General features: G+C 62.2%; 54 protein-coding genes (2 of these 54 only partly in view). 23 read left to right on the top strand and 31 right to left on the bottom strand.

What is annotated here, in order from left to right:
* Positions 1-386, top strand: partial view of an endonuclease/exonuclease/phosphatase family protein gene (locus C5F53_RS05595; protein WP_105260278.1) — the 3' portion only. The gene continues 727 nt to the left of window position 1, outside the view; the window shows 386 of its 1113 coding nt (coding positions 728-1113); its start codon lies off the left edge, out of view; the stop codon is at positions 384-386.
* A 235-nt stretch (positions 387-621) separates the two neighbouring features.
* On the opposite strand, the gene choX is transcribed toward C5F53_RS05595, so the two are convergent.
* Both choX and betC read right to left on the bottom strand, forming a co-directional pair.
* Positions 622-1572, bottom strand: a complete 951-nt coding sequence (gene choX, locus C5F53_RS05590; protein ID WP_105260437.1) for a choline ABC transporter substrate-binding protein — start codon at positions 1570-1572, stop codon at positions 622-624.
* Positions 1573-1606: 34 nt separating this feature from the next.
* On the bottom strand, positions 1607-3112 hold the full coding sequence (gene betC / locus C5F53_RS05585; protein ID WP_105260277.1) for a choline-sulfatase: 1506 nt from the start codon (positions 3110-3112) through the stop codon (positions 1607-1609).
* Positions 3113-3250: 138 nt separating this feature from the next.
* Between betC and C5F53_RS05580 the strand changes: the two genes are divergently transcribed.
* Positions 3251-4195 (top strand): LysR substrate-binding domain-containing protein, encoded by a 945-nt coding sequence (locus C5F53_RS05580; RefSeq protein ID WP_105260276.1) that lies wholly within the window; start codon positions 3251-3253, stop codon positions 4193-4195.
* Between the two features lie 40 nt (positions 4196-4235).
* On the opposite strand, the gene C5F53_RS05575 is transcribed toward C5F53_RS05580, so the two are convergent.
* The 5 genes from C5F53_RS05575 to C5F53_RS05555 are packed head-to-tail and all read right to left on the bottom strand — an operon-like array spanning position 4236 to position 8877.
* Positions 4236-6368, bottom strand: coding sequence for a bifunctional diguanylate cyclase/phosphodiesterase (locus tag C5F53_RS05575; protein ID WP_105260275.1), 2133 nt, complete (start codon positions 6366-6368; stop codon positions 4236-4238).
* A gap of 9 nt (positions 6369-6377) precedes the next feature.
* Positions 6378-6857 carry a DoxX family protein gene (locus C5F53_RS05570; RefSeq protein WP_105260436.1) on the bottom strand — a complete coding sequence of 160 codons (480 nt, stop codon included), beginning with the start codon at positions 6855-6857 and terminating at the stop codon, positions 6378-6380.
* 39 nt (positions 6858-6896) lie between these two features.
* Positions 6897-7667 (bottom strand): putative DNA-binding domain-containing protein, encoded by a 771-nt coding sequence (locus C5F53_RS05565; protein WP_105260274.1) that lies wholly within the window; start codon positions 7665-7667, stop codon positions 6897-6899.
* Positions 7664-8596 (bottom strand): DUF692 family multinuclear iron-containing protein, encoded by a 933-nt coding sequence (locus C5F53_RS05560; protein WP_236635220.1) that lies wholly within the window; start codon positions 8594-8596, stop codon positions 7664-7666. The genes C5F53_RS05565 and C5F53_RS05560 overlap by 4 nt, the downstream gene beginning before the upstream one ends.
* A gap of 11 nt (positions 8597-8607) precedes the next feature.
* On the bottom strand, positions 8608-8877 hold the full coding sequence (locus tag C5F53_RS05555; RefSeq protein ID WP_105260273.1) for a DUF2282 domain-containing protein: 270 nt from the start codon (positions 8875-8877) through the stop codon (positions 8608-8610).
* A gap of 207 nt (positions 8878-9084) precedes the next feature.
* Between C5F53_RS05555 and C5F53_RS05550 the strand changes: the two genes are divergently transcribed.
* The 3 genes from C5F53_RS05550 (at position 9085) to C5F53_RS05540 (ending at position 10491) form a co-directional block, all read left to right on the top strand.
* Complete coding sequence (locus C5F53_RS05550; RefSeq protein ID WP_105260272.1) at positions 9085-9654, top strand: sigma-70 family RNA polymerase sigma factor; 570 nt, start codon at positions 9085-9087, stop codon at positions 9652-9654.
* Entirely contained in the window at positions 9651-9884 is a 234-nt protein-coding gene (locus C5F53_RS05545) for a zf-HC2 domain-containing protein (RefSeq protein WP_315480166.1), read from the top strand. Before C5F53_RS05550 ends, C5F53_RS05545 begins: the two co-directional genes overlap by 4 nt.
* Positions 9885-10047: 163 nt before the next feature.
* Positions 10048-10491 carry an RNA-binding protein gene (locus C5F53_RS05540; protein ID WP_105260271.1) on the top strand — a complete coding sequence of 148 codons (444 nt, stop codon included), beginning with the start codon at positions 10048-10050 and terminating at the stop codon, positions 10489-10491.
* A gap of 73 nt (positions 10492-10564) precedes the next feature.
* On the opposite strand, the gene C5F53_RS05535 is transcribed toward C5F53_RS05540, so the two are convergent.
* The 4 genes from C5F53_RS05535 to C5F53_RS05520 are packed head-to-tail and all read right to left on the bottom strand — an operon-like array spanning position 10565 to position 13532.
* Complete coding sequence (locus C5F53_RS05535) at positions 10565-11341, bottom strand: SDR family oxidoreductase (RefSeq protein ID WP_105260270.1); 777 nt, start codon at positions 11339-11341, stop codon at positions 10565-10567.
* A 27-nt stretch (positions 11342-11368) separates the two neighbouring features.
* Positions 11369-11983, bottom strand: a complete 615-nt coding sequence (gene lptC / locus C5F53_RS05530) for an LPS export ABC transporter periplasmic protein LptC (RefSeq protein ID WP_105260269.1) — start codon at positions 11981-11983, stop codon at positions 11369-11371.
* Complete coding sequence (locus C5F53_RS05525) at positions 11980-12531, bottom strand: HAD family hydrolase (protein ID WP_105260268.1); 552 nt, start codon at positions 12529-12531, stop codon at positions 11980-11982. Before C5F53_RS05525 ends, lptC begins: the two co-directional genes overlap by 4 nt.
* Entirely contained in the window at positions 12531-13532 is a 1002-nt protein-coding gene (locus C5F53_RS05520; RefSeq protein ID WP_105260267.1) for an SIS domain-containing protein, read from the bottom strand. Before C5F53_RS05520 ends, C5F53_RS05525 begins: the two co-directional genes overlap by 1 nt.
* Before the next feature lie 44 nt (positions 13533-13576).
* On the opposite strand from C5F53_RS05520, the gene C5F53_RS05515 reads away from it, so the two are divergent.
* Positions 13577-15562 carry a monovalent cation:proton antiporter family protein gene (locus C5F53_RS05515; RefSeq protein ID WP_105260266.1) on the top strand — a complete coding sequence of 662 codons (1986 nt, stop codon included), beginning with the start codon at positions 13577-13579 and terminating at the stop codon, positions 15560-15562.
* A 65-nt stretch (positions 15563-15627) separates the two neighbouring features.
* Positions 15628-16182 carry an adenine phosphoribosyltransferase gene (locus C5F53_RS05510; RefSeq protein WP_094476681.1) on the top strand — a complete coding sequence of 185 codons (555 nt, stop codon included), beginning with the start codon at positions 15628-15630 and terminating at the stop codon, positions 16180-16182.
* 16 nt (positions 16183-16198) lie between these two features.
* On the opposite strand, the gene C5F53_RS05505 is transcribed toward C5F53_RS05510, so the two are convergent.
* From C5F53_RS05505 to rpmH, 6 genes are all read right to left on the bottom strand, one after another.
* On the bottom strand, positions 16199-16912 hold the full coding sequence (locus C5F53_RS05505; RefSeq protein WP_105260265.1) for a hypothetical protein: 714 nt from the start codon (positions 16910-16912) through the stop codon (positions 16199-16201).
* 44 nt (positions 16913-16956) lie between these two features.
* Positions 16957-18363 carry a tRNA uridine-5-carboxymethylaminomethyl(34) synthesis GTPase MnmE gene (mnmE, locus tag C5F53_RS05500; protein WP_105260264.1) on the bottom strand — a complete coding sequence of 469 codons (1407 nt, stop codon included), beginning with the start codon at positions 18361-18363 and terminating at the stop codon, positions 16957-16959.
* Positions 18364-18384: 21 nt separating this feature from the next.
* Positions 18385-20085: a membrane protein insertase YidC gene (yidC, locus tag C5F53_RS05495; RefSeq protein WP_105260263.1), complete on the bottom strand. Its 1701-nt coding sequence runs from the start codon at positions 20083-20085 to the stop codon at positions 18385-18387.
* Entirely contained in the window at positions 20082-20354 is a 273-nt protein-coding gene (gene yidD / locus C5F53_RS05490; protein WP_105260262.1) for a membrane protein insertion efficiency factor YidD, read from the bottom strand. Before yidD ends, yidC begins: the two co-directional genes overlap by 4 nt.
* Entirely contained in the window at positions 20351-20755 is a 405-nt protein-coding gene (locus tag C5F53_RS05485; protein ID WP_105260261.1) for a ribonuclease P protein component, read from the bottom strand. Before C5F53_RS05485 ends, yidD begins: the two co-directional genes overlap by 4 nt.
* 75 nt (positions 20756-20830) lie before the next feature.
* Positions 20831-20965, bottom strand: a complete 135-nt coding sequence (rpmH, locus tag C5F53_RS05480) for a 50S ribosomal protein L34 (RefSeq protein ID WP_006299042.1) — start codon at positions 20963-20965, stop codon at positions 20831-20833.
* Between the two features lie 273 nt (positions 20966-21238).
* Between rpmH and dnaA the strand changes: the two genes are divergently transcribed.
* The 6 genes from dnaA to C5F53_RS05450 all read left to right on the top strand — a co-directional run bounded on the left by dnaA (position 21239) and on the right by C5F53_RS05450 (position 29159).
* The gene (gene dnaA, locus C5F53_RS05475; RefSeq protein ID WP_105260260.1) at positions 21239-22651 is read left to right on the top strand and encodes a chromosomal replication initiator protein DnaA; all 1413 of its coding nucleotides are present in this window, start codon (positions 21239-21241) and stop codon (positions 22649-22651) included.
* A gap of 124 nt (positions 22652-22775) precedes the next feature.
* The gene (dnaN, locus tag C5F53_RS05470; protein WP_105260433.1) at positions 22776-23882 is read left to right on the top strand and encodes a DNA polymerase III subunit beta; all 1107 of its coding nucleotides are present in this window, start codon (positions 22776-22778) and stop codon (positions 23880-23882) included.
* An 84-nt stretch (positions 23883-23966) separates the two neighbouring features.
* Positions 23967-26570: a DNA topoisomerase (ATP-hydrolyzing) subunit B gene (gyrB, locus tag C5F53_RS05465; protein ID WP_105260259.1), complete on the top strand. Its 2604-nt coding sequence runs from the start codon at positions 23967-23969 to the stop codon at positions 26568-26570.
* Positions 26563-26913 (top strand): RidA family protein, encoded by a 351-nt coding sequence (locus C5F53_RS05460; protein WP_105260258.1) that lies wholly within the window; start codon positions 26563-26565, stop codon positions 26911-26913. The genes gyrB and C5F53_RS05460 overlap by 8 nt, the downstream gene beginning before the upstream one ends.
* A 41-nt stretch (positions 26914-26954) precedes the next feature.
* A complete protein-coding gene (locus tag C5F53_RS05455; protein ID WP_105260257.1) occupies positions 26955-28433 on the top strand; it encodes a pyridoxal-dependent decarboxylase in 1479 nt (492 codons plus the stop codon).
* 99 nt (positions 28434-28532) lie between these two features.
* The gene (locus tag C5F53_RS05450; RefSeq protein WP_105260256.1) at positions 28533-29159 is read left to right on the top strand and encodes a flavin reductase family protein; all 627 of its coding nucleotides are present in this window, start codon (positions 28533-28535) and stop codon (positions 29157-29159) included.
* A 20-nt stretch (positions 29160-29179) separates the two neighbouring features.
* Here C5F53_RS05450 and C5F53_RS05445 read toward each other — a convergent pair whose 3' ends face one another.
* Entirely contained in the window at positions 29180-30199 is a 1020-nt protein-coding gene (locus C5F53_RS05445; RefSeq protein WP_105260255.1) for a LacI family DNA-binding transcriptional regulator, read from the bottom strand.
* A gap of 363 nt (positions 30200-30562) precedes the next feature.
* On the opposite strand from C5F53_RS05445, the gene C5F53_RS05440 reads away from it, so the two are divergent.
* From C5F53_RS05440 to C5F53_RS05405, 8 genes are read left to right on the top strand one after another with little or no spacing between them, the layout of a single operon-like run.
* Positions 30563-31837, top strand: a complete 1275-nt coding sequence (locus C5F53_RS05440) for an ABC transporter substrate-binding protein (RefSeq protein WP_105260254.1) — start codon at positions 30563-30565, stop codon at positions 31835-31837.
* A gap of 31 nt (positions 31838-31868) precedes the next feature.
* On the top strand, positions 31869-32765 hold the full coding sequence (locus C5F53_RS05435) for a carbohydrate ABC transporter permease (RefSeq protein WP_105260253.1): 897 nt from the start codon (positions 31869-31871) through the stop codon (positions 32763-32765).
* Position 32766: 1 nt separating this feature from the next.
* Positions 32767-33585 (top strand): carbohydrate ABC transporter permease, encoded by an 819-nt coding sequence (locus C5F53_RS05430; RefSeq protein WP_105260252.1) that lies wholly within the window; start codon positions 32767-32769, stop codon positions 33583-33585.
* A 10-nt stretch (positions 33586-33595) separates the two neighbouring features.
* The gene (locus C5F53_RS05425; protein WP_105260251.1) at positions 33596-35833 is read left to right on the top strand and encodes a glycoside hydrolase family 2 protein; all 2238 of its coding nucleotides are present in this window, start codon (positions 33596-33598) and stop codon (positions 35831-35833) included.
* 15 nt (positions 35834-35848) lie between these two features.
* Entirely contained in the window at positions 35849-36949 is a 1101-nt protein-coding gene (locus tag C5F53_RS05420; RefSeq protein WP_105260250.1) for an ABC transporter ATP-binding protein, read from the top strand.
* Positions 36950-36973: 24 nt separating this feature from the next.
* A complete protein-coding gene (locus tag C5F53_RS05415) occupies positions 36974-39148 on the top strand; it encodes an alpha-galactosidase (RefSeq protein ID WP_105260249.1) in 2175 nt (724 codons plus the stop codon).
* A 60-nt stretch (positions 39149-39208) separates the two neighbouring features.
* Positions 39209-39523 (top strand): rhodanese-like domain-containing protein, encoded by a 315-nt coding sequence (locus C5F53_RS05410; protein WP_105260248.1) that lies wholly within the window; start codon positions 39209-39211, stop codon positions 39521-39523.
* A gap of 5 nt (positions 39524-39528) precedes the next feature.
* Positions 39529-40032 (top strand): DNA-deoxyinosine glycosylase, encoded by a 504-nt coding sequence (locus C5F53_RS05405; RefSeq protein WP_105260247.1) that lies wholly within the window; start codon positions 39529-39531, stop codon positions 40030-40032.
* Between the two features lie 118 nt (positions 40033-40150).
* On the opposite strand, the gene C5F53_RS05400 is transcribed toward C5F53_RS05405, so the two are convergent.
* Both C5F53_RS05400 and C5F53_RS05395 read right to left on the bottom strand, forming a co-directional pair.
* Complete coding sequence (locus C5F53_RS05400) at positions 40151-41674, bottom strand: ATP-binding protein (RefSeq protein ID WP_201740791.1); 1524 nt, start codon at positions 41672-41674, stop codon at positions 40151-40153.
* 112 nt (positions 41675-41786) lie between these two features.
* Positions 41787-42311: a TIGR02281 family clan AA aspartic protease gene (locus tag C5F53_RS05395; protein ID WP_161499888.1), complete on the bottom strand. Its 525-nt coding sequence runs from the start codon at positions 42309-42311 to the stop codon at positions 41787-41789.
* Positions 42312-42422: 111 nt separating this feature from the next.
* On the opposite strand from C5F53_RS05395, the gene C5F53_RS05390 reads away from it, so the two are divergent.
* Positions 42423-43517: a 3-deoxy-7-phosphoheptulonate synthase gene (locus C5F53_RS05390; RefSeq protein WP_105260245.1), complete on the top strand. Its 1095-nt coding sequence runs from the start codon at positions 42423-42425 to the stop codon at positions 43515-43517.
* Between the two features lie 2 nt (positions 43518-43519).
* Here C5F53_RS05390 and cynS read toward each other — a convergent pair whose 3' ends face one another.
* From cynS to C5F53_RS05345, 9 genes are all read right to left on the bottom strand, one after another.
* Positions 43520-43963 (bottom strand): cyanase, encoded by a 444-nt coding sequence (cynS, locus tag C5F53_RS05385; RefSeq protein ID WP_105260244.1) that lies wholly within the window; start codon positions 43961-43963, stop codon positions 43520-43522.
* A gap of 72 nt (positions 43964-44035) precedes the next feature.
* Positions 44036-45154 carry a M48 family metallopeptidase gene (locus tag C5F53_RS05380; protein ID WP_105260243.1) on the bottom strand — a complete coding sequence of 373 codons (1119 nt, stop codon included), beginning with the start codon at positions 45152-45154 and terminating at the stop codon, positions 44036-44038.
* An 11-nt stretch (positions 45155-45165) separates the two neighbouring features.
* Positions 45166-45969, bottom strand: a complete 804-nt coding sequence (locus C5F53_RS05375) for a TIGR00266 family protein (protein ID WP_105260242.1) — start codon at positions 45967-45969, stop codon at positions 45166-45168.
* Positions 45970-46110: 141 nt separating this feature from the next.
* Positions 46111-47589 carry an amino acid permease gene (locus C5F53_RS05370; RefSeq protein ID WP_236635219.1) on the bottom strand — a complete coding sequence of 493 codons (1479 nt, stop codon included), beginning with the start codon at positions 47587-47589 and terminating at the stop codon, positions 46111-46113.
* Positions 47590-47692: 103 nt separating this feature from the next.
* Positions 47693-49066: an aldehyde dehydrogenase family protein gene (locus C5F53_RS05365; protein WP_105260241.1), complete on the bottom strand. Its 1374-nt coding sequence runs from the start codon at positions 49064-49066 to the stop codon at positions 47693-47695.
* 14 nt (positions 49067-49080) lie between these two features.
* Positions 49081-49893 carry a gamma-glutamyl-gamma-aminobutyrate hydrolase family protein gene (locus tag C5F53_RS05360; RefSeq protein ID WP_105260240.1) on the bottom strand — a complete coding sequence of 271 codons (813 nt, stop codon included), beginning with the start codon at positions 49891-49893 and terminating at the stop codon, positions 49081-49083.
* Complete coding sequence (locus C5F53_RS05355) at positions 49893-51026, bottom strand: iron-containing alcohol dehydrogenase (RefSeq protein ID WP_105260239.1); 1134 nt, start codon at positions 51024-51026, stop codon at positions 49893-49895. The genes C5F53_RS05360 and C5F53_RS05355 overlap by 1 nt, the downstream gene beginning before the upstream one ends.
* Before the next feature lie 9 nt (positions 51027-51035).
* Positions 51036-52445: a glutamine synthetase family protein gene (locus C5F53_RS05350; RefSeq protein ID WP_105260238.1), complete on the bottom strand. Its 1410-nt coding sequence runs from the start codon at positions 52443-52445 to the stop codon at positions 51036-51038.
* 17 nt (positions 52446-52462) lie between these two features.
* On the bottom strand, positions 52463-53941 hold the full coding sequence (locus C5F53_RS05345) for an amino acid permease (protein WP_105260237.1): 1479 nt from the start codon (positions 53939-53941) through the stop codon (positions 52463-52465).
* A gap of 158 nt (positions 53942-54099) precedes the next feature.
* Here C5F53_RS05345 and C5F53_RS05340 point away from each other — a divergent pair, with 158 nt between their 5' ends.
* Positions 54100-55080 (top strand): helix-turn-helix domain-containing protein, encoded by a 981-nt coding sequence (locus C5F53_RS05340; RefSeq protein ID WP_105260236.1) that lies wholly within the window; start codon positions 54100-54102, stop codon positions 55078-55080.
* 10 nt (positions 55081-55090) lie between these two features.
* On the opposite strand, the gene chvE is transcribed toward C5F53_RS05340, so the two are convergent.
* Together chvE and C5F53_RS05330 are read right to left on the bottom strand one after the other, a co-directional pair.
* On the bottom strand, positions 55091-56158 hold the full coding sequence (chvE, locus tag C5F53_RS05335; protein ID WP_105260235.1) for a multiple monosaccharide ABC transporter substrate-binding protein: 1068 nt from the start codon (positions 56156-56158) through the stop codon (positions 55091-55093).
* A gap of 18 nt (positions 56159-56176) precedes the next feature.
* Positions 56177-56308: the 3' portion of an aldehyde dehydrogenase family protein gene (locus tag C5F53_RS05330; RefSeq protein ID WP_105260430.1), read on the bottom strand. It continues 1311 nt past the right edge of the window; only the last 132 of its 1443 coding nucleotides appear in the window; the start codon falls outside the window, past its right edge; it ends in the stop codon at positions 56177-56179.

The following is a 56308-nucleotide window of genomic DNA, read 5'->3' as shown; positions in this document are numbered from 1 at the left end:
CACAACGTGTGCGTGCGCTCTACGACGCCCATCTGGCAGCGGGTGACAATTTGGTGGCCGTGGTTGGGGATTTGAACGAAATCCCTGGCAATGGGCCTATGGATCCCTTGCTGCGGCAAGGGAGCACACTGGGAGATATCTCAAGCCACCCCAAGTTTGTCAGTGGAGGAAGGGCAGGTACCCATGGCAACTGCGGCCCCTCCGCCAAACTTGACTACATCCTGCTGTCACCCGCCCTTTATGCCAAGGTCACCGCAGCCGGAGTCGAGCGCAGAGGCATGTGGGGTGGTGTTCATGGAACGCTTTGGCCGCATTTTGAGGAAGTGAGCAATGCGGATGAAGCTGCATCAGACCATGCTGCACTTTGGGTTGATTTGGACATTTAGTCATGTATCGACAACAAAGTGTCACACGTCCAAACCACTGACGACCCGATTTGTAGATGTGACAAATCATGGCCCAGACTTTGGTTCGACTGACTCCATGACTCCTTCGCCAACATCTAGCACCAATTAAATCAATCACTGAGGTGAGAAGATTCCAACGAGCAGCTATGAAAATCATAGCTGCTCGCGCATACAGAACGGGCGCTATCGCCCATTTTTGCATTCAAACACCGCCTTAATTCAGTGCCAGCACTTTCTTCACCGCCACCAGCCCGTCTTCACCGCTGAAGGTTTTGACACCGGCCAACCAGGCATCCAGTACCTTGGGGTTGGCCTTGAGCTGTTTGGCAGCGGCCGCTTTGGCGTCCACCTTGGTATCCAGCACCTCGGAGATGGCTTTGTTCTCCAGGTCCACCGTGAATTCCATTTGCGCAAACAGGCGGCCCACGTTGGGGCACTGGGTGGCGTAGCCCTTGCGGGACACGGTGTTCACCGTGGCGCTGCCGTAGTTGGGGCCAAAGTAGTCCTTGTCGCCATCCAGGTAGCTGATGCGGAACTTGGTGTTCATCTGGTGCGGCTCCCAAGCCAGAAACACGATCCAGTCCTTGCCTTTCTCTTTGCGGGCCACCTGGCTCAGCATGCTTTGCTCGCTGGATTCCACCAGCGACCAGCCCTCCAGACCATAACTCTTGGCGTCGATCATCTTTTTGATGTTCTGGTTGGCGGGCGAGCCGGACTCGATGCCGTAAATCTTCTTGTCAAACTTGTCGGCAAACTTGGCCAGGTCGGCAAAGGTTTTCACCCCGGCGTCCGCCACATAACTGGGCACCGCCAGCGTGAACTTGGCGCCCGGCAGGTTAGCGCGCACCACTTCCAGTGCGCCTTCTTTCACCAGGGGCTCCACCAGCGCTTTTTGCGCGGGCATCCAGTTGCCCAAAAACACATCGACCTGCTCTTTTTTCACCCCCACATAGGTGATGGGCACGCTCAGCGAGGCCACTTTTTGTTCGTAGCCCAGGGCGCTGAGCACCACGCCGGCAAAGGCGTTGGTGGCGGTGATGTCGGTCCAGCCCGGATCGGCCATGCGGACCTGGCGGCAGGACTCGGGCTCGGCAGCCTGCGCCTGGCTGGCGAACAGGCCCAGTGCCGCAGCAAAGGACGCAATAACAAAACGATAACTTCCCATGGTGAACTCCTGAAAGGTGAGGTGAAACAGTGGCTTAAACAGTGGCTTGGGCAGAACGGACAATCGGAAAACGGGCACGCGCCTCCAGCGTGTCGAGGGCTATGTGGTTGCGCATATAGCGCTGGCTGGCGGGCTGAAAGGGCTGGTGGTCCCAGGGCTGGACGACGCCCTGGCTTTGGGCTGCGTAATGGAAGCGGCGGCGCTTTTGGCTGGCAATTACTTTGGCCGTCAACGCGGGCATGTCCCAGCGCTGGGCCACCTCGGCGCGCAAAGCCTGCACCGTGGCTGCGTGGGCCGGGTCAGTTGCCAGGTTGTGCAGCTCCCGCGGGTCGGCGGCCAGGTCATACAACTGGTCGGGGTCCACCGGGGTGTGTACGAACTTGAGGTGGCCGCGGCGCAGCATCACCAGCGGGGCAATCGCCCCTTCACCCAAAAACTCACCGATCACCTCGTCATGCCCACCGCTGCCGGTCAGGTGCGGCCACAGGCTGCGGCCATCCAGCGGCTCGGGCAAGGCGGGTGCGGCCCCGTCAAACGCCAGATCCACCAGCGTGGGCAAGATGTCTACCAGTGACACATTGGCGGCAACGCGCGCCGCCTTGAAACGCTGGGGCGCGTGCACGATCAGCGGGATGCGGCTGGCGTTCTCAAAGTAGTTCATCTTGTACCAAAGGCCGCGCTCGCCCAGCATGTCGCCATGGTCGGACAGCACCACGATGATGGTGTTGTCGGCCTGGCCGGTCTGCTCCAGTGTTTTGAGGATGCGGCCCATCTGGTCATCCACATAGGACACCGCGCCGTAGTAAGCGTGGCGGGCGTTACGCACTTGGTCGTCGCTCACCGGGGTGCGGTCCATGTCGCTCACATGGCGCAGGCGCTGGGTGTGGGGGTCGCGCGGCACCATGTCGTCGCGCACCTGGGGCATGTCGATGTCTTCATGGCGGTAGCGGTCCCAGTAGTCGCGGGGGATGGCATAGGGGTCGTGCGGGTGGGTCATGGAGACCACCATGCAGAAGGGACGCGTGTCCTCATCACGAGCCATATCAAACAGCTTTTGCTGCGCGAGGAATACCACCTCGTCGTCAAAGTCCAGCTGGTTGGTGCGCACGCACAGGCCGGCGTCCAGCACCGAACCCATGTTGTGGTACCAGCTGGGGCGCACCTCGGGCTGCTCCCAGTCCGGCGTCCAGCCGAAATCGGCGGGGTAGATGTCGGTGGTCAGCCGCTCCTCGAACCCGTGGGTCTGATCGGCACCGCAAAAATGCATCTTGCCGGACAGCACCGTGCGGTAACCCGCGTGGCGCAGGTGGTGGGCAAAGGTCAGCACCTCGGACGGCAACTCGGCCGCGTTGTCATAGGCGCCGATGCTGGATGGCAACTTGCCGGACAAGAACACATAGCGCGAGGGTGCGCACAAAGGGCTGTTGGTGTAAGCCGACTCAAACACCACGCCGGCCGCGGCCAGCGCGTCGATGGTGGGCGTCTTGCTCACGGTGTTGCCGTAGGTGGCCAGGGCTGACGCCGTCAGCTGGTCGGCCATGAGGAGGAGGATGTTGGGTGGGCGCACGTTCAAAGTACCGGTGTAAACATAAAGGCGGGTTATGCAATGGATTCAGTCTAGGCACGCAAAACCTGCGCGTGAAGACATCTATTACTTATGGCGGCATAAACTGTGCTTATGCAAGACATGCGCCGCCTCCCCCCTTTGCAAAGCCTGGTGTTTTTTGAAGCCGCGGTGCGCCACCTGAGCTTTACCGCTGCGGCCCAGGAGCTGGGCACCAGCCAACCGGCGGTGAGCCAGCGCATCGGCCTGCTGGAAGACGACCTGGGCGTGCCCCTGTTCAAGCGGGAGCACCGGGGCGTGTCGCTCACGCCCGAGGGCTTGCAGCTGGTGACCGCGGTGCGCGAGAGCCTGAGCAGCATTGGCGAGGTGGCCGCCAAAATCCGGGCGCGGCGCGAGCGCCAGGTGCTGACCGTGGCCACCGACTTCGGCTTTGCCACCTATTGGCTGATGCCGCGCCTGGCCGCACTGCGCGAGCTGGTGCCGGAGCTGGATGTGCGCATCGTCACCAGCCAGAACCAGTTCGACATCCGCGGTGAACCGGTGGACATGGCAGTGGCATTTGGCGACGGGCATTGGCCCGGCTGCAGCGCCACCCCCTTGCTCCCCGAAATCGTGGTGCCGGTGTGCAGCCCGACTTTTTATACCCGGCAGCGCCTGAGCGGCCAGGCAGCCGACCTGCGCACGCTGCCGCTGCTGCACCTGGAGAGTGCCGAACCCCAGCGCTGGCTGCTGTGGGAGGGCTGGTTTGCCGCCCATGGCCTGCGCAGTGCGGGCGCCGGGCACGACCTCACGCTCAACAACTACCCGCTGGTCATCCAGGCGGCCATGGCCGGGCAGGGCGTGGCGCTGGGCTGGGCCCCGCTGGTGGATGCGCTGGTGCGCAGCGGGCAACTGGTGGCCGCGGTGGCCGCACCGCAGCGCACGGCGCGCGGCTACTTTCTGGTGGAGCCCAACACCCGGCGCAACAGCGAAGCGCTGCACCGCTTTCGCCGCTGGATGGTGCAGGAATGCGCGCAGGCGCTGCAAGCCAGTCCGTTCAAGCCCCCGTCAGATTTATAGCCAAACAAGCACTTGGTGCTTATGGAATATGCGCGAGCAGCTATGTATTTGATAGCAACCAGGTTTCCATCACATCACCATGCAGGGGTTTGCTGCCCAGGTAGCCCTGCATGACATCACACCCCAGGCTGATGAGCATGTCGCGCTCGGCGGTGGTTTCCACACCTTCGGCGGTGACCACCAGATCCAGACCGTGGCCCATCTCAATCATGGCCTTGACCAACCGCTGGCTGGCGGGTGCCGCGTCAATGCCATCGACAAAACTGCGGTCGATTTTGAGCTCACTCACCGGCATCTTCTGCAGGTAGGCCAGCGAGGAGTAGCCGGTGCCAAAGTCATCAATGGACAGCGGCATGCCAACCGCGCGCAGGGCGTGCAGAAGGGCCAGGCTTTTCACGGCGTCTTGCATCACCCCGCTCTCGGTCACCTCCAGGCGCAGGCGTTGTGGATCGACTCCGCTGGCAGCCACCTTGGCGGCCACACGCAGCGCAAAACCCGGGTCTTGCAGGTCACGCGTGCTCAGGTTGACGGCGATGCTGAGCTGGGGGTAGGTGCTGGCCCAGCGCTGCAAGGTGTGCAGGGCCTGGTCCAGCATCCAGTCGGTCACCATGGTGATGTATCCGGTCTGCTCGGCAAACGGCACAAATTCAGCCGGCGACACAAAACCACGCTGCGGGTGCACCCAGCGCACCAAGGCCTCGGCCCCCACAGGCTGGCCGGTCTGCAACGACAGCTTGGGTTGCAGCCACATTTGCAGCTGGGACTGGGCCACCGCCGTGCGCAGGTCCGACACCAGGCTCAGGTGGTCCAGGCGCGCGGCCTCCTGGGCGGCGCTGTACCAGGTGTGGTCCAGCGCGGCGCGTTTGGCGCTGTGCAGCGCCACCTCGGCATTGCGCAGCAGGGCATTGGCGGCCACAGCATCCTGCGTTTCGGCACCGGCCAAGCCACACGCAATCGCCAGGTCCACGCTGTGACCGCTGCAGGCCACCGACTGCGCCATGGCCGCACTGAGTGCCAGGCGCAGTTGCTCCACTTCATGGCGGCTGGCCGCCCGAACGGCCATGGCAAAACTGCCGCCCGCCAGGCGTGCCACCACGCCACGCGGCCCCACCCAACCGCGGGCCATGGCGGTCTGCAACACGGCCTGGCTGCGCGTGGCCAGCTCTTTGATCAGGGTGTCGCCGGTGGCAAAACCCAAGGTTTCGTTGATGGCCTTGAGCCGGGCCAAATCGATCAGCAACAGCGCGTTGTAGCCTTCCGGCACGGGGTGTTGCGGGTAGAGCAGTGCGGTGCGGTTGGGCAGGCCGGTGAGGCTGTCCTGGTAGGCCAGCCGCACGATTTGCTGCTCGCGCTGCGCCACTGCATCGGCCATGGTGTTGAGCGCCTGGCCCACGCGGTCTACCTCCTGGGTACCCGTATCCGGCATGCGGTGGCGGTAGTCACCCTGGGCAATTTGCAAGGCCGCGGTCTCCAGCCGCGCCAAGGGCGCCACCACACTGCGGGTGGTGCGCCAGGCCACCACCGCAGCGAGCGCAACACCCAGCAACGATGCGGCGCCAACCCACAGGGCCACGCGCTCAAACAGCGATTGGGCCGCCGCCAGTTGCTCTTCGACCCGCTGGCGCTCACGCTGCAACAGGGCGCCCGATTCCCGCAACATCGCGTTCAGGGCCGGGTTCACCTGGTCGTTGAGGGCCCGCGCGGCGGCGGGCAGGTTGTCGGCTTCAATCTCGTCCACCGTGGCAATAAACGCCTCGGCATAGGTGGTGCGGGCCTCCACCAGGCGACGCAGGGTGGCTTCCTGTTCGACATCCTTCAGCCCTTCGGACAGCGATTCGATGATGCCGTCCAGCGTGCGGTTGCGCGCATCCACATCGGTGTACTCTTTGACACGGTCTTCGCGCGGGGCATGCACCAGGCGCACCAGGGCGCTACCCACACCTTCGGTTTGCAGCGTCAGGGCCTGCACCCGCAGCAGGCGCTGCATGTCACCCGTGGCAAAACGCTGGGTGAGGTCCGACATCAAGCGCAGCTGCCAACCCGACTGCAACAGCGCCAACAACACCAGCCCCACCAACACCCCCAGCCCCAGTGCCAGCCGCCAGGCAATGCGCGTGGGCCACAGCCCCCGGCGCGTGGCGGGTGTGGGCGGCGGAAAGGGAGCGGCGGGCATGGCGCGAGCTTACGCCCCGCGAAGCACCCAACGCCGCAACACCGGCCCCAGCGACCAGGGGCCGCAGCCATACAGCGCCAAGGCGGCCAACAACACGCCCCAGGTGATGTGCTGCTGCAGCGCCGCCGGGGCAATCTCGGCCAGCGCCAGCACCGCCACCCCATTCACCACGCTCAGGCCCAGCGCCGCAAAACGCCCAGCCAGGCCCAGCACCAGCAACACGGGCAAAACCAGCTCACCCGCTGTGCCGAGCGCAGCAGCCACCGCGGGCGAGAGCAGGGGCACGTGGTATTCATCGGCAAACAGGGCCAGGGTGATGTCCCAGTCGCGCAGCTTGGTCAGGCCCGAGAGGAAAAACACCTGCGCCACATACAGCCGCGCCAGCAGGGCGGCCAGGGGCTGCAGGGTGTTAAGGCTGCGCTCCAGACGGTCCCACAGCGCAACAGCGCGGGTGGTCCAGGAAGCACTGGGGGTTTGCAAAGAGGGCATGGCGGTAGGCGTCATCGCAGGGTGGCGGGGGTGGAAGAATCAGGGGGCGTGGACGGCCAACAGCAGTCCGCTTTGCACGGCGTCGGTGAGCCAGGCGTTGATGTCGAGTTGCGGGGCAACATCCAGAGCGGGCCCCAAGGCACGGCCCTGCAGCAGGGTGGATACGAACACCACCTCCCCGGGTACCGCCTGCCGCAGGCGCGGGCGGTAGCCCTGGCGCCAGACCACCACATCTTCGGCCTGACCTGCGCGCAAGCGGGTAGCGGCTTCGGCCAGCGTTAAGCCTTCCTGCAAATGCGCCCGCACCAGGCTGGCCGTGGGCCAGGGGCTGCACAACACAGCGGTGCCGGGGGCCAGTTGCAGCCGCAGGGTGTCCAGGTCGTGGCTGCCCAACAGGGCCAGGGTGGCGGGTTGGAGTTCGGCATCAGCCGCACTGGCACAGGTGTGCAGCGCCCACTCCACCCGTGCCACATCGGCCAGGTAGGGCTCGTCGGCCAGCTGCGGGCTGGTCGCCACAAAATCGGCCAGCGTGCCCCCCCACTGCGCCATATCACCACGCTGCGGGGGGCTTGCGTGCCACAGCGCACGCGCCAGGGCGGCAAAACTCTCACCGCCCAGCATCTGCGCCAGCACCGGGTAGGCCGCCAGCAGCGCGCGCTCGGCCAGGGCGTGGCCATTGGATTGGTAGGCTTTTAGGCCTCTAGCGCCCATGGAATCTGCGCAAATAGCTATGTTTTTTATAGCACCTTCAGTTTCGGGCACAAACAGGCTTTCCAGCAGCTGCTGTTGCTGCAGTGCCAGGGCGCTCATGCCAAGGCCTCCGCAGTGGCAGCGCCGCGCACGGCGTGGCCTGCATGGCGGGCGGTATCGGCCTCCTCCAGCAACACGTCCAGCGCAGGCACCTCGGTGTCCCACTCCACCAATGTGGCCACGGGGCCAAAACGTTGCAAGGCATGCCGGTGCAGCGCCCACACCGCGGGGCTGACCCGGCTGCCGTGGTCATCAATCACGATCTCGCCATGCGCATCGGCCACATGGCAGTGGCCCGCCACATGCAGCTCGCCTACGGCATCGGGCGGAATGGCGTCCAGCCAATCGCGGCTGGCTTGCAGCGGATCGGCAAGTTGGCCCGCCAGTTCGGCGTTGCGCGCATTCACATAAATGTTGTTCACATCCACCAGCAGCAGGCAGCCCGTGCGCCGGGCCAGAGTGGTCAAAAAATCAGTCTCCGACCAGTCGTGGGCGTCTGCGCTGTTCCAGCGCACATAGGCCGACAGGTTTTCCACCATGAAGCGGCGCTGCAACCGGTCTTGGACCTGCTGCACATGGCGGCACAACACGTCCAGCGCCTCGTCAGAAAACGGGATGGGCAACAGGTCTGCGCCGTGCACGGTCTGCGCCCCCAGGGTGCCACGCGCAAAACAGGCGTGGTCGCTCACCCGCACGGGGTCCACCCGCTGCACCAGGCGGGCCAGCTGGTCCAGGTGCCAGGGGTCCAGCCCCACCGCCGAGCCCAGCGACAGCCCCACGCCGTGCAGGCTGATGGGGTAGTGCGCCCTGGCCTGCATCAGCACGGCCAATGCAGCACCACCGCCGCCAAAAAAATTCTCGGAGTGGACTTCCAGAAAGTCCAGTGCGGGCTGCCGCTCCAGCAGCTCCGCGTAATGGGGGTGCCGCCACCCGATGCCGACCTGGCCGCGGGGCGCGGGCACAGGCATGTCGGGGTAGGTGGCGGTCATGGGCAAGGCAATCAGCTCTTCATCTTCTTGGCGTCTTCCATGGACAGGCCCTTCATGTCCTTGCAGGTGCCTTTGGCGACGTACTTCCATTCACCCTTGTCCATGTCCACCTTGGACTGGCCGGCGCAGGAGTGGCTGCCAGAGAGGTTGGCACAGTCATTTTGTCCGGCCTTGGCAATACCAAAGCATTTTTCTTTCTCTTGGGCGGCCACGGGGGCAGAGGCCAAGGCCAAGGTCATCAGGCTGGCGGCGGTGGCGGCGATCAGGGCACGTTGGTTCATGAGAAAACTCCTAGGTTGGAAAGAGAAACAACCAGATAGGCTTGGCACGGAATTGCGCCAGAACGCTGGTTGAAGGTTAGTCCGGCAGGGTTGGCATTTCTTACAGTACCCCCGCTTGATAACACGCGCACACGGGTTTTCCCTTGGCTGCAAACGTGGTGCCACCGCGCAACCGTACACTGCAACCACACCAACCCGCAAACCCCCATGCCCAGTTTTGAACAGCAGGTCGCCGACCTCCGTGATTACCTCCTCAAGTTTGCACGCCTGCAATTGCGCAACGAGGCCTGGGCCGAAGACGCCGTGTCCGAGACCGTGTTGGCCGCGATCGCCAAGCCCCAGGCGTTTGACAGCCGCTCCCAACTCAAAACCTGGCTGGTGGGCATCCTCAAACACAAGATCATTGACGCCCTGCGCCACCACAGCCGGGAAGCCACCACGCTGGATACCGATCCCGACCACCAAACAGATCCGCTGGACCTGATCGCGTTCCAAGCCGACGGCCACTTTAGCCAAATGCCCTCCGAGTGGGGCAACCCGGAGCAGGACGCAAGCCGCCGCCAATTTTTCGAAATCCTGGAGGCTTGCACCAACAAGTTACCGGCAGTCCAGGGGCGGCTGTTCCTGATGCGCGAGTGGCTGGAACTGTCCAGCGAGGAAATTTGTAAGGAGCTGCAGCTCACGCCGACTAACCTTTACGTACAGCTGCACCGCGCTCGCCTGCGTTTGCGCGAGTGTCTGGAGATGCACTGGTTTGCAAAGGCCGTTCAACCATGATGCCATTCCGAAGGACCTGCCGAGAAGCGGCCGCCCTGCTCGTCGCCCGGGAAGACCGCCCGCTGGGCACAGGCGACCGCATTGCGCTGCGCTTGCACCTGCTCGCCTGCGCAGCCTGCCCCCGGTTCGAGCGCCAAATGCTCACCATGCGCAACAGCATGCAACAGTGGCGCCACTACGCAGAGGAAGAACCGGATTCCGCCACAAACCCTATAAAAAATAAAAATTAGGTGGCTTTTAAAAACTAGCGCATAATGGTCTTGCATTGCCCAGAGTACGGGTGTGCAAGTTTGCGGTGTTTAGTCAGTTTCGCGTCTGCTTTAAGTCTTCACTGGTTTGTTGATTGCGGTTAAGGACTCCATCGCGTTTTGAGTTATTTTGAGGAGTCCCTCCATGGGCAACAAACTTTACGTAGGCAACCTGCCTTATTCTTTCCGTGACGAAGACCTGCAACAAGCGTTTGCGGCACACGGTTCCGTTTCCAGCGCCAAAGTCATGATGGAACGCGACACCGGTCGCTCCAAAGGCTTCGGTTTTGTGGAAATGGGCAGCGATGCTGAAGCACAAACCGCGATCAACGCCATGAACGGTCAACAGTTCGGTGGCCGCGGTCTGGTGGTGAACGAAGCCCGTCCCATGGAACCACGTCCTCCCCGTTCCGGCGGCTTCGGCGGCGGTGCTGGCGGTGGCGGCGGCTTCGGTGGCGGCGGCCGTTCCGGTGGTGGCGGCTACGGCGGCGGCGGTGACCGCTCCGGTGGCGGCGGCTACGGTGGTGGCGGTGGCCGCTCCGGTGGCGGCGGCGGTGGTGGTTACGGCGGTGGTCGTAGCAGCTACTAAGCAGCACACAGCAAGTACTTGTACTTCGCAAAAAAGGGACCTTCGGGTCCCTTTTGCATTGGAGAAGCTGCGTTTAAGCCTCGTCTTGCCGGCGTTTGCGCGGACGTCCTGCCAACACTTTGTCAAACAAAGCATTCGGCAACATACGCAAAGCCTTGGCCACCAACCCCATCTGCCACGGAATGACGCGGTAAGTGGCACCCTGCGCAACCGCGTCAAACGCGCGATCGGCAAACGCTTCAGGCTGCATCAGGAACGGCATGCCATAGCGGTTCTGGCGCGTGAGTGGCGTGTCAATGTAGCCGGGGCACAGCGTGACAACCTTGACACCACTGCTGCGCAACTCACCACGCAAAGATTCGCAGTAGTTGATCACGGCAGCCTTGCTCGCACAGTAAGCGCCATGGCCTGGCAGCCCGCGGATGCCGGCGACACTGCCAATGCCCACCAAAGCCCCGCTGCCCCGCTGCTCCATGGCACGCACAAAGGGGTGGAAGGTGGCCGCCAGCCCCACGTTGTTGGTGCTGAAGGTGCGCACCATCACGTCCAGATCACCGCGCACCCCGGTATCCATACCCACGCTGATGCCCGCATTGGCAATCACCACATCGGGCACCCCCAGCTCCGCCAAGCAGGCTTGACCGGCGCCCACAATGCTGTCGATGTCCGACACGTCGGCGCGGTACACACGGTAGCGGGCCGCATCCAACGCCTGGCTCTGGGCCCAGGCCTGGATCTCTTCGGTACGGCGGGCCACCAAGGCCAGCGTGTAGCCGGCTTGGTAGTAACGCCAGGCCAGGGCTTGGCCAATGCCGCTGGAGGCACCCGTAATAAAAATCAAAGCGGCCATCGGTTGCTCCAAAGCATAGATACGGGTTTAGCGGGACTCTGGTACCAAGGTGCCTCGCACACGTCCGCGCAGCTGCATCACTTGGTCCACATTGTCAAATTCCATGGCATCGGCCGTGAACCGGTCTTTGCCGCGGGTGAGTTCCACGGGCTGGTGGGACTTGACCATTTCGGTGTCCATAAACGCGTGCAAAAACTCACCACGGTATTCCATGCGCGGCGTTGCCTTGCCAGCCGCAGTGTTGTCCGCTTCGCGCACCACAACGGCCTTGCCCATGAGTTGGACTTCCGAACCACTGTCATTGGTCAACCCGCGCAGTGCACTGGCCGTGGTGAGGCGGCCCTGGGCATCAAAGGAGCGGATGCGGATGCTGTCGATTTCGATCCATTTCGTGTCGGGGTAGTGGCGCGCCACATCCCCTTGCACCTCGGACCGCATACGCCCCGTCGCATCGTAGGTCTTGATGGAAAAGCCATGCATGAAGTAGTCGGGCTCGTGCCCACGCACACGTTCCGCCTGGGCGACCTCAGGCACGGGGGTGCTTCGCACCAGCCAGTAGGTCCCCAGCGCCAGCGTCCCCATCACCATCAGGGGCAGGTAGAGCAGAAAACGCTCCCAAGCTTCGTACAGAAAGTTTTTCACTGGGTGTAGGTTCCGAGCAGGTCAGCATACCGCCCGCTGGCCACCAGCAACAAGTCACACAACTCACGCACCGCACCGTGACCACCGGGTACACGGGTCACGTGCTGAGCGGCACCCAGCACCTCAACATGGGCGTTGGCCGGGGCACAGGCCAGTGCGGCGCGCCGCATCACGGGCAGGTCGGGCCAGTCATCCCCCATGGCGGCCGCTTGGGACCAATCCAGGCCCAGTGCCTTCAGGGTCTGCTCAGCGGCTGGTCGTTTGTCTTCGGTGCCAAAGTGGGCGTGCACCACACCCAGCGCCTGCAACCGGACCCGCAGGGCTTGCGAATCACGCCCGGTGATGATGACCGGGGTGATACCCGCTTTTTGCAACAGCTTCAGGCCATGCCCATCCAGGGTGTTGAAACGCTTGAGGGTTTCGCCGGATTCGGAGAACAGCAGGCCACCATCGGTCAAGACGCCATCCACATCGAAAAACACCACCTGGATGCCCTGGGCGCGGAGCAAGAGATCGGGCGCAAACTGAATATGAGGAAGGGCCGCCATCAGATGACTTTCGCGCGCATGAGGTCGTTGCTGTTCAGTGCGCCGCACAGGGCACCCTGGGCATCCACGACCAACACGCTGGTGATGCGTTTGGCCTCCATCAGATCGGCCGCGTCCACCGCCAGTGCATCCATGTTGATCATGTAGGGGTGCGGGTGCATCAGGTCGCGGGCGGTCTTCGCGCGCAAATCCACGCCTTGCTCCAACATGCGGCGCAAATCACCATCCGTAAAGATGCCCAGCACCGATCCATCGACCTCAACCACGGCCGTAGCGCCCAGACCTTTGGCGCTCATTTCCCGCATCAGCTCGCTAAATGTGGCCGTGGGCAGCACTTTGGGGACAGCGTCCCCGGAGCGCATCACGTCGCTCACATGCGTCAACAACTTGCGCCCCAGCGCCCCCCCAGGGTGGGAGCGTGCAAAGTCTTCTGCGCGAAATCCCCGCGCGTCCAACAAGGCAACCGCCAGCGCATCACCCATCGCCAACTGGGCCGTGGTACTAGCGGTCGGCGCCAGGTTGAGCGGGCAGGCTTCTTTGGACACACCGGTATCAATCCACAGGTCTGCGTAACGCGCCATCATGGACTCGGACTTGCTGGTCATCGCCACCAAGGGCGCGCCGAGTCGCTTGAGAACCGGCAGGATGGCCGCCATTTCCTGGGACTCGCCACTGTTGGAAATCATCAGCACGAGATCGGTCGCGGTGACCATGCCCAGATCACCGTGGCTGGCTTCGGCAGGGTGCACAAACAGCGCAGGCGTACCGGTGGAGGCCAGTGTGGCCGCAATCTTGCGACCCACATGGCCACTCTTGCCCATGCCCATCACCACCACACGACCCTGGATGGCAAGAATGCGCTCCACGGTCTGGGCAAAACTTTCCCCCACACGGTCCTTGAGGCCCAAAACGGCCGCGGCCTCGATGTCAAACGTTTCTTTGGCCAGAGCCAAAGCCCGGTCGGCGCGCGAAGACCCGCCGCTTGCTGCATATGCTGTCATGCGCGCATTTTATAGACGCGCATGTCTCTTGCTAGTATGGCGCCATGACTGGACTGGAAATCACACTGCTTTACCTGCTGGCTGCCGTGCTGGGGGTGGTGGTGTGCCGCTCGCTCAAGTTGCCCCCCATGTTGGGATACCTGGCGGTAGGCGTGGTGATTGGGCCCAATGCATTGGCGCTCTCGCAAAACTCCGACGGTGTGCGCCACCTGGGCGAGTTTGGCGTGGTGTTCCTGATGTTTGTGATTGGCCTGGAGTTCAACCTGCCGCGGTTGCGTGCCATGCGCAAACACGTGTTCGGGCTGGGGCTGTTGCAGGTAGCGGTCACCATTTGCCTAGCCACCGCAGCCACCTTGGGCATGGCGGCCTTGTTCCCCCGTATCTGGAACATGGAGTGGCAGGCCGCGCTAGCGCTGTCCTGCGCCCTGGCCATGAGCAGCACCGCCATCGTGGTCAAACTAATGGTGGAGCGGCTGGAGATGGACTCCGAACACGGCAAACGCGTCATGGGGGTGTTGCTGTTCCAGGATTTGGCGGTGGTGCCTTTGCTGGTGCTGATTCCCGCCTTGGGCGCCTCTGGCGAACAACTGTTTGAGGCACTCGCACTGGCCGCACTAAAGGCGGTGGTGCTGGTTACGGTGCTGCTGGTGGGGGGACAACACCTGATGCGGCGTTGGCTGACCCTGGTGGCGCGCCGCAAAAGTGACGAGCTGTTTGTACTGAACCTGTTGTTCATCACCCTGGGCCTGGCCTGGTTGACCGAACTGGCGGGGCTGAGCTTGGCACTGGGCGCCTTCATTGCCGGCATGCTGATTTCGGAAACCGAATACAAACACCAGGTGGAAACCGACATTCGTCCCTTCCACGATGTGCTGTTGGGGCTGTTTTTCATCTCCATCGGCATGCTGCTGGACTGGCGTCTGGTGTTGGAGCGCTGGCCCTTGGTCTTGCTGCTGGTGGTTCTGCCCATCGTGTTCAAAGCCGCGCTGGTCACCGGCCTGGCCAAGGTGTTAGGGGCCTCATCGGGCGTGGGCCTGCGCACCGGCCTGTACCTGGCCCAGGCGGGTGAGTTCGGCTTTGTGCTGCTGACCCTGGCGCAAAAAAACTCCCTGGTGCCACCTGCTTTGCTGAACCCGATTTTGGCCAGCATGGTGCTGTCGATGCTGGCCACGCCCTTTATCGTGATGTACAGCAACCGCATCGTGATGAAACTGGTGAGCAGCGAGTGGCTGTTGCAGTCACTGCAGATGACCACCATCGCGCGCAAGTCCATCAGCGCCAACCAGCACGTCATCATTTGCGGGTTTGGCCGCTGCGGACAAAACCTGGCGCGCATGCTGGAGAACGAAGGTATTCCCTACATGGCACTGGACCTGGACCCGGACCGGGTGCGCCAGGCCGCCGCGGCCGGGCACTCGGTGGTGTTTGGTGATGCCGCCCGCCTGCAGGCCCTGATGGCGGCCGGACTGGCCCGCGCCAGTGCCGTAGTGATTACGTATCTGGGCGAAGGCGCTGCCCTGAAGGTACTGAGCAACACCCATGCCCATGCGCCCCAGGTGCCGGTCATTGTGCGCACCCAGGACGACCATGCCTTGGACAAGCTACGCGCCGCCGGTGCCACGGAGGTGGTACCAGAAGCGATTGAGGGCTCGCTGATGCTGGCCAGCCACGCACTGGCCCTGGTGGGTGTGCCCATGCGACGTGTGATCCGTATCGTGCAAGACCAGCGGGATGCCCGCTACAACCTCTTGCGCGGTTTCTTCCATGGTGCCGACGACGACTCTGTGGACGAGTTGCAACAAGAACGCCTGGTCACCGTGAACCTGCCACTGGGTGCCAAGGCCTCGGGCAAACCCTTATCCCACTTTGATCTGGAAGCGCTGGACATCCGGGTGCTGAGCCTGCGCCGCAGCAATGGCGCCAGCTCCCGCGCCGAAGCCCGCACCACGCTGGAGGGCGGCGATACGCTGGTGCTGTCCGGCAAGGCCGAGGCACTGGCCATGGCCGAGCAGAAGCTGCTCAAAGGTTAGCCCCTGCGCTGCACCGTTGGGGGCACAATAGCGCCTGCCTTCATTTCTGCACCTGCCCCGTTTCTATGCAACACCTCAGCGTCAACCAATACCTTCGGGACAATATTCGCACCGTGCCCGACTGGCCTGCGCCAGGGGTGCAGTTCCGTGACATCACCCCGCTGTTGCAAGACGCCAAGGTCTTCCGGGTGTTGATCGATGCCTTTGTACACCGCTACATGGACCCCAGCATGCGGCCCGATGTGGTGGCCGGGCTCGATGCCCGTGGCTTCATCCTGGGCGCCGTGGTGGCCTACGAATTGAACATTGGCTTTGTCCCAATCCGCAAGAAAGGCAAGCTGCCATTCACCACCGTGGAAGAGACCTATGAGCTGGAGTACGGCAGCGCCACCGTAGAGCTACACACCGATGCCGTGAAGGCGGGTGACCGTGTCCTACTGATTGATGACCTGATCGCTACCGGCGGCACCATGATGGCGGGCAAAAAGCTTCTGGAGCGCCTGGGCGCCCATGTCATGGAAGGTGCCGCCATTGTTGACCTGCCCGAGTTGGGCGGTTCCGACCGGTTGCGTGAATCCGGTCTGCCCTTGTTCACCCTGGTCGATTTTGCGGGCCACTAAGGCCCGCTGAGGCCGCTCAGTTCAGGTCGCCGTACTGGGTACCACTCAGCGGCGAATTGCGGTCATCCAATTCCGTGTCCTGAAAACTGGGGGGTGCCGGATTGCGGCGTCCAGAACGCACAATTTCTCCGGGTGCCGACAAGGCGGTGGGCGAAGGGATGGCCGCCAGGGCCTGCTTGAACGCCGCCACTTCGTCCGCCTGCAAAGGCTCATACCGCGGGGCTACAGGTGCCACCGCCACGGCAGCCACAGGTACGGCCACTACCGGCGCTGCGCTGGCACTGCGTGCCAGACCCGCCGTCACGTGTTCGTTAACACGCCAGTACACCGCTGTAACCAGAATGTCGTGCCGGGACTTGGCCACCTTGGCGATGTGACTCTCCATGTCTGCCAAGCGCTGGGGGTCTCCCACGTTCTGGCGCGCCATGTCCATCATGATCAGGTACTGCCGGCCCCGGGAATCGAGGGATAACACCTTGAATTTGTAGCTGGTAGACAGCAGGCCAGCGCGGGTCATGGACTCGCGCACCACCGCATACAACAGCTCGCGGCGCTCCAAGCGTTCATTTTTGCGGTTGGCAGCACTGCCCGGCACAGAATTCGGCCCCTTGGAACGTGACTTGCCACTGTGGTTAAAGGGCAAGGTGGCATCGATATGGCCCAGGCCAGAGCTTTCTGCGGCAGGCGGCGGGACCTGCGTTTTTTTGGAGAACCAACGGAACAGGGACATTGTTATTGCTTTCGGGGGCTGGGAGCGATGGAGTGTAGTGCAGGCTATTTGCCAATGCAAAACTTCGAGAAGATCACACCTAACAGGTCATCCGAGCTGAACGCACCGGTAATTTCGCTCAGTGCGTTCTGGCCCAGACGCAACTCTTCAGCCAACAGGTCCAGGGCATTGGCACCCATGCCCAAGTGGGCATGGGCTTCCATCAAATGGGCATCCACCTGGCGCAATGCCTGCAAGTGGCGTTGGCGTGCCATGAAGCTGCCACCCGCCGAAGGCTGCCAGCCAGCGGACACCAACAAGCGCTCCCGCAGGGCATCCAGGCCCATACCGGTTTTGGCCGACAAGACAATGCCCGTATCAGGCGCCACCTCAGGCACCGCATCGGCCTTGTTCCAGACATGGATCACCGGTGTGTTTTTAGCAAGCTTTTGGGCTAAAGCACCCGTAATATCTGCGTCAGCAGCTATGTATTCCATAGCACCCTGGCGTGTCAGGTCATGCAGAAACAACACCGCATCGGCCTCCTCAATGGCTTGCCAGGCACGTGCAATGCCGATCTGCTCCACGGCATCGTCACTGCTGCGCAGGCCAGCCGTGTCCACCACGTGGATGGGAATGCCCTTGATCTGGATGGTCTGTTGCACCTTGTCCCGCGTGGTGCCCGCAACGGGTGTGACGATGGCCAGCTCGGCGCCCGCCAATGCATTGAGCAAGGAGGACTTGCCGGCATTCGGCTGGCCAGCGATGACCACGGTAATGCCCTCGCGCAGCAAGGCTCCCTGGGTGGCCTGCTGCAGCACCTGCTGCACGGTGCCCTGCAGTGTTTGCAGTTGCCCCAACGCATCCGCTTTCTGCAGAAAGTCGATTTCTTCTTCCGGAAAATCCAGCGTCGCCTCGACCAGCATGCGCAGATGGGTCAGCGCTTCGAGCAGCGTATGCACCTGCCGGGAGAATGCCCCCGCCAACGACTGCGTGGCACTGCGCGCCGCCGCTTCGGTGCTGGCATCAATCAAATCGGCAATGGCCTCCGCCTGGGTCAGGTCGATCTTGCCGTTCAGAAAAGCCCGCTGGGAAAACTCACCGGGTTCGGCAATGCGCAGCCCCGGCAAGGTCGCGCCACCCGACCCACTGGGGACAGTAGCCGCCAGCTCCAGGCAGCGCGCCACCAGCAATTGCAAGACGACGGCACCACCATGGGCCTGCAGCTCCAGCACATCTTCACCGGTGAAGGAATGGGGTGCCGGAAAGTACAAGGCCAGCCCCTGGTCCAGCGGCTGGCCTTGTGCATCGGCAAAGGGCAGATAGGTGGCTTCGCGTGGCCGCAAGGTGCGGCCCAAGAGGGCCTGGACAAACCCGGAAAGGTCTTTACCGCTGATGCGGACAATACCCACGGCCCCCCGTCCAGGGGCCGTGGCCACAGCCACGATGGGGTCGCTTTGGCGTGTCAGCACAGCTGCATGACCCCCGCCTGCTTACTTGAACTTGGGCAGGTTGAACTGGGGCGGTACACCCATGCGGGTGTTGATGATCCACTGCTGTGCGATGGACAAAATGTTGTTGGTGATCCAGTACAACACCAGGCCCGAGGGGAAGAAGAAGAACATCACGCTGAACGCCAGCGGCATGAACCACATCATCTTGGCTTGCAGAGGATCTGGTGGCGCGGGGTTCAGGGCCGTCTGCAGCAGCGTGGTCAACGTCATGATCAGGGGCAGGATGAAATAAGGGTCTGGCGAGGACAAGTCCTGAATCCAACCCAACCAGGGCGCATTGCGCATTTCCACGCTGGACAGGAGCACCCAGTACAGCGCAATAAACACCGGGATCTGAACCATGATGGGGAAACAACCACCCATGGGGTTGACCTTTTCTTCACGGTAGATGCGCATCATCTCCTGTTGCATTTGCTGCGGGTTGTCTTTGAGGCGCTCACGCATCTCCATGATCTTGGGGTTGACCGCCTTCATCTTGGCCATGCTCGCGTAGGCCTTGGCATTGAGCCAGTAGAAAGCGATTTTCAGCAAGAGCACCAGCGCCACGATGGACCAGCCCCAGTTCTGGATAAAACCGTGCAGCTTGTCGAGCAACCAATACAGGGGCTTGGCCAGAATGGTCAACCAACCGTAGTCCTTCACCAGTTCGAGGCCGGGAGCCAGGGCTTCCAGCGCTTTTTCTTCCTGGGGGCCCACAAACAGGGTGGCCGCAATGGTTTGGGTCTTGCCAGGCTCAATGGCCGGCACCGGCGAAATCATGGTGGCACGGTAGCAGCAATCTGCCATGCCCGAGCCGATGTCCACGCCATCCAGAGAGTAGGAGCGCGCAGTGCCTGCAGGCAATATCCAGGCGCTGGCAAAGTAGTGCTGCACCATCGCGATGTAGCCGTTGTCGGCTTCCTTCTCGAAAGTCGCGCTCTTTTTCTTGATCTCGCTGAACTCTACCTTTTGGTACTTCTTGGCCTCGGTGTACACCGCAGGGCCCGTGAAGGTGGAGTAGAACGAGGACTCACCGGCCGGTTTGTTGCCGTCACGAACCAACTGCAGGTACAGCTGGGGCGACAGAGGGGCACTGGAAGCATTGGTCAGCTCATGCTTGACGGCAATGTCATAGGCACCACGACGCAGGGTGTAGGTCTTCACCAATTTCAAGCCGCCCACTTCGGGCGAGGTGAAGGTGATCACCAATTCGTCTTGGCCCTCTTTCAGGGCACGGTCACCACTGACGGTCATGACCGATTTGTGGGTGGGCGATACGCCGCCAGCAGCACCCGGAATGACACCGGTTTGCGCCAGGTACACACGGTCCTTGGAATCGTCCAGCAACACGAAGTTGCGGATCTTGTCGGCCATGTCCGAGTACTTGAGGAACTCGGAGCGCACCAGGGAGCCACCTTCGGTGTCGAATGTCAGCTTTAAGACATCGGTGTTCACCTCAAACCGTTCGCCGGCCACGGCAGGCGCAGCGGGCACCGCAGGAGCGGCACCAGCCGGCGCAGTCGCGGCAGGCACCAAGGCATCCGTTTTACCCGCTGGCGCTCCAGCCGCAGGCGCGGTGGTCTTGGCCGGGCTTGGAAAGAAAGTGGCTTTATTGCCATTGTGGATCTGCCATTGGTCCCAAAGCAACACCATGGAGAAGCCAAAGATCACCCACAAGATGGTGCGGCGAATATCGTTCATGAAGTTTTCTTTTCAGAAGGAGAGGAAATCAGACGGCCGAAGAGCCGGGGACGTTCGGCAGGAACCGGATCATGCCCACCCGCACACCAAGGGTGGCAGCGGGCCAGACGGGCCAACGTGAGATAAGAGCCCGCTGCAGCGCCATGCGTTTGCAGCGCTTGCAAAGAATAGGCGGAACAGGTTGGCTCAAAACGGCAGGCAGACCCCAGCCAAGGGCTCAGGAACAAACGGTAGGCCTTGACCAGCCCCATCAGTGCGGCCTGCATCATGGCTTGGCTACAACGGGCGAGGTTCGGGCACGGGCAAACAGCTGCTGCAACTCGCTGCGCACCGCGGCCTTGAGGGCATCCGAAGTGGCACTGGGGAATTGGGCGCGGTCAAACCCAGAGCGCAAACGCACCAAATGCGCACGCGGCTCCAAGCCCGTGGAGAATTCAATTCCCACGTTGTAGATCTGGCGCTTAATGGTGTTGCGCGTGACCGCGCGTTTGGCCCACCGCTTGGGCACCATGGCACCCAGCCACACCGCAGGTTCCGGAAACAACAAAGCCTCCGACACGTCGGAGGCTACTGTCAAAGCACGGGCGTGCAAGGCGAAGTGGGCTGTTTTGGACACAGTTATCCCGCCAAGCACCGCTTGAAACTGGGCACGGGTTTTGAGGCGCCGCACCGGGGCGTTGCCGGCATGTGGCGAATCCGCAAGGACCAAAAGCCAGTCAGCCTTGGTTTGCCAGATCCGCGCGAATTAGACAGCCAGGCGCTTGCGGCCCTTGGCGCGGCGTGCGTTGATCACGGCGCGGCCACCACGGGTTTTCATGCGGACCAGAAAACCATGGGTGCGTGCACGGCGGATTTTGGAGGGTTGGTAAGTGCGTTTCATGTGAATTTCCTAACAGGCTCTGTGGGTATCCGCACCGCCTCCCCGAGGGAAACCAAGGGGAAATGAGGCACGAATGTCGGTCTATCGCCCCGAACACAATCAGGGGAACCCGGCATTATCGCAAATTTTCTGAATCACAGCAACACCTTAGCGTCTACATGGTGTGCAGCACTGTAAGATTTGGTTTTGCCAGCCAGAATGTGGATAAAGTCTTGATAAATTACAATCCAGCGCGCAGCAATCCATAACTATCCACAGAAGCTGACCCCCACAATGACCCAGGGACTCCCCCCACATACACCAGATACCCACAGCCAGGAGCTCGGTCAAAGCCTGTGGCAAAGCTGCGTGGACCAGTTGGCCCAAGAGCTGCCAGAGCAGCAGTTCAACACCTGGATCAAGCCCCTGGCCGCTCAGGTACATGACGACATGTCCAAGGCCACCATTTTTGTGGCCAACCGCTTCAAACTGGACTGGGTACGGGCCCAATACAGCCAGCGCATCGCAGCCTTGCTGGAGAAGTTGTACGGTCAACCCGTCATAGTTGAGTTAGCGATCACTCCGCGTGAAGCACCTGTCAGGCAAGCCAGCATGCCCCGAGTTGCTGAAGTACCTACAGCCGTTGATGAAGTTGAGGTGGGCGAAGACCGCGTCAGTGGTGGCCCCAAGAACCGGCTCAACAGCCTGCTGACTTTTGAGAGCCTGGTTGAGGGCACGGCCAACCGCATGGCCCGTGCCGCCGCCATGCACGTGGCCACCATGCCAGGCCATCTGTACAACCCACTGTTCATCTACGGCGGCGTGGGTCTGGGCAAGACCCACTTGATGCACGCGGTGGGCAACCGCCTGCTGGCAGACAAGCCGGGTTCCAAAGTTCTCTACATCCACGCGGAACAATTTGTATCGGATGTGGTTAAGGCCTACCAGCGCAAGACTTTTGATGAATTCAAAGAGCGTTACCACTCGCTGGATTTGTTGCTGATTGACGATGTGCAGTTCTTTGCCAACAAGGACCGCACCCAGGAAGAGTTCTTCAACGCCTTTGAAGCCCTGCTGGCCAAAAAGTCACACATCGTGATGACCAGTGACACCTACCCCAAGGGATTGGCAGACATCCACGAGCGGCTAGTTTCGCGTTTTGACTCCGGTTTGACGGTGGCGATTGAGCCGCCCGAGCTGGAAATGCGGGTGGCAATTCTGATCAACAAGGCACGCGCCGAGGGTTCGGAGATGCCCGAAGAGGTCGCCTTCTTTGTGGCCAAAAACGTGCGCTCCAACGTACGCGAGCTCGAAGGCGCGCTGCGCAAAATCCTGGCCTATTCACGCTTCAACCAGAAGGAAATCTCCATCCAGCTGGCCCGGGAAGCGCTACGCGATTTGCTGTCGATCCAGAACCGCCAGATTTCTGTGGAAAACATCCAAAAGACCGTGGCGGACTATTACAAGATCAAGGTCGCCGACATGTACAGCAAGAAGCGCCCGGCTAGCATTGCCCGGCCACGCCAGATTGCCATGTACCTGGCCAAGGAACTGACCCAAAAAAGCCTGCCCGAGATCGGCGAGCTGTTTGGCGGGCGCGACCACACCACGGTGCTGCATGCGGTGCGAAAAATCGGGGGGGAACGCCAGCAGCTGACCGAGCTGAACCAGCAGCTCCACGTCCTGGAGCAAACCCTGAAGGGTTGAATGTAAAAACAAGTGCCAGACCCCTCAAGTCGCTATCAAAAAAGGGGAAAATGGTGAGATTGTTTGTAAATGCAGGGCTTTTCTGGGCCTTGCATCCATGGTTGAGTTTCAAAAAGAGGTTGACATGATCGTATTGAAGGCAACGCAAGACAAGGTTCTATCGGTTCTGCAGTCCGTGGCCGGTATTGTCGAGCGCCGCCATACGCTGCCTATCCTGGCCAACGTGCTGTTGCGCAAAACAGGGACATCGATTCAGCTGACCACCAGCGACCTGGAAATCCAGATCCGCACCACGGCCGAGCTGGGTGGTGACACCGGCAACTTCACCACCACCATTGGCGCACGCAAGCTCATTGACATCCTGCGCACCATGCCCGGTGACCAGACCGTGTCACTGGAGTCCAGCCAAAGCAAGATCATCCTTAAGGGCGGTAAGAGCAAGTTCACCCTGCAGACCATGCAGGCCGAAGACTTTCCGCTGGTGCAAGAAAGCGCCAGTTTTGGCCCCGTCTTCAGCGTGCCACAAAAAACCCTGAAGGACCTGCTGAGCCAGGTGTCCTTTGCCATGGCGGTGCACGACATCCGCTACTACCTGAACGGAATTTTGTTTGTCGCCGAAGGCAAGCAGTTGAGCCTGGTTGCTACCGACGGCCACCGCCTGGCTTTTGCGTCCGCCACACTGGACGTGGAAGTGCCCAAGCAGGAAGTGATATTGCCGCGCAAGACGGTGATTGAGCTACAGCGCCTGCTGAGCGATGCCGAAGGCGCGATTGAAATGCAGTTCGCCAACAACCAGGCCAAGTTCACCTTTGACGGCATGGAGTTCGTGACCAAGCTGGTCGAGGGCAAGTTCCCCGACTACAACCGCGTCATCCCCAAGAACCACAAAAACAGCATCACCCTGGGCCGTGAAGCGCTGCTCAAGACGCTGCAACGCACCGCCATTTTGACCAGCGACAAGTTCAAGGGCGTGCGCCTGAACATCGACCCCGGCAGCCTGCGTGTGGCGTCCAACAACGCTGAGCAGGAAGAGGCGGTGGACGAACTGGACATCGACTACGGCGGTGACAGCATCGAGATTGGCTTCAACGTCACCTACCTGATCGATGCCCTGAGCAATATGGGCCAGGAAATGGTGAAAGTGGAGCTGTCGGACGGCAACAGTTCGGCCCTGATCACCATTCCGGACAACGCGACCTTCAAATACGTCGTGATGCCCATGAGAATCTGACGCTATAAAAATAATAGCTACCTGCGCAATCAAACCCCCGGCCTTCGGGGGTTTGGTCATTAAAGAATCGAGAGAAAGTTAGCCATGACCGAAGAAAACAAGTCTGTTCCAGCCCCCGAAAACAACGATGGCCTCGTCCACACGGGCGATGCGGGCACAGACAGTTCCAACTTCCAGCCCACCATCGACACCAACCAGGCCGGTGCGACCGAGGCCTATGGCGAAGGCTCGATCCAGATTTTGGAAGGCCTGGAGGCCGTGCGCAAGCGCCCCGGCATGTACATCGGCGACACGTCCGACGGCACCGGTCTGCACCACCTGGTGTTTGAAGTGGTGGACAACTCCATCGACGAATCGCTGGCCGGCCATTGCGATGACATCTTGGTCACCATCCACTCCGACAACTCCATCAGCGTGGTGGACAACGGCCGCGGCATTCCCACCGGCATCAAGCTCGACGACAAACACGAGCCCAAACGCTCGGCCGCCGAAATCGCACTGACCGAGCTGCACGCTGGCGGCAAGTTCAACCAGAACAGCTACAAAGTGTCTGGTGGTCTGCACGGCGTGGGCGTGTCCTGCGTGAACGCATTGTCCAAAATGCTGCGCCTGACGATCCGCCGTGACGGCAAAGTGCACGTAATGGAGTTCAGCAAAGGTTTTGTGCAGAACCGCATCGTCGAGACGCAAAACGGCATTGAAGTCTCGCCCATGAAGGTCATTGGTGACACCGAAAAACGTGGCACCGAGGTGCACTTTTTGCCCGACACCGACATCTTCAAAGAAAACAACGACTTCCACTATGAGATCTTGAGCAAGCGCTTGCGCGAACTCTCGTTCCTGAACAACGGTGTGAAAATCCGCCTGAAGGACGAACGCAGCGGCAAGGAAGACGACTTCTCCGGTGCGGGTGGTGTGCAAGGCTTTGTGAACTTCATCAACAAAGGCAAGACGGTGTTGAACCCCAACATCTTCCACGCCATGGGCGACCGCCAGAGCGACCAGGGCACCAACATTGGTGTGGAAGTGGCCATGCAGTGGAACAGCGGTTTCAACGAGCAAGTGCTGTGCTTCACCAACAACATCCCCCAGCGCGACGGCGGCACCCACCTGACCGGCCTACGCGCAGCCATGACCCGCGTGATCAACAAGTACATCGACGACACCGAACTGGCCAAAAAGGCCAAGGTCGAAGTGACGGGCGACGACATGCGCGAAGGCCTGTGCTGCGTGCTGTCGGTCAAGGTACCCGAGCCCAAGTTCTCCAGCCAGACCAAGGACAAACTCGTATCGAGCGAAGTGCGCGGCCCGGTGGAAGACATCGTCAGCAAACTGCTGGCCGACTACCTGCAGGAACGCCCCAACGACGCCAAGATCATCGTTGGCAAAATTATCGAAGCCGCGCGCGCCCGTGAAGCCGCGCGCAAGGCCCGTGACATGACACGCCGCAAGGGTGTGCTGGACGGCATGGGTCTGCCCGGCAAGCTGGCCGACTGCCAGGAAAAAGACCCAGCGATGTGCGAGATCTACATCGTCGAGGGTGACTCCGCTGGTGGCTCTGCCAAGCAGGGCCGCGACCGCAAGTTCCAGGCGATCCTGCCCTTGCGCGGCAAGATTTTGAACGTGGAAAAAGCGCGCTACGAAAAGCTGCTGACCAGCAATGAAATCTTGACGCTGATCACCGCGCTGGGCACCGGCATCGGCAAGGCCGGTGGCTCTACCGGCAACGACGACTTCAACGTCGCCAAGCTGCGTTACCACCGCATCATCATCATGACCGATGCCGACGTGGACGGTGCCCACATCCGCACGCTGCTGCTGACCTTCTTCTACCGCCAAATGCCCGAGCTGGTCGAGCGCGGCCACATCTACATTGCACAGCCCCCGCTGTACAAGGTGAAGGCCGGCAAGGAAGAGCTGTACCTGCAAGGCCCGACGGACTTGGATGGCTTCCTGCTGCGCATTGCGCTGCTCAACGCCTCGGTGTTCACCGGCGGGCCCAACGGCACCACCATCAACGGCGACACCTTGGCGGAACTGGCACGCAAGCACCAGGTGGCCCAGGCCGTCATCGCGCGCCTGAAGAACTTCATGGATGCCGAAGCCCTGCGCAGCGTGGCCGACGGCGTGGCGCTGAACCTGGACACCGTGGCCGACGCTGAAGCCTCTGCCGCCGCGCTGCAGGCCAAGCTGCCCGATGCCGAAGTGGCCGGCGAGTTTGACGCCCGCACCGACAAGCCCATTCTGCGCATCAGCCGCCGCCACCACGGCAACGTGAAGAGCAGCGTGCTCACGCAAGACTTTGTGCATGGCGCCGACTACGCCGCGCTGGCCGAAGCCGCCAACACCTTCAAGGGCCTGCTCTCCGAGGGCGCCCGCGTCATGCGCGGCGAAGGCGAACGCCAGAAGGAAGAGAAGGTTTCCGACTTCCGCGAAGCCATGGCCTGGCTCATCACCCAAGCCGAGAACGGCACCAGCCGCCAGCGCTACAAAGGCTTGGGCGAGATGAACCCCGCCCAGCTGTGGGAAACCACCATGGACCCCACCGTGCGCCGCCTGCTCAAGGTGCAGATCGACGATGCCATCGAAGCCGACCGCGTGTTCACCATGTTGATGGGTGACGAAGTGGAGCCGCGCCGCGAATTCATTGAAACCAACGCGCTGCGGGCTGGCAACATCGATGTCTGACGCCATCACCCGCATCAACGCGCAGGCCCAGTGGTCTGACGCGGTGGTGCACCAAGGCACGGCCTATTTTGTAGAAGTACCCGAGAGCGGCACGGACATCACCAGCCAGTCGCAGGCCGTGTTCGCGCAAGCCGAGCGCACGCTGGCGCTGGCTGGTAGCGACAAAGGTCGCCTGCTTCTGACCACCATCTACCTCAAGCACATGGCAGACCGCGCCGCTTTCAACGCGCTGTGGCAGGCGTGGCTGCCAGAAGGCTGCGCCCCGGCACGGGTGTGCGTCAGTGCCGAGATGGCCAATCCCGACTACCTGCTGGAAATCGCGTTTACCGCTGCCGTGGCCTGAGGGCCACGCGCCCCACGGTGTTGACGACATAAGCCATCCGCATGTCCGTAGACATTCCTTTCCAAGCCTCCCCCGACAGCCTGGACCCCACCGATTGGAACGCGGTGCGCCAGATGGGCCACCGCATGCTCGACGACATGGTGGACATGCTGGCCGGGCTGCGCGAAGCGCCCGTGTGGCAGCCCATGCCAAACGATGCCCGCCAGGCCTTGCGCACGGGGGCGCTGCCCACCGAGCCCGGCGATCTGGAGACCGTGTACCAGGACTTCCAGACCCTGGTGCAACCCTATGGCAGTGGCAACAGCCACCCCCGTTTCATGGGCTGGGTGCAGGGTGGAGGCAACCCCGTGGGCATGCTGGCCGAACTGCTAACCGCCGCCACCAACCCCAACCTGGGCGGGCGCGACCATGCACCGATCGAGGTGGAGCGCCAAGTGATCCGCTGGGCGGCCGAGATGCTGGGTTTTCCGCAAGACGCCAGTGGCGTGCTGGTCACCGGCACCTCCATGGCCAACCTGATTGCCGTGCTGGTGGCACGCACGCGGGCGCTGGGCACGGACGTGCGGCACAGCGGACTGCAGGGCCGGCCGCTGGTGGCCTACACCTCGGTAGAGGCGCACAACTGCGTGGCCCGCGCCATGGACATGGCCGGCCTGGGCAGCGATGCGCTGCGCCTGATTGGTCTAGACGAACAACACCGCATGGACATGGACGCGCTGCAAGCCGCCATGGCGCAAGACCGTGCGGCCGGCCTGCAGCCCTTTATGGTGGTGGGCAGCGCGGGCACCGTGGATACCGGTGCGGTGGACGACCTTGCCGCGTTGGCCGCGCTGGCACGCGCGCAGGGCCTGTGGTTCCATGTGGACGCGGCCTATGGCGCGCTGGCCATGCTCTCGCCCGCGCAGCGCCCGCTGGTGCAAGGGCTGAGCCAGGCCGACTCGGTGGCCTTTGATTTTCACAAATGGGCGCAGGTGCCTTACGACGCGGGTTGCATTGTGGTGCGCGACGCCACGCTGCACGCGGCCACCTTTGCCAGCCAGCCGGCCTACCTGCAACGTAGCGTGCGTGGGCTGGCGGGCAACCAGCCCTGGCCCACCGACTTTGGGCCCGACCTGTCGCGCGGTTTCCGTGCGCTCAAGGTGTGGATGACACTCAAGACCTATGGCGCAGCCAAGCTGGGCCAGGTGGTCGCACAGAACTGCAGCCTGGCGCAGCAGCTGGCCCATCTGGTGGACGCCCAGCCACAGCTGGAGCGGCTGGCGCCGGTCACGCTTAATGTGGTGTGCTTTCGCGTGCTGGCGGCAGGTGTGGACCTGGACGCGCTGAACGCCGACATCGTGGCCGATGTGCAGGAGTCTGGCGTGGCGGTGCCGTCCACCACGCGCATTGGCGGTGTGCTGGCGATCCGCGTGGCACTGGTGAACCACCGCACCCGGTTGGACGATGTGCAGATGCTGCTAGGCGCCGTGCTGATGGCGGCGCAGGAACGGCTGGCGTTGGGCGATTTTCAAGCCAAATAAGGCCCTAGCCCTTGTAGATACTGCGCAAATAGCTCCTAAATTGATAGCAATTTGAGATGCCAACAACGATCGGCATGCCCCTTGCGTGCAATCGCGCGCATGACCGAAGTCGACTTTTCCCAGATCAGCGCCTACCAGCGCTACAAGCTCATGGCCAGCCTGATCGTGCCGCGCCCCATCGCGCTGGTCACCACGCTCAGCTCGCAAGGTGTGGTGAACGCCGCACCGTTTTCGATGTTCAACATGCTGGGCGAAGACCCGCCGGTGGTGATGCTCAGCATCAACCGCCTGCAAGACGGGCGGCTCAAGGACACGGCGGCCAACATCCTGTCGCAGCGTGAGTTTGTGGTGCACATGAGTGACGAGGCGCTGGCCGCCCAGATGCATGCCTGCGGCGAGAGTTTTCCGGCCTCCGTCAGCGAGCTGGACGCCGTGGGCCTGCACGCCACGCCCTCGCACAGCGTGCGCCCGCCGCGCATTACTGAGGCGCCCGTCGCCTTTGAATGCGTGCTGCACGAGACCCTGGAGACCGCCAGCCGTTATGTCTTCATTGGGCGGGTGCTGTGGCTCAGCGCGCGCGATGGCCTGATTGACACCGAGGCCTGGCGCGTGCGCCTGCAGGAATACCACCCGGTGGGGCGCTTTGGTGCCAGCTTTTACACGCGCTGCCGCGACCGATTCGCGATTGGTGACACCACCACCAGCAACCCTATCGACACGCTCTAGAGCGCGCCTTCGGCCCCCGTTCAGGCGCCGCTGCGCACCGGACCGGTGGAGGCCCGCACCACCAGCACCGGGTCGGGCACATGCACGATGGTGGGTTGGTGCGCGGGGTTTTCGATCAGGTCTAGCAGCAGGTTGATGGACATGGTGGCCACCTGCTCAATGCCCAGGGCCACGGTCGTGAGGGCCGGGCGCATGTCGCGCGCCAGCTGGATATCGGTCACGCCGATAAGTGAAATATCTTGCGGGATACGGATACCCCGGTCCGCCAGGGCTTGGCTGGCACCGTAAGCCATCAGGTCATTGGTGCAAAAAATGGCGGTCAAGTCCGAGTGCTGTGCCAGCAACGAGTCGGTGGCTTCGTGGCCACCGGCCACGGTGTCGCTCACATTGCGGACCATGGCGTCAATCAAGGTGCTGCCGCTGGCGGCGAGTGCGCTTTTGAAGCCGTTGAGGCGTCCGAGCTGCATACCTTCCAGGCCACACCCGACGATGGCACCGATGCGGCGGTGCCCCAGTTCCAGCAAATGCTGACCCGCAATCTCGCCAGCGCGATGGAAGTTCACCACCACGTGGGGAATCTGGTTGGCCAGGTCGACCTGTTCTTCGGACGCCAACACGATGGGCGAGCGGCGCGTCTTCAACTCGTTGATGTCGTCCGCACTGATACCGGTGTGCAGCACCAGCACGCCGTCAGCCAGGGTGCCGGCAATCTGGTGCAGGTAGGCACGGCCTATGTCGGGGCGCTCATCGGTGTTGCACACCATCAGAAAGTAGTTGCGGTGGCGCGCCACCCGCTCTGCTACCCGCACGAACTCGGGGTAGAAGGGGTTGTTGATGTCGGGTAGCACCAGCGCCACCATGGACGACTTGCCCTCGGCCAACGCACGCGCCATGAGGTTGGGCCGGTAGCCGGTGGCGGCGATGGCCTCTTGCACCTTTTGCACGGTGGCAGGCTTCACCTTCTGCGTGTTGCGCAGCACGTTGGAGACAGTGGCGGTGGTAACCCCGGCCAGGCGGGCGACTTCACTCAGAGTGGCCATGTGCGCTGCAACTTCGTGTGAATTGGCATCAATTGATACGTTTTTTGAAGCCTAGGATTTACCCTAGGACCCGGTTTATTTGCCGATACCCGTAGGTATACTCCAAAAATTGCTGAATTTAACCGCTTAAATTTTAATTTTCGGGGTGTTTCAGGGGAGCTTCCGGGATGTCGCTCCTCTGGGGAATCAGTGAACGTAGGCCTCAGGCCGGGCCAAAAATTTAACCGCTTAAATTTTGGAAAGGATGCCAGTCGCACCACCGTCATCACACGCTAACCGGAGACAACAAGCCCAGCGCACCAGTGTTCTACTGCGCGCCACTTGCCCACAACATTCATTGACACAGAGACAGGAAAACACACCATGAATTTCGCCAAACGCAGCACCCTCAGCACCATGATCGGCTTGGTCCTGAGCACCTCCGGCCTGATGGCCAGCCACGCCGCCCACGCGGGTGAAGTCACCATCTGGGCCTGGGACCCGAACTTCAACATCGCCATCATGCAAGAGGCGGCCAAGCGCTACACCGCCAAGCACCCCGGCGTGACCTTCAAGATCATCGACATGGCCAAGGCCGATGTGGAGCAAAAGCTGCAGACCACCCTGGCCTCCGGCGTGACCAAGACGCTGCCGGACATCGTGCTGGTGGAGGACTACAACGCCCCCAAGTACCTGCGCTCTTTCCCCGGCGCGTTTGAGCCCCTGTCTGGCAAGGTGGACCACAAGGCCTTTGCCAGCTACAAGGTCAACCTCATGAGCATGGGTGGCAAGGTCTACGGCCTGCCCTTTGACACCGGCACCACCGGCATGTACTACCGCAGCGACCTGATCAAGCAGGCCGGCTTCACCGACAAGGACATGCAAAACATCACTTGGGACCGCTACCTGGAGATCGGCAAACAAGTCGAAACCAAAACCGGCAAGAAGATGTTTGCCATGGACCCGCAAGACATTGCCAGCATCCGCATCATGATGCAGTCCGCCGGCCGCTGGTACTTTGACAAGGACGGCAAGCTCGATATCAAGAGCAACCCCGCCCTCAAGGCCGCCCTGGAAACCCAGGTCAAGTTCATGAAGACCGGCATCTACAAGCCCACCTCAGGCTGGGGCGAGTGGGTCGGTGCCTTGAACAAGGGTGACGTGGCGTCTGTGATTACCGGCGTGTGGATCACCGGCTCGGTCAAGGCCGAAGCCAGCCAGTCCGGAAAATGGGCTGTGGCCGCCACCCCCCGCCTGAGCGTGCCAGGCGCCACCAACGCCTCCAACCTGGGCGGCTCCAGCTGGTATGTGCTGGCCGCTGGCAAAGAGAAGGCTGCCGCAGCAGACTTCCTGAACGAGGTGTACGCCAAGGATGTGGACTTCTACCAGACCATTCTGCAATCGCGCGGCGCTGTGGGCTCCCTGCTGGCCTCGCGCAATGGCAAGGCTTACTCTGAAGCCGACCCCTTCTTCGGTGGCGCCAAGGTGTGGCAGCAATACAGCGACTGGATGGGCAAGGTGCCTAGCGTGAACTACGGCATTTACACCGCCGAAGGTGACGCTGCGGTAGCCGCCCAACTGCCAGCTTTGGCACAAGGCCTGCCGGTCGAGAAGGCGCTGGAAAACATCCACAACCAACTCGCCTCGCAAATCAAGTAAGCACACGGCAACACTGGACCAAAGGAGCACCATGGCGCCCAAGCCTACGACCAGCTACCGGCGTTTTTACGACGTCAACGGTTGGCTATTTGTTTCCATCGCGCTCGGGCTGATCGGGGTCTTCATGGCCTACCCGATCGTCCGCTCGCTGTGGATGTCCCTGCATGCCGGGCAGGGAACGGTGGTGGAGTTCGTAGGCGTGGGCAACGTGGTGCGTCTGGCCAGTGATCCGGTCTTTCTGAAGGCCCTGCAGAACACCTGCATCTTTCTGGTGATCCAGGTGCCCATCATGCTGTTGCTGGCCCTGGTCATGGCCAGCTGCCTGAACATGCCGAACCTGCGCTTTCGCGGGCTGTTGCGCACGGCGGTTTTTCTGCCCTGCGTGACCTCCCTGGTGGCGTACTCGGTGGTGTTCAAAAGCATGTTTTCGTACGACGGCTTGGTCAACCATGGCCTGGCCTGGCTGGGCCTCATCAGTGAACCCATTCCCTGGCTCAACGACCCGTTCTGGTCCAAGGTGGTCATCATCATCGCCATTACCTGGCGCTGGACTGGCTACAACATGATCTTTTATCTGGCGGCCATGCAGAACATCGACAAGTCGATCTATGAGGCCGCGCGTATTGATGGCATCTCGGCATATCGCCGGTTTGTCTCCATCACCATTCCCAATCTCAAGCCGGTGATCCTGTTCACCACGGTGACCTCCACCATCGGCACGCTGCAGTTGTTTGACGAACCCATGAACATCACCACCGTGGGCACCGTGTTCTCTGACAACACGCTCACGCTGTCCATGTACATCTACAACCTGTCGTTCAAATTCGTGCCCAACTTCGGTTATGCCGCTACGGTGTCTTACGTCATCGTGATGCTGGTCGCCGCGCTGGCCGCCATCCAGTTTTATGCCGCCCGGGAGCGCAACTGACATGAGCAACTGGGCTGAAAAATTCCGCATGGGCGGCGTCTACCTGTTCTTGGGACTGATGGCCGCGGTGTCGCTGTTCCCGTTTGCCTGGATGGTGATCAGCGCCACCAACGCATCCGTGGACGTGACCAAGGGCAAGTTCACCTTCGGCAGCGCGCTGCTGGAGAACTTCGAGAAACTCAACAAGAGTTTTGACGTGGCCCAGGTCTTCTGGAACTCCGGGAAGATTGCCATCGTAGGTGGCTTCTTCACCCTGCTCATCTCGTCTTTGGCGGGTTATGGCTTTGAAGTGTTCAGCTCCAAGGCTCGCGAACGCGTCTACAACGGCCTGCTGCTCACGCTGATGGTGCCCTTTGCCGCGCTGATGATTCCGCTGTTCATCCTGATGGCGCAATTCGATTTGCTGGACACGCACCTGGGCGTCATCCTGCCCGCGCTGGCGTCGGCCTACATCGTGTTTTACTTCCGCCAGAGCACCAAGGCCTTCCCCCCCGAACTGCGCGAAGCAGCGCGCCTGGACGGCCTGAAGGAATGGCAGATTTTCTTGTTTGTTTATGTGCCGGTGATGCGCTCCACCTATGCAGCCGCCTTCATCATCGTGTTCATGGCGGCCTGGAACAACTTCCTCTGGCCCCTCATCGTGCTGCAGTCGCCCGAGCTCAAAACCATCACCCTGGTTCTGTCCTCGCTGGGCTCGGCCTACTTCCCCGACTTCGGCGTGATCATGCTGGCGGCCATGCTAGCCACCTTGCCCACCCTGGTCGTCTTCTCCGCAATGCAACGGCAGTTCGTACAGGGCATGCTGGGCTCCGTCAAATAAGGTTTTTCACATGCGTACCGTCACCAAGCTCGTCTCGGGCTGGACCTTCCACACCTCTTTTTCGTCTGACCTGATCACCAAGGCCCAGCCCGGCACCGCCGTGCGCCTGCCGCACAACGCGGTGGATTTGGAAATGACCTACCTGGACGAACGCAGTTACCAGAAAGAATTTGGCTACCAAACCACCCTGGCCTGGCAGCCCGCATGGGCCGGCCGCGAAGTGAGCCTGCGTTTTGATGGCGCCATGGCGGATAGTGTGGTCTGGGTCAACGGCACCCAGGTAGTCGCGCACAAAGACGGCTACACCCCGTTCAGCGCACGCCTGACCGGTCTGCTGAAAGAAGGCGACAACCTCATCACCGTCAAGATCGACGGCAGCGAAAACCCCGAGATCCCGCCCTTTGGCGGCCAGATTGACTACCTGACCTACGCCGGCATTTACCGTGATGTGTGGCTGCAAGTCACCGACGCGGTGTCCGTTGCCAACCTGAAGGTGGAGACATCGAACGAGCTGACCGACGCCAAGGGTGTGGTGGTCAAGGGCTTTGTGGCCAATCCCACCAACGCCCCCATCAGCGGTAAAGTTTTGGTGGAGCTCTGCCAGGTGGACGGCACCGTGCTGCAGCAGCAGACCGTGGGCATCAGCGCCACGGGTTTTGAAGCCACGTTTGAATCTCTGGCGGGCCTGAAACTCTGGGAGCTCGACGCCCCCCAGCTCTACCTGGTGCGCGCCACGCTGGACAACCGCGACCAGCTCAGCACACGTTTCGGCTTCCGCACAGCGTGTTTCACCACCGAGGGTTTTTTCCTCAACGGCAAACACCTCAAAATTCGCGGCCTGAACCGCCACCAGAGCTACCCCTATGTGGGCTACGCCATGGGCCAGCGCGCGCAGGAAAAAGACGCCGACGTGATGAAGGACGTGCTCAAGTGCAACCTGGTGCGCACCTCGCACTACCCACAGTCCACCTACTTTCTGGACCGCTGTGACGAGATTGGCCTCCTGGTGTTTGAAGAGATTCCGGGCTGGCAGCACATTGGTGGCCAGGCCTGGCAAGACGAGTCGGTGGAAAACGTGCGCCGCATGGTAGAGCGCGACTGGAACCACCCCTCCATCGTCATCTGGGGCGTGCGTATCAACGAGTCGCAGGACAACCACGCCTTCTACACCCGCACCAACGCGATGGCCCGCAGCCTGGACAGCACACGCCAGACCGGCGGCGTGCGCTACATCGAAAACAGCGAGCTGCTGGAAGACGTGTACACCGTCAACGACTTCTGCCACGTGGCCGCGCCCGAGTGGATGAAAGGCATCGCCCCCACGCCGCTGCGCCAACCGCGCCAGGTGACCGGCCTGGACCACGAGGTACCATATCTTGTGACCGAATTCAACGGCCACATGTACCCCACCAAACGCATCGACCCCGAAGACCGCCAGGCCGAACACGTGAGCCGGCATCTGGATGTGCTGAACAAGGCGTATGAGAACCCCGTCATCAGCGGCGCCATCGGCTGGTGCATGTACGACTACAACACGCACAAAGACTTTGGTGCGGGTGACCGCATCTGCCACCACGGCGTGATGGACATCTTCCGCGAACCCAAGTTCGCCGCCTGGGGCTACACCAGCCAATGCAGCCCGGCCGAACAGGTGGTGCTGGAGCCCGTGACCTACTGGGCACGTGGCGAAAAAGACCGCTGCGAGGTGCTGCCGCTGATCGTGCTGACCAACTGCGACTATGTGGAACTGAAGGTGGGCGACTTTGCTGCCAAGCGCGCCGAGCCCGACCGCGAACGTTACCCCCACCTGCCACACGCACCCGTCATCTTTGACAGCCGCCACGTCAACATGAATGACCTAGGCGCCTGGGGCATGTTGTGGCGCGACGCCACCGTCACCGGCTACCTCGATGGCAAAGCGGTGGCCACCGTCCAGCTTTCGGGCAACCCCCTGCCCACCACGCTGCAGGTGCAAGTGGACGACACGGTGCTGCACGCCCACGAGAAAGACGCCACCCGCGTGATCGTGCGTGCGCTGGACCAGGCCGGGCGTCTGCTGCCCTTCCTGGACGATGTAGTGCAAGTGCAAGTGAGCGGTGCCGCCAAGCTGCTCGGCCCCGATACGCTCACGCTCAAAGGCGGAGTGACCGGCTTCTGGGTCGAGACGACTGGCGCCGTGGGCGACATCACCGTGCGCGTATCCACCCGCCGCATGGGCGAACAGCTGTTGGCGCTGCGCGCAGAATAAAACGAGGAGAAGAACATGGCAGACGTCAAACTCACCCAGGTCCGCAAATCCTTCGGCAACATCGAAATCATCCGCGGCGTGGACCTCGACATCAAACACGGCGAGTTCGTGGTGTTCGTGGGCCCGTCGGGCTGCGGCAAGTCCACCCTCCTACGCGCCATCTCGGGCCTGGAAGACATCAGCAGCGGCGAGCTGCGCATTGGCGACCAGGTGATGAACCATGTGGACCCGTCCAAGCGCGGCATTGCCATGGTGTTCCAGAGCTACGCGCTCTACCCCCACATGACGGTGCGCGAGAACATGGGCTTCGCCCTCAAGCACGCCGGTGTGGCCAAGGCCGAGGTCGTCACCAAGGTGGACGCGGCCGCCAACATCCTGGGCCTGGGCCCGCTGATGGACCGCAAGCCCAAGGCCCTGTCGGGCGGGCAGCGCCAGCGCGTGGCGATTGGCCGCGCCATCGTGCGTGACCCGCAGGTGTTTTTGTTTGACGAGCCGCTCTCCAACCTGGACGCCGAGCTGCGCGTGCACATGCGCATCGAGATTGCGCGCCTGCACCGCGAGCTCGGCAGCACCATCATCTACGTGACGCACGACCAAGTGGAGGCCATGACCCTGGCCGACAAGATCGTGGTGCTGCGCGCCGGTGTGGTGGAGCAGGTGGGTGCGCCGCTGGAGCTGTACGACAACCCGGCCAACACCTTTGTGGCGGGCTTCATCGGCTCGCCGCGCATGAACTTCTTTGACGGCACCATCACGGGCCACACACGCAGCAACGGCACCAACGCCTGCCAGGTCGCCTTGGCCGGGTTTGGTAACGCGGTGGTGAGCTTGCCGCTGGACGGCAACCTGCCCGCCGTAGGCACCGAGGTGTCGGTGGGCGTGCGGCCCGAGCATTTCGTGGAAGACGGCAGCGCCACGCTGCCCGTCACCATCGACATGCTGGAGCACCTGGGCGGCGAGACCTTCGTCTACGCGCGCTCGGCCAGCGGCGTGATGGTGGTGATAGAAAGCAAACACGGCCGCAGCCTGCGCTCGGGCCAGCCGCTGGAGGCGCGCTTTGACGCGGCCAAGGCCCTGCTGTTCGACAAGAGCGGCCAGCGCATTTACTGCAACTAAACTGCCCCGCCCTCTGCTCTGCCCATGCCCACCCACGCGCCCGAGGCCTCTGCCGCATTCACCGTTCTGCACGGCACCCACAGCACCGTGGTGCTGGAGGTGCGCCCGCATGAAGCACCGCTGTGGCGCTACTGGGGCCCGCGCCTGCCAGATAACTGCGTCCCCTTGGCGCCCCTACGTGACGGCCGCGCCATCCCGCCAAGCAGCATGGAGTTCGACCAGCCGCTGAGCGTGGCCCCCACCTTTGGCGTGGGCTGGTACATGCAGAGTGCGCTGCTGGCGCACCGCAGCGGCCAGCAGTTTGCACAGCAGTTCACCGCCTGCCGCATCGAGACCCTGGTGGACGGCCAGAGCATCGCCATCCACTTGATTGATAACGTGGCCCAGCTGCGCCTGGTGATGCATGTGGCGCTGGATGCCCATGATGTGTTGCAGCTGCGCAGCGAGTTGTTCAACGACGGCAGTGATGTGCTGGACGTGCAATGGCTGGCTGCCGGCACCGTGCCGCTGCCCGGTGATGCGCAGGCCGTGCGTTCCTACACGGGCCAATGGGCCAACGAATTCCAGTTGCAGGTGGACGCCCTTTCGCGCAGCCTGTGGCAGCGCGAGAACCGGCGCGGCCGCACCTCGCACGACAGCTTTCCGGGCGCCGTGGTCACCACACCGGGTGCCACGCAGCACACGGGCACCGTGTATGGCGCGCACCTGGCTTGGTCCGGCAACCACAAACAGGCCATTGAGTGGCTGCACGACGGGCAATACCAATGGCAGATGGGCGAATGGCTGGCACCGGGCGAAGTGCGCCTGGCAGCTGGCGAATCGCTGCAAACACCCACGCTGTTCGCCAGCTGCGCCACCACGGGCCTGAATGGCCTGGCCGCCAACTTCCACGCCACGGTGCGCAGCCGCCTGCCCTGGCCCGGTGGTCGCATGCGTCCGCGCCCTGTGCACCTGAACACCTGGGAAGCGGTCTACTTTGACCACCGTACCGACGACATCCGCGCGCTGGCCGCCGCCGCCGCCAGCGTGGGAGTGGAGCGTTTTGTGCTGGACGACGGCTGGTTCCAGGGCCGCCACAGCGACCAGGCCGCCCTGGGTGACTGGTGGCCCGATGCTGGCAAGTACCCCCACGGCCTGCAGCCGCTAGCACAGTATGTGAACGAGCTGGGCATGGAGTTTGGCCTGTGGGTGGAGCCCGAAATGGTCAACCCCGACAGCCAGCTCTTCCGCGCCCACCCCGACTGGGCGCTGCAGCTCGAAGGCCGCCCCCTGCTGACCATGCGCAACCAGCTGGTGCTGGACGTGGCCCGCCCCGAGGTGTCCGACTACCTGTTCGCCAAGCTGGACACCCTGTTACAGAACGTGCCCATTGCCTACCTGAAGTGGGACATGAACCGCGACCTGAGCACGGCCGGCAACGCACTGGGCCGCCCCGCGTACCGCAGCTTTGTGCATGCGCTGTATGCGCTGCTGGACCGCGTGCGCGCCGCCCACCCGCAACTGGAGATTGAAAGCTGCGCCTCTGGCGGCGCTCGGCTCGACATGGGCGTGTTGGCCCATACCCACCGCGTGTGGACCAGCGATTGCAACGATGCGCTGTCGCGCGTGGCCATCCAGCGCGGTGCGCTGCAGTTTTTGCCGCCCGAGATTCTGGGTGCCCACATTGGCCCCGCGCCCGCGCACACCACGGGCCGCAGCCAGAGCCTGAACTTCCGCGCCGGCGTGGCACTCAGCGGCCACCTGGGCATTGAGGCCGATGTGCGCCATATGGGCGATGACGAGCGCATGGCGCTGGGCCGCTGGGTAGGCCTGTACAAGCAGCTGCGCAACCGCCTGCACACCGGCCAGGTGTGGCTGGGCGAAGCCGGCGACGGCGTGTTGTGGCAAGCCCATGGCGACGCCAATGCCAGCGAGGTGCTGCTGCTGGTCTACCGCACCACGCCCACCAGCCACCGCAACACGCCGCCGCTGCGCCTGCCCATGCTGCGCCCGGCCGCCCACTACACCATCGAACGGCTGGACCCCACCCCGCCCGACTGGACCAGCAGCCCGCTGAACGACGCAGCCCTGGCCGCCGGTGCCCAGCAGGCCCTGCCACCCACCGCGCACGGCGCCTGGCTGGCCGCAGTGGGCCTGCCGCTGCCGCGCATGAATGCGGAGAGTGCGTTGATCTACCGGCTGCGGTTTATCCCTCAGTAAAGCTTCTCGCGGCGAAGCGGGCGACAATTGGCGGACACAGACTCCTACCGAAAAGCGCCCATGAAAACCCTCTTCACAAGCATCGTCCTTGGACTGCTCAGCCTCACCGCCCAAGCCAAAGACGTCATCATTGACGTGCGCACCCCGCAGGAATTTGCGGCCGGCCATGTGGAAGGCGCCATCAACATCGAACACGGCAACATCGCCCAGCAGATTGCCAAGGCCGGTGTCACCAAAGACGACAAGGTGATGCTGTACTGCCAGTCCGGCCGGCGCAGCGGCATTGCGCTGGACACGCTCAAGGGTCTGGGCTTTAGCAAGGCCGAAAACGTAGGCGGCATCGAGCAGGCCCGCAAGACCCTGGCCAAGAAATAACGCCCATGGCGGCCACCGTGCTGACCGGCCTGCCGCCACTGGTGTCGCCCGCCACGCGGGTGCTGATTTTGGGCAGTTTCCCCGGTGTGCGCTCGCTGCAAGCGCAGCAGTATTACGGCCACCCGCAAAACCAGTTCTGGAAGATATTACAAGCCATTTGGCCCTCTAGCCCAGATGGAATATGCGCGAGCAGCTATGAATCCCGTAGCACCTGGCTGCTGGAGCGCGGCCTGGGCGTGTGGGATGTGTATGCCAGCTGCCAGCGCGAAGGCAGCCTGGACACGGCCATCCGCGACGCCGTGGTCAACGACATTGCCAGGCTGCAGCTACCGCAGCTGCAGGCCATTGCCCACAACGGCGGCGAGAGCTACAAACACGCACGCCACACGCAGACGCTGGGCGTGCCCGTCTACAAGCTGCCCAGTACCAGCCCAGCCAACGCCAGTTGGACCTTTGAACGCAAGCTGGCTGCGTGGCGCGAGGTGATGGAGCGGCACGGGCTGGCTTAGGGTTTTGCCGTTTTAGATAATGGATCTTTATCTAAGTCCTTGTTTATTAAGGTAATTTTCAATTTTTCATTTTCATTATCTAGCGGGTCAGATAATGAACCGGTGCAACTTGTCCAAGCTACTGCCCTTCGTCAGATTGCACGTCTTGGAGCAAATCAACATCTATCTGACTCGGCTTGCGATAAACAGTATTGCGCTTGCCTCGTGTGTCATCGCTGACAAGAAGCCCTTGAACCACCCATCGTTGCAGGAGCTTGGAGGCCTTCAGCGTGTCCAAGCCTGCAATTTGACATAGCGCACTATTGTTAATCGGGCCGTTTCGATCCATCCAGTCGCTCACTTGCTCCCATACTGGCGGACGCTCTTCGTTTAGTAACGTTACAACTATCGCCTCTTGCGCCTGATCACGCACTTCACGGTACTGCGGTGGATACAGGTTGCCGGCTCGCATCAGACTGAACATCATCCTAACCCCCTCTCCCGCATCCACGTTCGGGGGGACTGGGAATTCGCGCAAATTGCTCGCTATCAATGGATTGCGCGCGAAAGAACCCATTTTGTGCACCGTAGCCGCTGTAATGCGACCAGGAAAGAGCCCAGGACTGATTACTTCGATCCGATTATCAAAAATGCGTATCTGGACATCACGGTTCAGACGGTAATCGCGATGAATCAGCGCATTGGTGATGGCTTCCTTGATAACGCGTACCGGGTAACGGTGCACTGTCTGAAAGCCTGACGCTGCCAGCGTCAGCCCGTGCGCCAACTCATCCTGCACATACACATCCACTTGCGAAATCAATTGATAAATCTGGCCAGAAAATGTTTTCGGCGGCCTCTTTAAGTTGGGTACGTCCCCCGCTTGTTCAACCGTGCCTTTGTAATGAAACACCCGCACATCAGCTCGTGTACCCGAGGCGGCCAGCAAAGCACCTGGATGATCTGCAAACAACAACACCGCTGCTCGCAATGGTTTGAGCACACCATTAACCTTTTTAGCCAACCCAATGCGGTACAACTGATCGGCAACATCTGTGGTTGTCAATCCCCGTCCTTGCACGAACAGTCGCCAGACTGCTGTATCTAGCAAATCAAAGTCCACGTCAACGGGCTCACTTTCAGCGCTATGCACGCCGCGCCGGTATGACAAGTCCGTTATCTCACTCGCAACCATTTCACGGTTGCTGGCCGGCAAACGCATCCAGGTGCCGCCGTCAATGATTGAATGCACCTTATCGCTAGGAGGCACCTGAAAGCAGATCAATTGATCATGCTTGCCATCACGTAACTCGGTCATCAAAAACCAAGGCTGGATACCCGTGATTGGTGGCGTAAAGTGCGTGCGGATTTTGCGTAGCAACTCATCAAGTGCCTCCGGGTTTTCTTGTATTCCATAGAGTCGGTCGCGCCCCGTGGCCTTGTCGAAATCCTCAACCCCCAACATCAGCCACCCGCCATGAGTATTGGCAAAAGCACATACAGTCTGCAAAGCTTTACCAACCATTTTTCCGGAAACTCTTTTGGTCTCTAACTGCAAGGTTTCACGACCTTGCAGCACAGAGTCCAACAAAGCGTCGGCAGTCGCCTTGGGCATGGATGGCATGCCCCATCCGTTGGCAATAAATTCAAGATGATCGGTCATAAAAACTATGTTCCTCAACGGCTTTGCTCAAGGAAGTCTACAAAATCCAAGCGCTAGCTTGCCGGCGTGGTGCGAAATGATGGAGTGGCATGGACTAGTGTGAACGCAGCACCTACTGCGCCTTGGGCTTGAGCGTCATCTGGCGGTCCGCCAGCGTGATCTCGAATTTGTTCAAAAAGCTCTGGCCCAGCAACGCCTCGTCGGGCTCTCCGCCCACCAGCCCCACACCCACCCGCACACCCGACACCTGCGCGGGCCCCATGGACACCGGCACATCGCTGAGCACCCGCCCCTGCAAATCGCCATTGGCCGTTTTGAACACCGTGGGCGTGCCACCGACCAGCCCGGCCTGCTGCGCAAACGCCTCGCTCACCGTCACCATCGACGCCCCCGTGTCCACCAAAAACCGCGCCGACTTGCTGCCCACCGTGCCCGTGGCATAAAAGTGCCCGTCACGCGCCATGGGTATCACCAACACCCCACCCGGCAATACCGCCACAGACTTTGGTTTGAGGTACTGCGCGGACAGCAGGTACAGGCCCCCCATGACCGCGAGCCACACGACCACGATGGCCAGCGGGCCCCATTTAAGGCTTGTGGGGAGGTCGTTGGGGGACGGCGTGGGTGAGGTGGACATGGACTGGAGTGTAAGAAGAGACAAGACTCCGACCTTCTTCGCCCTAAAATTGATATGTTTTAAGCCTCCAGCCCCCGTCCAACCTGCGCAAGCAGCTATCAAAATCATAGTATGCCCCACTCCACCATCGCCGCCCTCACCACCCACGACACCACGCGCATCGACGATGTGCGCATTGGGGCGGTGCGTCCGCTGATCACGCCGGCGCTGCTGGAAGAAAAGTTGCCGGTGCCCGATGCGGCGCAGGCGCTGGTAGAGAGCAGCCGTGCGGCCATCTCTAAGGTGCTGCATGGGCAGGACGACCGGCTGGTGGTGGTGGTGGGGCCCTGCTCCATCCACGACCATGACCAAGCCATGGAGTACGCGCGCCAGCTCAAGGTGCAGGCCGATGCTTTGAGCGACGACCTGCTGGTAGTGATGCGCGTGTACTTCGAGAAGCCGCGCACCACGGTGGGCTGGAAGGGTTATATCAACGACCCGCACCTGGACGACAGCTTTGCCATCAACGAAGGGCTGGAGATGGCACGCCGCCTGCTACTGGATGTGCTGGCACTGGGCCTGCCCGCGGGCACGGAGTTTCTGGACCTGCTCTCGCCGCAGTTCATCAGCGAACTGGTGAGCTGGGGCGCCATTGGCGCGCGCACCACAGAGAGCCAGAGCCACCGCCAGTTGGCCAGCGGCCTGTCGTGCCCCGTGGGCTTCAAGAACGGCACCGATGGTGGCATCAAGGTCGCCACCGACGCCATCCAGGCCGCGCAAGGCGCGCACGCTTTCATGGGCATGACCAAGATGGGCCAGGCCGCGATTTTCGAGACCCGTGGCAATGACGACTGCCATGTGATTCTGCGCGGTGGCAAGCAGCCCAACTACAGCAAAACCGATGTGGATGTGGCCTGCGCGCTGCTCAAGGCTGCAGGTCTGCGCGAGCAGGTGATGGTGGACGTGAGCCACGCCAACAGCAGCAAACAACATGCACGTCAGATTGTGGTGGCGGCCGATGTAGCGCAGCAGATTGCGGCGGGCGATGCGCGCATCACCGGCATCATGATCGAGAGCCATCTGAACGAAGGTCGGCAGGACATCGTGGCGGGCCAGCCATTGAAGCATGGCGTGAGCGTGACCGATGCCTGCATCAGCATGGCGCAGACGGTGCCGGTGTTGCAGGAGTTGGCAGCGGCGGTGCGCACGCGCCGCCAGCGGGCCTGAGATCAATAGGTTTTGTAGGGCAGAAACTTGCCCGACAGCACCACGTTCACGCGGTCCCCTTTGGGGTCTGGCTGGCGCACGATGTCCATGGAGAAGTCGATGGCGCTCATGATGCCGTCGCCAAACTCTTCATGGATCAGCTCCTTGATGGTGGTGCCATACACGTTAACGATTTCATACCAGCGGTAGATCAGCGGGTCTGTGGGTACTGCGCTAGGCAAAGAGCCTTTGTAGGGCACGACCTGCAACCACTTTTGCTCATCCACCGAGAGGCCAAAAATCTTGCCCACGGTCTTGGCCTGCTTGGCGTCCAGCGTCATTTGGCCCAGGCAAGCGGCCGTGGTCCACTCTTTGCTCAGCCCCACTTTTTTGGCCACCGACTCCCAGCTAATACCTTTGCTGACTTTCACGGTCATGATTTTTTCCGTGACATCGTTGCGGTTCATAGATTCTCCTGACGTGTTGATAGACAGGAGAGCGCTGCAAACATCGTGCCGCGTGATGCGGCGGCGCATGGGTCAGGGCAAGCTGGCTTTCACCGTGGCCCAGTCCAACGCCAGCGGCTCCCAAGGACCGGGGTGTTGCCCGGCCAGCGCCCGCAACTGGGTGGCGCGTTCGGCCGATGCGGGGTGGGTGGACAACAACGCAGGCGGTGTGGCGCCTTGGCTTTTTGCAGCCAGCTTGTCCATAAAGCGGGCCATGCCTTCGGGGTTGATTTTGGCGGCTACCAGGCGGCGCAGGCCCTCGGCGTCGGCCTGGGTTTCGGCCTCGCGCGAAAACTGCATTTCCAGCAAGCTGGTGGTGGCTTCGCTCAGCACGGCACCGCTCCAGTCGCCCAGCAACACGGCGGCACCGGCGCGCAGGCCCAGGCTTTTGACCAAACCTTGCAGGCCGTGGCGCAGTTCGGCGTGGGCGACCTCGTGGGCGATCACGCCCGCGGCTTCTTCGGGTGTGTCGGTGCTCTTGAGCAGGCCGCTGTAGACCACCACCACGCCGCCGGGCGCGGCAAACGCGTTCATCTCTTGGTTGTCCACCACCAGCCAGCGGTAGCGGTGCAGGGTGCCGGGGGTCAGGCGCTCGCCGATGTGTTTCACGGCGTCCACCGCGGGGCCGCTGTCGATCACGCGCATCTGTGCGCGGGTTTGCGCCAGCACCAGGTCGCCCAGTTTGGCCTCTTGCGCGTGGGGAATCTGTTGCACGGCCCAGTTCACCACATCGCCCCCGCGCAGCACCAGCAAGGCCACGGCCAACACCGGTAGCAGGGCCACGGCGGCCAACGCCGCCCACCAGAACTTGAAGCGCCGCTCCACCCCGCGCGCCGCGCGCTGGGCCACACCGTGGGGTTGGGCCAGGCTGGCGGGCATGCCTGCGGCAAACGCCGTGCGCGCAGCACCCGCGTCTACAAAAAATTGCAGCTGGCCGCCGTCCACTGGCCACCCCACGCTCAGCTGTGCGGCGTTAAAACCGCCCGCGCTCAGCGTAGGGTGCTCGGGCGCCAGCCACTCGCGTTCAGCCGCACCGTCTTGCACCCACACCACCAGCCGCCCCTGGCGCCATTGGCCCGTGGCGGGCATGCCCACGCCGTCCAGGCCGGGCGCAAAGAGCCGGCCGCCAAAGGTGTTGGGGGTGCTGTGCATGGTGCGGGCGTTCAGTCGTCGCTGCCACCACCAATGAGACCGCCCAGCACACCGGCACCCAACAGGGAGCCTTGGTCTGCTGAGCGGCCGCCTGCGGCGGGGGCCGACAGGATGATGCGGTTCGCCAGGCGCGACAGCGGCAGGCTTTGCAGCCACACCTTGCCGGGGCCACGCAGCGTGGCAAAAAACAGGCCTTCACCACCAAAAATGGCGGACTTGATCTTGCCGACATACTGGATGTCAAAGTCCACCGTGGGCTGGAAGGCCACCACACAACCGGTGTCCACCCGTAGCGTCTCGCCCGGTGCCAGGGTGCGTTCCATCAGCGTGCCACCGGCGTGCACAAAGGCCATGCCGTCGCCGTCGAGCTTTTGCATGATGAAGCCTTCGCCACCAAACAGGCCCACACCCAGCTTCTTCTGGAAGGCAATGCCCAGCGCCACCCCTTTGGCGGCGCACAAAAAGGAATCTTTCTGGCAGATGATGGTGCCGCCCAGTTGGCTCAGGTCCATGGGCACGATCTTGCCGGGGTAGGGTGCGGCAAAGGCCACACGCTGTTTGCCGGCGCCGCTGTTTTGGAACACGGTGGTGAACAGGCCTTCACCGGTCAACAAGCGCTTGCCTGCGCCCATGAGCTTGCCAAAGAAGCCGCCTTGCTGCGAGCCGTCACCAAAGATGGTGTCCATGGTGATGCCTTCTTGCATGTACATCATCACGCCGGCTTCGCCGATGGCGGCCTCGCCAGGGTCCAGTTCCACCTCAACGTATTGCATCTCGGAACCAAAAATTTCGTAATCCACCACATCCATCGCCATCACGCACTCCTCTGAACAAACGACACCCCAATGGGGCACAGCCCGCAACGATAGCAGCTACGCGTTGCACCATAAAAAAGCACGCCACCCGGGTAGGGGTGGCGTGCTTCCATGCCATGCGGGCACTGCCCGCGGCATCACTTACTTCGCAGCGGGCGGACCCTTGAAGCGATTGCGTTCACCAAAGCCCCACCAGAACACGGCCAGGAACGCCACCAGTGCAATGATCAGGTACAGCACCTTCTGGTTGGGTGGCTGGATGCCCACAAAAATCAACACCAAGCCCCCCAACACGGCCAGGATGCCGATGGGTTTGGACAGGCCGCCCAGGTTGAACGGGCCTTTGCGGGTCCAGGTTTTGCCTTCGGCAAAAATGCCGGCGGCGGTGGGCATGACGTACGAGATGTACAGGAACACAGCGCAGGCGGTAGACAAGACCACAAAGGCGTCGGCATACAAGGTGGCCAGCACCGCAGCCACACAGGACACCCAGATGGCAGGGCCAGGGGTTTTGTTCACCGGGTCAACCGACTTCAACACGTTGGACATGGGCAGGCCACCGTCACGTGCAAAGGCGTACATCATGCGTGAGGTGGACATCAGGCAGGCCAAGGCGCACAGGTAGTTGCAGGCAAAGATGCCGATGCCCAGCACCGCTTTTAGTGCCGGGGGCAGGCTGTCCAGCAGCACCGAGAAAAAGCCCATGCCCTGCTTCACCGCGTCGGGAACACTGGGCATGACCAGTACAAAGGTGCAAATCATGCCGAAGCCAAACAAGGCCGACCACAACACGCTGGAGATGATGCCCTTGGGCACGTTTTCGGCGGCATTGTGGGTTTCCTCGGACGTGTGGGCCGATGCGTCAAACCCGGTGATGGTGTAGACGGTGAGCAGCAGGCCTGCCAAAAACACCATGACAGAGTTGCCCGACTCGGGCCACATGCTGCCTTCTTTCCCACTGAAGTTGACGAAGGTAGTGAGGCGTGAAAAATCGACCGGGGTGGTGTTGTAGATCCACAGCGACAGGGTCAGCACCGTGGCGATCACAAAAATCAGGTAACCCGAGATGTCGAGCAACTTGGTGGTCAGGCCCGCAGCCTTGTGGTTCAGGATGGCCTGGGTGATGGTGAACAGGGAGATAAAGCCCACTTGCTCGGCCAAGCCCCAGTTGGTAGTGTCCAGGCCCAGCAGCGGCGCGATCAGCGTCTTGAAGAAGGGGTCGTAGACGCCGAAGTTCACCGACGCGACCACCAGCACCAGGCCCAGCAAGTTGAACCAGGCGGTGACCCAGCCATAACCCTTGTTGCCCAGGATGGAGCCCCAGTGGTACAGGCCACCCGCAGTGGGGTAGGCCGAGGCAATTTGTGCCATGGCCAGCGCCACCACGGTGGCAAAGGCCGCGCCCACAATCCAGCCCAGGCTGATGGAAAAACCGCCGCCCGCACCCAGTGCGCTGGGGAAGGCCGTAATGCCGCCGGCCAGGATACAAATGATGGAGAAAGAGACGGCGAAGTTGGAAAACTTGCTCATCCGTCGGTGCAGGTCCTGCTGGTAGCCCATGCTTTCCAGCAGTTGTGCATCCGCGTCGCGCGGCTCGCGCATAACGCTTTGTGTGCTCATTGGTCCGTCCTTTACGTTGGTAACTGTCGTGAAAGTCCACTCGCCTACGGCAGTTTCGCGCGGCGGCCCGAATTGGTGCAGCCGCGCAAATTTGCCCTAGCGCTTAGGCCTTACGCAAATGCCATGCCTTGGGGCGGGTAAAGGTCTGGATACCGTACGTAGAGAGCGTGAGACCCACGCCCGAATCGCCATGGCCGCTCCAAGGCAGGCGCGGGCTCACGCGGTCGCAGCAGTTCCAGTAGACGGTGCCGGCGTGCACCTGCTCCAGTACCGCTTTGGCACGTGCTTCATTGGGAGTGAACACACCGGCGGTCAGGCCGTAGCGGGTGTCGTTCATCAATTTCACGGCCTCGGCGTCGCTGCCCACTTTCTGGATGCCGATGATGGGGCCGAAGCTTTCTTCGCGCATCAGCTCCATGCTGTGGTTCACATGGGAGAACACCGTGGGCGCGAACCAGTTGCCCTCACCGGTGCCGCGCGCACCACCGGTGAGCAGCGTGGCGCCCTTGGCCTGTGCATCGGCCACCTGGGCCGCCAGCACATCGAGCTGCGGGGCGCGGGTCAGTGCACCGATATAGGTGTCCTCGGCCACCGGGTCGCCGGTTTTGAAAGTTTTGACCGTATTGACGAAGGCCTCCACAAACTGGTCATACACCTTCTCGTGCACATACACACGCTCGACCGAGCAGCAGCTTTGGCCGGTGTTGTACATGGCGCCATCAGCCAGGCTCTCGGCGGCCACCTGCACATTGGCGTCGTCGCACACATAGGTGGGGTCTTTGCCGCCCAGCTCCAGCTGCAGCTTCACGAACTTGCTGCCCACGGCCTGGGCAATCCGTGCGCCGGTGGCATACGAGCCGGTGAAAAACACGCCGTCCACCTTTTGCTCCAGCAGCGCGGCGCCCACAGCACCAGCGCCTACCAGGCAAATCATCACGTCCTCTGGCACACCGGCCTTGTGCAGCAGGCGGGTGATTTCCAAGCCAGTGAGGGTGGCGTACTCCGAGGGTTTGTAGAGCACCGTGTTGCCCGTGAGCAGTGCGGGCACGATGACGTTGCAGCCCACAAACCAGGGGTAGTTCCAGGCCGAGATATTGGCCACCACACCCAGCGGTGTGTGCTGGATCTGCTCGGTCATGCCGCCCTCAGAGAACACGGTTTGGGTGGCCAGCGTGGCGTCGGCCTCGGCCAAAAAGAAATCGAGCCGACCCAGCAGGCCATTAAGTTCATTGCGCGACATCTTGATGGGTTTGCCAGTCTCACGCGTCATGGTGAAAGCCAGCGACTCCAGGTCGTGCACCACCCCGGCGCGAAAAGCCGTGATGCAGGCCTTGCGATCGGCCAGCGGCGTGGCAGCCCAGGCGTGCTGGGCGGCACGGGCACGCGCGGCTTTGGCGGCCACGGTGCTGGCATCGTCAGCGCCCAGGGTGGTGATGAGGTGGCCGTTGGCCGGGTTGTGGATGGCGAGTTGGCTCATGGGGTGCTCAAAGTTCAGAGTTCAGGGGAAAGGGTGTGGTGGGCCGCCGCACGCACTGCGTGCGCCTGGGCCAAAAAATCGTGCAGCAGCGGGGTGTCGTCCAGCGTGCCGTGCTCGGCTTTGTGAAATTCGGGGTGCCACTGCACCGCGGCAATCCAGTCGGGGCCGGTGGCGCGGATGGCCTCGATGGTGCCGTCGTCCGGGCAACGCGCTTCCACTTCAAAGCCGGGCGCCAGGTCTTTGATGCACTGGTGGTGAACGCTATTAATTTTATAGCTGCTTGCGCAATCCAGAAGCGCGCTAAGGCGTGTTTTTGGCACTAACTCCAGTTGGTGGAAGTTCCGGTCGTAACGTTCGGCGTCGCGGTGCTGCAAGGCATCGGGGCGCTGGGTGGGAATGTCTTGCACCAGCGTGCCGCCAAAGGTGGCGTTGATGAGCTGCAGGCCGCGGCAGATGCCGAACACCGGCTTGCCCGCCGCCACAAAGACCTTCACCAGCGCCATCTCGTACGCATCGCGCACTTTGTCGCCCTGCCAGCGCGCGTCTATGGGTGCCTCGCCATAACTGCCGGGCCACAGGTCGGCACCGCCATGCAGCACCAGGCCATCGAGCCACTGCGCGTAGTCGTCCAGCGTGATGCCGCCGCGTGCGGTGTCACCCTCCACCGACGGCACCATGACCGGCAGCGCTCCGCCGGACATGAGCCAGTGCGGCACCGACAGCTCCACGTAGTTGAGCGTCTTCTTGGCAAACGCGGCGCGCGCCGGGTCCGGGTGCATAAAACATGCACTCACGGCAATCTTGAGGCGTTCCCCGGCGGCGTGCATCACATGGCGGCCTTGAACAGGCGCTCGAAGTCGGCGGCGGTGCAGGGGTGCGGGTTGGTCTGGTGGCAGATGTCGGCCGTGGCCACCTCCACCAGGCGCGCCAGATGCTCGGGTTTGACGCCGTGGCTGGCCAGGCCACCGGTGATGCCCACGCTGGCCTTGAGGGCCTTGAGCCAGGCCACAAACGCCTGGCCACCGCCGGTCACACCACACACATGGGCCAGCTCGTCAAATTTGGCGGGCACGGCCTGCTGGTTCCAGGCCATCACGGTGTCAATCATTAGCGCGTTGGCCAGGCCGTGGTGCAAGTCGCACACGGCGCCCAGCGCGTGGGCACAGGAGTGCACGGCGCCCAGGTCTTTCTGGAAAGCAATGGCGCCCATTATGGACGACATCATCATGTCGGAGCGCGCAGGCAGGTTGCCGGGGTCTTTGACCGCGGTGACCAAGGCCGCTGCGGCAATGCGTGTGCCCTCTAGCGCAATGCCGTCGCACAGCGGGTGGTAAGCGGGGGAGAGATAACTCTCGATGTTGTGGGTCAAGGCGTCCATACCGGTGGCGGCCGTCACATGGGGCGGCAGGCCCAGCGTGAGCTCGGGGTCGGCAAACACGGTTTTGGCCAAAATCTTGGGGCTGAAGACCACGCGCTTCAGGTGCGTGTCGTTCTCACTCACCACGCTGGAGCGGCCCACTTCCGAGCCCGTGCCCGAGGTGGTGGGCAGGGCCACAAAGTAGGGCAGCTCGTTGACGATGGAGCGCACCTGCGGGTGGTCCCACACGTACTCCAGAATGTCGCCGTCGTGCGTGGCGGCCAAGCCCACGACCTTGGCCACATCCAGCGCGGCGCCGCCGCCAAAACCAATCACGCAGTCAGCCCGGTGCGCCTTGTAAGCCGCCGCACCGTCCATCACCTGGCTGCAGGTGGGGTTGCCAAACACGCCCGAAAACACGGCCACGTCCAGCCCTGCCAGGTGGGTCTGAAACTCGGCCAGCACGGGCAACGCGCCCAGGGCCTTGTCGGTCACGATGAGGGGGCGCTTGAGGCCCAGATCCTTCAAGTGCTGGGCCACCAGCTTGCGCGCGCCGGCGCCAAACTTGATGGGCGTGGGGAATGAAAAAGAAGTGATGCTCATGGTGGGTCTCTAGATGATTTCGAAGTAACGTTTCATTTCCCAGTCGGTCACGGCGTCCAGCCACTGGCGCCACTCCCATTCGCGGGTGGCGGCAAAGTGGTCGACAAAGGTGTCGCCCAGCCAGTCGCGTGCCACGGCCGATTCCTTGAAGTTGCGGGTGGTCTCGATCAGGGTGCGCGGCGCACGGGGAATGTGCTCGGCCCCACCGTTGGTGCCGGTGATGGGCGGGGTGGTGAGCTTGAGGCCTTTCTCCACACCGTCCAGGCCCGCCGCAATGACGGCAGCCATGGCCAAGTAAGGATTGACGTCGGCACCAGGGCAGCGTGTCTCCAAGCGTGTGGCTTTGGGACTGCCCGCAATGACGCGGAAGCTGGCCGTGCGGTTGTCCATGCCCCAGGTCGGCTTGACCGGGGCCCAGAAGCCGTCGACCAGGCGTTTGTAGCTGTTGATGGTGGGCCAGATCAGGGGGCCAAACTCCATCAGGCAATTGACCTGCCCGGCCAGGTAACTCTCGAACAGCTTGCTCATCTTGCGCGGCGATTTGGCGTCATAGAACAGGTTGTTCTTGCCATCGCTCAGGCTTTGGTGGATATGGCCACTGCAGCCGGGCAGGGGCTGGTGCGGCTTGGCCATGAAGCTGGGCATGATGCCAAAACGTGCGCCGATTTCCTTGGCGCCGGTCTTGAACAACACGGCGCGGTCGGCCTGCTCCAGCGCTTCTGAGAACCCGATGGCGACTTCGAACACGCCGGGGCCGGTCTCGGTGTGCAGGCCTTCAATCGGCACCTTGAAGGCCAGCATGTCGTCCATGATGGCGTTGAAGAAGTGGCGGTTCTGGTTGGCCCGCAACAGCGAGTAGCCAAACATGCCGGGCGTGAGCGGCGTGGCGCCCACGCCTTTTTTGTCGGCCCAGCTTTGCGGGGTTTCCAAAAAGTTGTACCACTCGAACTCCATGCCGGTCATGACCTGCAAGCCCATCTTTTCGGCACGCTTCAGTACGCGCTTCAGGGTCTGGCGCGGGCACAGCGGGTGCGGTGTGCCGTCGGCGTTGACAAACTCACCCAGGAAAAACGGCACACCGTCGTCCCAGGGCACATGACGCGCCGTGTTCAGGTCCAGCCGCGCCAGGGCATCTGGAAACCCATGCTGCCAGCCAGTGACCGTGGTGTTGTCGTAGCAGGTGTCCATCATGTCCCAGCCCATCACCACGTCGCAGAAGCCGAAGCCCCCCGCCGGGTAGGGCTCGGCGGCACCGAGGAACTTGTCCCGGTGCAGGTACTTGCCACGCAGTACGCCATCGATGTCGGTCACCGCCACCTTGACTTTGGGGGCGCCGGATTTCTGCACTGCGGCCAAGGCCGCGTGGGTCGCGGCTGGCTTGGCCCGTGCAGTACTGGCAGAAGGCTTGCGTGTCGCCATAGAGGTCTCCGGTGGGTTTAAACGCGTGTTTTTTCGGCCATTTCCATGGCGAACTCTTCTTCGGGCGAGAGGATCAGGCGCTTGCGCCCCACCAAGGCAAAGTAGGCGATACCGGCGGCAAACCACACCGCCACCCACATCACGCCGTCACGGTAGAGCGGGTCGCTGAGCTGGAAGTACAGCGTGACCACCGCAATCACCACGGTGAGCGCAGCACCCACCACACCCAGGGGGCTGCGGTAGGGACGGGGGATGTTGGGCATGTTCTTGCGCAACAGGATAAAGGACAGCGCCTGCATGATGTAAGAGAACATGGCGCCAAACACCGCCATGTTGAGCAGCGTGCCACCAATGACGGCGGCGCCCTTGTCCGAGCCCAGGCTGAACCACAACACAAACATCACGGCCAAGGCCACCACCGAGCCCAGGATCATGGCGAGGTGGGGTGTCTTGCGGCTGCCATGGGTGATGGACAGCACCGAGGGGAAATAACCGGCGCGGCTCAGCGAATAGATCTGGCGGCCCTTGGCAAAGATGATGGTGTGGAAGCTGGCAATCAGGCCCAGCACCGCCACCAGGGCCAGCACCTTGGCAATGCCATCACCGTAGATGGCCTTGAAGCCGTCCAGCAGGGGTTCGCCCGACTTGGCCAGCGTGTGGGCACCGATGCCGGCAATCGAGGGGTTGAGCCACAGCACCATAAAGGCCGAGAAGATCAGCGTGAAGATGCCGGCCAGAATGCCGCGGGGCATGTCGCGCTTGGGGTCCACTGACTCTTCGGCAGCCAGCGGCAGTTGCTCAATCGCCAGAAACAGCCACACGGCAAACGGCATGGCAGCCAGCACACCCGTGATGCCCAGGGGCAGCAGGGGGCCGTTGCCGTTCTCCAGCAAAACGCCGCCCTCGCCCACGTTCATGGCCCAACGGCTGAAGTCGATGTTGGGCAGTGCGCTCACCCAAAAGACGGCCAAGCAGGCCAGGGCCAGCAGTGTGATGACGAGGGTGACCTTGAAGGACAACTCCACGCCCACGATGTTGAGTCCCACAAAAAAGATGTAGAAACCTATCCACCAGAGCGGCAGGTACTCGACGGGCGTGCCGAAGATGCCACCCATATAGCTGCTGATGAAATACACGATGACGGCGGGGGTGATGACGTACTCGACGTTTTCCGACAGACCCGTGAGGAAGCCGCCCCAAGGCCCCATGGCAGTGCGGGCAAACGAATAGGCACCACCGGTGTGCGGCAAGGCGGGTGACATCTCGGCCAGCGAGAAGGTCAGCCCCAAATACATGATGGCAATAATGATGGTGGCAAACAGCATGCTGCCCCAGCCATTGGCCAGCCCCAGATTCCAGCCCGAGAAGTGGCCCGAGATCACCGCCCCCACCCCCAGGGCCCAAAGCGACCAGACACCGGCGTAGCGACGCAGCCCGCGTTTTTCGAAATAGCTATGGTCAACTTTGGTGTACTGGACACCCGAATGCTCTGACATGAACGACTCCTTGACTGGGTTGGACAAAAAAGGCTGGTTCATTGTGGAGAGCGCAGGCTGTGCGGGCTATCCCGTATCGGCAGGGGCACTGGATGCAACATGGCCGGGTGTAAACACCTAGAAGCGCCCCGGCATGTTTTTTGCAGAATCTTTGGCTTATGTCCCAACATCCCATTTCGGCAATCCCCGTGGCGACAAGCGTGCAGGCTGCGGGGTTCGAGTCGGCCATTTATGCCGATGTGGATGAACAAGCCGCGGCACTGACGGGCTGGAACCAGTCCTACCTGCAGCTCTCGGGCGGCGGTTTTCGCGGGGCCATCCAGCGCGTGGACCTGGGGCCGGTGCGCCTGTTCATGGAGGGCCTGGGCTCTACCGTGTACCAGAGCGGCCAGTTGCACAACGGCGTGCTGGCGCTGGGCGTGCCTCTGCGCTGCGACGGCAGCAGCGTGTTTTGTGGTGTGCAGTCGGACCGCAATGCGCTGCATGTGTTTTCGGGGCAGTCCGGCTTCGAGTTCCGTACCGGCAGCGACCACGTGATGATGGGCTTGGAACTGGACCCGGTGCTGGCCAATACCCTCTACCCTTGGGGCCAGGGCGCCCTGGCGCGCGATGAGGCAGGTCTGCGGGCCACCGACCCGCAGGCGCTGGAAGGCCTGCGGCAAGTGATGCTGATGCTGTTTGAAACCGCCCACACAGCGCCCGCCATGTTCTCACTGCCCGCGCTGCGGGCCGGCATGGTGGACACCCTGGTGGAAAAGGTCACGGCGCTGAACCTGGCCAGCAGCCCCGCCGACACGGCCCACGATGTGCACTGGCAGCTGGTGCAACAGGCCCGCGCCCTGGTGCAAGGGCAGTTGCAGCAAGCCCCCACGGTGGGCGAACTGTGCATGGCGCTGGGGGTGAGCCGACGCACGCTGCAAAACGCTTTCCACAGGATTCTGGGCATCAGCCCACTGGCCTATCTGCGCGCCATTCGCCTGGGTGCGGTGCGCCAGGCCCTCAAGACTGCCAGCTCGGTGACCGAGGCGGCCACCGATATGGGTTTCTGGCACTTTGGCCACTTTGCCAAAGACTACCAGGCCATGTTTGGCGAGCTGCCCTCACAGACCCACAAACGCTGCGCGCCACCGCTGCAATAGCGGCGCTGGTTCAGCGGAACTGGTCGGCCTTGTAGTAGCCCGAGGCCACCAGTGCAGCGCGCCAGTTGTTCACATCCACGGTCATCGGCTTGAGCAGGAATGCAGGCACCACTTTCTGCCCGTTGTTGTAGGTCTTCTCGTCGTTGATGACGGGGTTTTTGCCCGACAGAATGGCGTCCACCATGGTGGTGACCACCTGGGCCAGCTCCCGGTTGTCCTTGAACACGGTGGATGTCTGCTCCCCACGGATGATGGAGCGCACGGTAGGCATTTCGGCATCCTGACCGGTGACCACCGGTAGAGGCTGGCCACCCTGGCCATAACCCGCCTTTTTCATCGCTGTCAGCAGCTCCATGCTGATGCCGTCGTACGGTGAGAGCAGGGCGTCCAGGCGCTGTTTGCTGTAGTACTTGTCGAGAATTTGGGTCAAGCGTGCACGTGCGACCGACCCGCTCCAGCGCTGCGTGGCCACCTTGTCCATGCCCATCTGGCCCGAACCCACCACGAGCTTGCCCTTGTCGATATAGGGCTTGAGCACCGACATGGCGCCGTCGTAAAAGAAAAAAGCGTTGTTGTCGTCCGACGACCCACCGAACAGCTCGATGTTGAAAGGCCCCTTGCCCTTGTCCAACCCCAGGTGCTCGATGATGTAGGTACCCTGCAGCACGCCGACCTGGAAGTTGTCGAAGGTGGCGTAGTAGTCCACATGGGGGGTGTCGCGGATCAGGCGGTCATAGGCAATGACCTTGATCTTTTTTTCGGCCGCTTTTTGCAGCACCGGGGCCAGCTTGCTGCCGTCAATGGCACCAATCACCAACACCTTCATGTCGCTGGCCTTGAGCATCTCTTCGATCTGCGCGATCTGCGTGGCCACGTTGTCGTCGGCGTACTTCAGATCTGGGCGATAGCCCAGTTTGTCCATGGCGCGCACCATGGCCAGCCCGTCCACCACCCAGCGCTGCGAGGTAATGGTGGGCATGAGAAGGCCCACCCCACCTTTGCTGGCGGTTTGTGCCAGGGCCCAGGGCATGGAGCCCAACAACAGAGTACCTAGAAAGATTCGTCGAAGGGTGCGCATGGTGGGGGCCTTGAAGGTTTACGCCAGGGTGTAAGCCGTCTTCACCGTGGTGAAGAATTCGGCAGCGTATTTGCCTTGCTCCCGCGAGCCGTAGCTGGAGCCTTTGCGGCCACCAAACGGCACGTGGTAGTCCACCCCTGCTGTGGGCAG

This window comes from Rhodoferax sp. TS-BS-61-7 (genome assembly GCF_002943465.1).
In the GTDB taxonomy this organism is placed as follows: Bacteria; Pseudomonadota; Gammaproteobacteria; order Burkholderiales; family Burkholderiaceae_C; genus Allorhodoferax.
This window is presented reverse-complemented; position numbering and strand designations above follow the sequence as displayed.

Coding starts and splice junctions, on each gene's coding strand:
- C5F53_RS05550 (WP_105260272.1), top strand. CDS start 9,085: ATGCCCAGTTTTGAACAGCAGGTCGCCGACCTCCGTGATTACCTCCTC.
- C5F53_RS05570 (WP_105260436.1), bottom strand. CDS start 6,857: ATGCCCTCTTTGCAAACCCCCAGTGCTTCCTGGACCACCCGCGCTGTT.
- C5F53_RS05410 (WP_105260248.1), top strand. CDS start 39,209: ATGAAAACCCTCTTCACAAGCATCGTCCTTGGACTGCTCAGCCTCACC.
- C5F53_RS05380 (WP_105260243.1), bottom strand. CDS start 45,154: ATGCACAGCACCCCCAACACCTTTGGCGGCCGGCTCTTTGCGCCCGGC.
- C5F53_RS05575 (WP_105260275.1), bottom strand. CDS start 6,368: ATGCCCGCCGCTCCCTTTCCGCCGCCCACACCCGCCACGCGCCGGGGG.
- betC (WP_105260277.1), bottom strand. CDS start 3,112: ATGGCCGACCAGCTGACGGCGTCAGCCCTGGCCACCTACGGCAACACC.
- C5F53_RS05515 (WP_105260266.1), top strand. CDS start 13,577: ATGACTGGACTGGAAATCACACTGCTTTACCTGCTGGCTGCCGTGCTG.
- C5F53_RS05580 (WP_105260276.1), top strand. CDS start 3,251: ATGCAAGACATGCGCCGCCTCCCCCCTTTGCAAAGCCTGGTGTTTTTT.
- choX (WP_105260437.1), bottom strand. CDS start 1,572: ATGGGAAGTTATCGTTTTGTTATTGCGTCCTTTGCTGCGGCACTGGGC.
- C5F53_RS05415 (WP_105260249.1), top strand. CDS start 36,974: ATGCCCACCCACGCGCCCGAGGCCTCTGCCGCATTCACCGTTCTGCAC.
- cynS (WP_105260244.1), bottom strand. CDS start 43,963: ATGAACCGCAACGATGTCACGGAAAAAATCATGACCGTGAAAGTCAGC.
- C5F53_RS05430 (WP_105260252.1), top strand. CDS start 32,767: ATGAGCAACTGGGCTGAAAAATTCCGCATGGGCGGCGTCTACCTGTTC.
- yidD (WP_105260262.1), bottom strand. CDS start 20,354: ATGATGCAGGCCGCACTGATGGGGCTGGTCAAGGCCTACCGTTTGTTC.
- C5F53_RS05355 (WP_105260239.1), bottom strand. CDS start 51,026: ATGAGCATCACTTCTTTTTCATTCCCCACGCCCATCAAGTTTGGCGCC.
- C5F53_RS05420 (WP_105260250.1), top strand. CDS start 35,849: ATGGCAGACGTCAAACTCACCCAGGTCCGCAAATCCTTCGGCAACATC.
- gyrB (WP_105260259.1), top strand. CDS start 23,967: ATGACCGAAGAAAACAAGTCTGTTCCAGCCCCCGAAAACAACGATGGC.
- chvE (WP_105260235.1), bottom strand. CDS start 56,158: ATGCGCACCCTTCGACGAATCTTTCTAGGTACTCTGTTGTTGGGCTCC.
- C5F53_RS05565 (WP_105260274.1), bottom strand. CDS start 7,667: ATGAGCGCCCTGGCACTGCAGCAACAGCAGCTGCTGGAAAGCCTGTTT.
- C5F53_RS05435 (WP_105260253.1), top strand. CDS start 31,869: ATGGCGCCCAAGCCTACGACCAGCTACCGGCGTTTTTACGACGTCAAC.
- C5F53_RS05350 (WP_105260238.1), bottom strand. CDS start 52,445: ATGGCGACACGCAAGCCTTCTGCCAGTACTGCACGGGCCAAGCCAGCC.
- C5F53_RS05525 (WP_105260268.1), bottom strand. CDS start 12,531: ATGGCGGCCCTTCCTCATATTCAGTTTGCGCCCGATCTCTTGCTCCGC.
- C5F53_RS05375 (WP_105260242.1), bottom strand. CDS start 45,969: ATGGCGATGGATGTGGTGGATTACGAAATTTTTGGTTCCGAGATGCAA.
- C5F53_RS05450 (WP_105260256.1), top strand. CDS start 28,533: ATGACCGAAGTCGACTTTTCCCAGATCAGCGCCTACCAGCGCTACAAG.
- C5F53_RS05370 (WP_236635219.1), bottom strand. CDS start 47,589: ATGAGCACACAAAGCGTTATGCGCGAGCCGCGCGACGCGGATGCACAA.
- C5F53_RS05505 (WP_105260265.1), bottom strand. CDS start 16,912: ATGTCCCTGTTCCGTTGGTTCTCCAAAAAAACGCAGGTCCCGCCGCCT.
- dnaN (WP_105260433.1), top strand. CDS start 22,776: ATGATCGTATTGAAGGCAACGCAAGACAAGGTTCTATCGGTTCTGCAG.
- dnaA (WP_105260260.1), top strand. CDS start 21,239: ATGACCCAGGGACTCCCCCCACATACACCAGATACCCACAGCCAGGAG.
- C5F53_RS05540 (WP_105260271.1), top strand. CDS start 10,048: ATGGGCAACAAACTTTACGTAGGCAACCTGCCTTATTCTTTCCGTGAC.
- C5F53_RS05395 (WP_161499888.1), bottom strand. CDS start 42,311: ATGTCCACCTCACCCACGCCGTCCCCCAACGACCTCCCCACAAGCCTT.
- C5F53_RS05445 (WP_105260255.1), bottom strand. CDS start 30,199: ATGGCCACTCTGAGTGAAGTCGCCCGCCTGGCCGGGGTTACCACCGCC.
- C5F53_RS05425 (WP_105260251.1), top strand. CDS start 33,596: ATGCGTACCGTCACCAAGCTCGTCTCGGGCTGGACCTTCCACACCTCT.
- C5F53_RS05545 (WP_315480166.1), top strand. CDS start 9,651: ATGATGCCATTCCGAAGGACCTGCCGAGAAGCGGCCGCCCTGCTCGTC.
- C5F53_RS05400 (WP_201740791.1), bottom strand. CDS start 41,674: ATGACCGATCATCTTGAATTTATTGCCAACGGATGGGGCATGCCATCC.
- C5F53_RS05390 (WP_105260245.1), top strand. CDS start 42,423: ATGCCCCACTCCACCATCGCCGCCCTCACCACCCACGACACCACGCGC.
- C5F53_RS05365 (WP_105260241.1), bottom strand. CDS start 49,066: ATGAGCCAACTCGCCATCCACAACCCGGCCAACGGCCACCTCATCACC.
- C5F53_RS05535 (WP_105260270.1), bottom strand. CDS start 11,341: ATGGCCGCTTTGATTTTTATTACGGGTGCCTCCAGCGGCATTGGCCAA.
- C5F53_RS05555 (WP_105260273.1), bottom strand. CDS start 8,877: ATGAACCAACGTGCCCTGATCGCCGCCACCGCCGCCAGCCTGATGACC.
- yidC (WP_105260263.1), bottom strand. CDS start 20,085: ATGAACGATATTCGCCGCACCATCTTGTGGGTGATCTTTGGCTTCTCC.
- C5F53_RS05440 (WP_105260254.1), top strand. CDS start 30,563: ATGAATTTCGCCAAACGCAGCACCCTCAGCACCATGATCGGCTTGGTC.
- C5F53_RS05360 (WP_105260240.1), bottom strand. CDS start 49,893: ATGCACGCCGCCGGGGAACGCCTCAAGATTGCCGTGAGTGCATGTTTT.
- C5F53_RS05560 (WP_236635220.1), bottom strand. CDS start 8,596: ATGACCGCCACCTACCCCGACATGCCTGTGCCCGCGCCCCGCGGCCAG.
- C5F53_RS05345 (WP_105260237.1), bottom strand. CDS start 53,941: ATGTCAGAGCATTCGGGTGTCCAGTACACCAAAGTTGACCATAGCTAT.
- C5F53_RS05340 (WP_105260236.1), top strand. CDS start 54,100: ATGTCCCAACATCCCATTTCGGCAATCCCCGTGGCGACAAGCGTGCAG.
- rpmH (WP_006299042.1), bottom strand. CDS start 20,965: ATGAAACGCACTTACCAACCCTCCAAAATCCGCCGTGCACGCACCCAT.
- C5F53_RS05405 (WP_105260247.1), top strand. CDS start 39,529: ATGGCGGCCACCGTGCTGACCGGCCTGCCGCCACTGGTGTCGCCCGCC.
- C5F53_RS05510 (WP_094476681.1), top strand. CDS start 15,628: ATGCAACACCTCAGCGTCAACCAATACCTTCGGGACAATATTCGCACC.
- C5F53_RS05520 (WP_105260267.1), bottom strand. CDS start 13,532: ATGACAGCATATGCAGCAAGCGGCGGGTCTTCGCGCGCCGACCGGGCT.
- C5F53_RS05455 (WP_105260257.1), top strand. CDS start 26,955: ATGTCCGTAGACATTCCTTTCCAAGCCTCCCCCGACAGCCTGGACCCC.
- C5F53_RS05460 (WP_105260258.1), top strand. CDS start 26,563: ATGTCTGACGCCATCACCCGCATCAACGCGCAGGCCCAGTGGTCTGAC.